Source organism: Paenibacillus sp. PL91 (assembly GCF_012935325.2).
Taxonomy (GTDB): domain Bacteria; phylum Bacillota; class Bacilli; order Paenibacillales; family Paenibacillaceae; genus Pristimantibacillus.
In genome coordinates this window covers 1-57,671 of record NZ_JABBYG020000014.1, presented here as the reverse complement: position 1 = coordinate 57,671, position 57,671 = coordinate 1, and the positions used below count along the sequence as shown (strand labels likewise).

Below are 57,671 nucleotides of genomic sequence, written 5' to 3'. Positions count from 1 at the left end.
TAATTTGTCGAGCTGGCCAGCGAGATCCTCGCTTGACCAGAGCTCGCCTTCCAGCGCGAGCGCGACAACATGCGCTTCAGGCTTCAGCTGCGCCAGAAGCCTCTCGCCCTCTCGCTCGCGCACAATCGCTTCCTCCGCCGGACTCATCGTCTCCGGCGCCTTCTCATCGGGCACTTCCGTGAGCGTAAGCTTCACGTAAGGCCCTAACCGCTTGGCATATTCCGCTATGCCAAGCACCAAATATTTTTCCTTCAGCTTGCCTACGGCTGCTATCTGTATATGCATCTTTTAAACCACCAAAAAAGTAGCCGGCTCATCACAGAAATCGCATTTGCGCGGAGGATCCCAATCGGCAAACTGCGTCTCCTTCAAATCCACTACATCCGGTGCATCCTCATACTCATCTACAAATCGGTCTAATGCCGTCTCCATATGCTCTTTACACACACAATACATATCTGCACGCTTCCTATCCTAGTTGATTGAATTCCCGATCGTCTTTCCTGCTTCTTCTCTTAACAGTCTGTCCAAAATATCTATACACAGCATAACAGAAAACGCCTTTCCATGTGAAGACGACAAATTCTGCACAGCCAGCACTTTGCTCTTCGCACTACCTTCACTGTACTAATCCCTACGCACTAATCCCTACATACTGTTCCTTCTTCTCCCCAAATTCCAACAAAAAAACCGCAACACCAAAATGGTTCCCCATTTCGACATCGCGGTTTCTACTTCGCTTTTCTCTTACTCTTTACTCTTCGCTCTTACTTACTACTCAAAACGCCTTACACCCTACTCCTCGTCTTCCTTTTCACCCAGCTTAAAATGAGTCTGCTTTAGTTCCCCGTCCCGGTAGTAACTAATCTCAATCTCATCGCCAATTTTCTTCTGGCTGTACAAATATTTACGCAGTTCCATCGTGCTGCCGATCGATTGGCGATCCAGCTTAACGATGACATCATTGAACAGCAGGCCCGCATCCTTAGCGGGACCAACCGCTTCAAGCACGATCACGCCGTCATAGACCTCATCCGGCAGCTTCAGAGGCGCTCCGCCGCCCTCTAGCACGTCTTCATCGCCAGTGGCTCCATCTCCAGAGCCGTCCGCCTCAGGCAGGACGCCTTCCTTATCGGCATGGTCTTGCGAATCCTGAAAGCTCTGCTGCTCCCAATACTGCTCCAAGTCCATCGTATAGACGCCAAGATAAGGACGAGGCACATGTCCAAGCTTAATCAAGCTCTCCACGATGGGCATAGCCAGATTAATCGGAATCGCAAATCCGATGCCTTCAACGCCGAGATCCGCAATTTTCATGCTGTTGATCCCAACTACGCGCCCGTTCAAATCAATCAACGGCCCGCCGCTGTTGCCCTGGTTAATCGAAGCATCGATTTGAATAACCTCTTGCTCCCAGTCATACACGCCGTCCTGATTAAGCGATACCGGCACGATTTGTTTCGTTTTGCTCACGCTGCCCGTCGTAACGGACTCCCCTAGCCCTAGCGGATTGCCGATCGCAATAATATATTCAGCAGGCCGAAGCGCCGATGAATCGCCGATTTCCGCGACAACATCGATTCCCTTTGCATCGATCTCAAGCACGGCAAGGTCCGTAATTTGATCCTTGCCGACAATGCGAGCATCGCGGGCCTCGCCGCTCATCAGTACAACCTTCACCTCTTGCGCTTGATCGATTACATGATAATTCGTAATGATGATTGCTTTGCCATCATTCTTGCTTATAATGACGCCAGAGCCAACACCCGCTTCACGCAGCGTACCTTTATCCTTCGAATCCTCCGGCAGCGCTTCACCGTTGCCCATGCCGAGTGAAAATTTCTGCAAATTAATGATGCTTACGACGGCTGGCCTTACCTTCGCAGATGCCTGTATCGGACGCTCCAGCGGGTCAACTGCCTGAACACCGTCTGCAGTCGCGATAGATGCTCCTCCCCCGCCAATACCGCCGCCACCGCCAAAAACAACACCAAACAACAGCGTTGCGGCAATCGCGCTCGTTATGGAGGATACGAAGGCGATACGGACATTGGACCATTTGCGCCCGCCGCTTCTATATGGAAAAGCAAAGCTTTCTTTCTTACTCTCCCGAGCAGCGCGTTTGGAAACTTTGGTTGAATAAAAATCGTCGTCGAATAAGCTCATTACGGTCGCTCCTCTCGATGTCTCTCGGACATCAAGACTATTTTTTTTCAATATAGGAATGTTTTCGAAAGAAATGACTAAAATAATAATAGATTCGGACGACGCGTACACGATATCTTAAAAACATTTTGTAGAACCGTCCCGCCAAAGGAGAGTTGCTCATATGAAAACGAAAACCCCCGCAGCTTGGGAACATGTACAGCTTGCTGCAAAGCTGGCAGATTTGAAGGATGACCACTACCGTACCGTTCTTACCTTAAGCGCAATGCTAGAGATATTCATAGAGAAGGGCATTATTACGAGAGAAGAGCTCAGCTCTAAAGCCGATGCGCTTGATGCGCAGCTGGAATCGCTTATTTCCTCTTCACTTCATCCCATGGCGTAGGCCTGTCATGGTACGTTGCACGCAGCGGATGCTCTTCCTTCTTATAAAATATTCCATTATCCTCCAATATAGAATTCACGGTCAGCATCGCTAAATCCATTAAGTTATGATCAAGGCTCAAGTGAGCCAAATAGACACGTTTCGTTCGGTCCGTCATGAGCTCAAGCAAGGCTTCGCCTGCCGCCGCATTCGATAAGTGACCTACATCGCTTAAAATACGACGCTTCGTATTCCATGGGTAACGCCCCATCCGAAGCATCTCGGTATCGTGGTTCGCTTCCAGCACGAGTACATCCGAATCGATGATCTGACGCTTGACCTTTTCGCTTACATACCCAAGATCGGTTGCAAGGCTAAGCTTCTCGCCATCCTCTACGAAGCTGTAGCCTACCGGCTCCGCCGCATCATGCGAGATCGGATAGGATTGCACCATCATCGACCCGCAGGCGATCTCTTCGCATGTCTCCATTATGACACGATTCTCTGCGGCAATGGTACCGACATGTCTTTCCATTGCGGCCCATGTTGCCTCATTCGCATAAATGGGCAAGCTATACTTCCTTGCGAAAGCGCCCAAGCCTTTTATATGATCAGAATGCTCATGCGTAACAAACAACGCGTCCAATTGATGTCCCGATATTCCTCGCTCACGCATTAGCTCATCCAGCTTCTTCGCGCTCATTCCCGCATCGACAATGACCGTCTTCTCGTTCCCCTGTACAATTGTCGCATTGCCGGTCGAGCCGCTTCCTAGTACTGTAAATCGAAGTCCCATAATCGCTCTTTCCTGTCCCTTCTCCCGCTCCCGTTAACGTAAACCGTTCGCTGCAGCTTCCCCTTGCTCTTCATCCGTTGCAACCTCGCCGCTTATCGCGTGCACATAAAGCAAATGACCATTTTCAAGCATGACCCGCCAAGACGGCACCGATACTTGCTTCTCCGAATCGAAGATTTGGCCTTTGTAGCCAAGCTGAATATCAGAGATGACTGCCCCATCCGGCAAATAGGTTTCAATTAAGCTCGCCATTACCTTCGCAGCTGGCAGCACCTGCTTTGCTTCGCCCGTTCCGAGCAGCTCCACTCGGTCCTGCAAAAAGGAGGTTATTTTTTGATTGCTAATATACAGCGTAAGCTTCACGTCGAACATAGGACGGCCTTCGACTACCCGATATAAGACGAATTTGTCCACGCTGCTGTTCAGCAGATCGAATGCATATTGATCAAGCTCGGGAATTTTGCTCCCTAGTGTCTTTACTAACTGTGTCTTCGAATAAATAATCGTACTATCAACAGGCTTGTCTAGTATAACAGGCTCCGCATTTTTGCGGCTGTCGGAGTGAAGCAAGTACGTTAAGTCCCCTAGCTCCGGCGTTTCCAGCGGCAGATTGGCTTCTAGCGAAATTCGCTTCTGCTGCATAAGCAGCACCTTATCCTGCGGCAGCTCTGCCGAATTTACGTTAATGTTCAGCTGCTCCCGGATATCCAGCCACAGCTGGTACCCTAACAAAATATTGAGCAGTAAAAACGAAATAATAAGCACATTTTTCGCCCGACCCCAATCCACTCGCCTTCACCCCCTGCCGTCTTATCCTATCGCATATCGCCAGCATGACCAGTGAGCATCTGAATCGCTCCTCCAGCAGCCCAGCTGGCAGCACCCGCGCCGCCTGCTGCTGTTGCATCCGAATCCGCCTTCGTGCTGCCATCCGCTCCTTGCTCTGTCGCATCGACCTGCTTAGAAGGCTCATATCCGACCGGATATGCCTCTACCAGTACTTCTTCCGTGTCATCGTTGAGACGAACAGCCCACACCGGTATAAACCGCAGCCGTTTATCATCCACAGGCGCTGCTTGCAGCGCTGGGAATAAAGCAATTACGTCGCCACGTTTTCTGTAATTTTCGAGACTGCTTTGCAGCTCCTCGCCGCCAGGCAGCCACCGAACACTACGTGATTCCGATTGCAGGCCTAGCGTAATAAGCGATCTTGCATATTCCGTTACGACGCCTTGCTGGAGCGTCAGCTTCATATATCCATAGCGGAACGGCGGCGTCTCAATGACTGGATACTGCTCCACGTACTGTTTAAATCGGATATACTTGCCTTCCTCTCCCGGCATCGCATTCACGAACCGATGAACACCGTCCCAGCCGCCATGCTGGTTCACAAAATCAACCGAAGCATACACGTTGTCGCTGAGCAGATTCTCCGTAATTTGCGGCGCGCTCGGATCGGTATAGCTGATCCACTTGCCGTTTTGCTCCACCTGCAAGCCCCGTTTGCCATCGGTGTAGATTTGCGAGCCGCTTCGATCCTCGATTGCCCTTGTCGTGCTTGGATCGAACAAGCTTCTCTGCATCAAATCAGGCGAATAAGTCTCGTACGGAAATACCATTTCCTTAGATTGAATCGGTGCAGCCGGAAGGTAGAGACCGTCTGCCGTCATCGTATACTTAGGCTGGAACTGTCCGAAGCCTACGTAATCCTGCACGTCGCGTACCGTCAGATCCGCGCGAACCGACTCATAGACCATTTGACCGCCTGCACTGAAGAAGAAGGTCCGAACCTCCTCTGAGCCTGTCGTCTTAAAAATCCAAATCCGATCAATCGTCTCATTCAAGAACAGCAGGTCTCCCTCAAGCTTTAGCAGCTTTTGCAGCAGCTCGACCGGAATGCCGTTATCGAACCGAAGCTCGATCCCGATATCATTCTTCCGGATCTCCTCCCAGTTCAGCACATTTAACGGACTCCGCTGGAAGCCCTTAAATTCTCTACCCTGAATGCGCTGATTAAGAATCATGTCATAGAACTGTGTACCCGGATAAATCACGGTGTGCTTGTTGCCGCCCAGATGAATGACGAGCTCCTCTGGAAAAATAACGCTCTCCACGCTCGTCTGCGGTCCCATCGGCTCTGCATTGACATAATCCTGGTCGCTTCTTACCGTAGCGCCAAGGCCTGGCATGCTGTAGGCAAGCAGATAGCTTTGCAGAAGGCTAAGCGCCACTAGCACGATCAGCGTCGTCGTTTTTATTTTTTCCTTCATCAAAGCTCACCCCCTTCCTGCAGCAGCGGGAGGGTGAATGTAACCGCAGTTCCTTCATTGAGCTCGGAAGAGAGGGAAATCGTACCGCCATGCGCCTTCACAATTTCCCGGGCAATCGAAAGTCCGAGCCCCGTACCGCCCATATTGCGCGAGCGAGCCTTGTCCACCCGATAGAAGCGGTCAAAAATACGAGTAAGATCCTTTTTCGGAATACCGATCCCGGTATCCTTCACGCTGATCGCCAGCAGTGCCGAATCGGTCGGCCTTTTCGCCGTTAACTCAATCGTTCCACCGTCCAGCGTATATTTGATTGCGTTGGAAAATAAATTATCAAGCACCTGATCGATTTGGTCACGGTCAAGCCATGCGGACTCCAGTCCTTGGTCAACCCGAACCTCCGCTTTAATCGACTTCTGTCGAAGCTGGAAGGAAAATCGGTCAGCCACCTCGTCAAGCATATCGTGCACGTTCGTCTGCCGGCGCCGAAGCGGCGCTTGGTTGGAATCGAGACGAGACAAATGCAGCAAATCGGTTACGAGCCTAATCATCCGCTCGGTCTCATTGCGGATAACCCCAACGAAGCGCTCCGACAGCTCACGCTCTTCAAGCGCTCCATCGTTAAGCGCCTCTGCATAGCTCTTGATCGTCGTAAGCGGTGTCCGCAGCTCATGCGAGACGTTCGCCACGAACTGGCGGCGCGATTGCTCCAGCTTCTCCTGCTCCGTTACATCCTGCAGTACCGCAATCGTACCCGTTGTTCCTTTGTCACGGCGATGAATCGGCGTAAAGGTTGCACGCAGCAGCCCTTCGTTGCCCTCGCCAAGCTCCTGCTCATCGAAATCGCGCTCAATCAGCATCGTTTGGCCGCGCCCTTGCTGCAGCTCGGACAATCTCTCCTCAGACAAATCAAATAGCTCGGACAATGCACAGCCCTCGCAGGTGCGAACGTCCAGCAGCTCAAGCGCCCGCCGGTTCCATACGATCACCTTGCCGTTCTCATCCGCTGCAACCACGCCATCGCTCATGTTGGAGAGGATCGAAGCAAGCTTCTCATTCTCCTCCTCATTTACCGATAACGCTTCCTTGAGCCGAATCGTCATGTCGTTGAACGCTTTGCTCAAGCTGCCAATCTCATCATCGCCAAGAACAGGCACCTGAAGATCAAACTTCCCTTGTGCGACCGCCTCAGCTTGCTTTGTCAGTCCTTGAATCGGGCTTGTGATGGTGTGGGCAAGCAATACGCCAAGCACCCCAGTAAGGCCAAGCGCAATTAACGTCCCCGAGAAAAAGATTTGGTTGACCCGGTTCACCGTCTTGTAAAGCTCATTCATGGATGCTACGACATACACCACGCCGACGACCTTGTTGTCGTTTATCGTTACCGGCTGCGCAATCATCTTCATTCGCGTATTATCTTCATCTATAATTTCTTGCTCATTATCGGTAATATTCTGAAGCGCCCGGCTTACGGCAAGCGATTTGTTCTTCTTCCCGATATACGACTGATTGCCTTGTACGGAAGTCGCTACCACCTTGGCGTTCGAATCCAGCACCTGCACCTCGGCACCGCTAATACTGAACAGGTTTTGAACGACAAGGCTGAGGTCCTCCGTCGTGCTCTCCGCAGAATCGCCTTCGGTATCAGGCTTTGCCGCTAAGCTGGGAGCCGCAAATTTGGACAAAATATCAGCCTGTTCCTTCAAATTGCCGGTGAAGCTATCAATTAACGAATTTTTGACGGTGCTTATAAAATATACGCCGATTAGCTGCATCGCCACCAGGATGAGCAGCAAATAAATAATGACCAGCTTAACCTGAATCGTACGGAAGAAGCTCTTTCCCTTCATCCTTAACCGAGGCCTCCAGACTTGGAGTTGCGCATCATGTAGCCTAGACCCCGCCGGGTCATAATGTACTCGGGACGACTCGGGTCATCCTCGATTTTCTCGCGCAGCCTGCGAATCGTCACGTCGACTGTTCGCACGTCCCCGAAATACTCGAACCCCCATACAGCCTGCAGCAAATGCTCGCGCGTCATCACCTTGCCGCTATTGCGTGCCATATAGTAAACGAGCTCATATTCGCGATGAGTCAGATCAAGCGGCTCTCCATCCTTATAAACCACATACATATCCGTATCAATAAATAAGTTAAACAGCTTAAAGCCCTGCTGTTCTTGCTCGGCTGGCGCTTCGGCTGCGCCGGCATTGCCTTCGCCGGAGCCTGCCGGCTTCTGCTGCCTGCGCAAATGAGCCTTCACCCGTGCCAGCAGCTCCCTTGTGCTAAACGGCTTTGTCACATAATCATCCGCGCCTAGCTCTAGCCCTAGCACCTTATCAATTTCCGTATCTTTGGCCGTGAGCATAATGATCGGCATCTGCAGCTTGGTTCGCACCTCGCGGCATACATCCATGCCATCCTTCACAGGCAGCATCAAATCTAGCAAAATCAGATCCGGCAGCTCCTCGAATGCAAGCCTCACCGCTTCTCCGCCATCAAAGGCGCAGATCACCTGATGCCCTTCCTTTTCCAAGTTAAACTTTATAATATCTGCTATCGGCTGTTCGTCATCGACCACTAATATTTTTCCGTGCATCGCTACACCCGCCCGTCGCTTGTCCTTTTTTGATTACCTTCTATTTTAGCACACGTTATCCATTAGTTCACAATGAAACTTCCTTCATGTTAGCAAGGATTTTCCTTTATCGCTTTGAGCCGCCGCAATAAAAAAAGAGAATCGCTTCGCAGTACGCGGAAGTGATTCTCTTTGGTTGAAATGGGGTATAAAATTATAAGTACTTTAACGGATTTTGCAATACGCCGTCCTTATGCACTTCAAAATGCAAATGAACGCCAGTCGAGTTGCCCGTGCTGCCCATAATGCCGATTGTATCGCCTTTTTCGACTATGTCGCCTACGCTCGTTTTGTAAGAGCTTAAGTGACCATAAACGGTGGTATAGCCGTTCTTATGGTCCACGATAATCGTTTTGCCAAGACCCGGCTTCGTGCCGACGAACTCAACTACGCCTGTGTCAGATGCATGAATGTTCTTGTTTCCTGTGAGATCGATGCCGTTATGCATGCGTCCCCAGCGCTGTCCGAACTTACTGGTTAATCGTGAGCCCGAAACCGGCATCGCGAAGTTTCCTGATCCTTCGCCCAAAATAACCTTAGTGCCTCGCTCAACGATTTTTGGCTTAGCTGCCTTAATGACTTCCTTCGTAAGCAGCTCTTCGGAAACGACGTAACCGTTTTGCTTCACGATGCGATAAGTCATGCGCTTAGAGCCTGCTGATCCTAGTGAGAGTGTCTTCGACTCGCCAACGCGCATACTCGCATTTTTCTTCACTTCCACTGGCGGCTCGATCGTTTCGACCTCAACTAAATTTTCAACCGTCTTGACCGTTAGCTCCGGCTGGAGCACCGTCAAATCGAGAACATCTCCGATTGTAATTTTGTCGTCCTTAATCCAAGCATTGTTCTTATAAATAACCTCAGGCGAAATATCGAACTTCTGCGCGATACAGCCTACGCAGTCGCCTTCTTGCACCGTATATTTCGTTGGCTGAATGCTGCCCTGAACGAGCATCTTGTAAATCGCTTCCGCTTCCATGATCTGCTGTGGATCGGTATCGATCGACTCCGTCATGACGGCCTCGATAAACTCGACCTCCGTCACCTCGCGGCCAGGCACCTTGGATGCCGTTTTTGTTTCTTTCTCCGGTACAGCCGCTTCGCTTGCATCGAAGGAGAGCGACCTAACTTCCTTTGAATCCTTCTTAGCAGCGGCCAGCTTAGGCGCAAACTTGCTTTGTACACGAAGCAGCACCGCATCTGCCGTTTGCTGGTCTTTCACGATACCGATTACTTTACCGTCAACCTTCACCTCAACGCCAACTGCGTGAGCAGTGAACATTCCTTTAAGCTTGTCCAACGTAACATCCGTTTCAGGCGTTCCTTTGAATGCGCTCTCGGCCTCATATGTAATCGTACCCGTATCAAGTACCATATTAATACCAGGATTAGCTTGCTGAACTTCCTCTGTCTTTAACAAAACTAGCTGCTCTACTTTATCAGGATCACTCACGGTCCCAACAGCTGTTCCATTCATATATACGTTATAAAAATCGACTGTGTTTGCTTGTACATATTGGATTCCACTAAATCCGGCTACAGTGAGGAGTACGAGCACCCCGCCCGCTAGCTGTACCGGCTTCTTGCGCCAAAATGACGTGTTTGCCTTGCCGCTTGCGGATTGTTGCTGAGTCTTGCCATTCAAGTGTTGCGATCGGTCATGCCGAAAGTACTGTATCGCTTGATTCCATACCTTCTGAATCCGACCTTGGTCCTTAAAAACGGTCATGATTGTCTCCTTTTCGCGCTAATGCAACTTTTATTCCGGTTTCCGACATCAAAAAATACAAAAAAAGACGAATTATCCTGTCGGATCACTCGCCTAATACTTTAACATATGCCCAACAATTGGAGCAACCTTTACCCTATCTTTAAAAATTAATATTTTTTCAGAATGTCCATCATTTGCCCGTATTCGGTCTTGTCGAGATGCTGTGCCATAATTTGTTGAATCGCCGTCAACTCTTGCTCCGTCAGCCCATTTTCAACATATTGAGAGATGGTTTGCCATGAATCTTGAGGCAGCTTGGTCATCAATAGGCCGAACAGCTCCTCTTTGTCCTCATCGCTCATTTGTTCCTTTACCTCGGTTAAATCATCTGTCGTCATCGCCGTTTCAGTGTCATCCGTGCCTGCCGTTCCCTCCTGCACCTCTCCGCCATCTACCGGAGCGCCTCCACCTGCCTGTGTACCGCCCCCGATACCAATATCCGTTAGCGGTGGCTCGGTCACCTCGCCGAACGCATCTACCGATGCCGGAGGATCGCCCTGCTCATTCGTACCCGCTTGAGAGTCCGGCGTTTCCTCTTTGGGGTCTGTTTTATCCTCAATAATGGGCGGAGTCTCTTCTTTGCCAGCGATATCCGTCGTTACGAGCGGATCTGCGCCCCAGAGCTTCCCCCAAACGCCTGTCATCGCCATTGGCGGCACCTCAAGCGGCAAATTAAACTGTTTTAGCAGCGTCTCTACATAACTTGTAACAATATAGCCCGTCGTCCATATCGACAAAAAGCTTAAAATAAGCCCCGCCGCAACTAGCTTTCCGAGCCATCCGATTCTCTTTAACACGCTCGCACCAATCCTCTCGATCAGCAGCCGAAGGTTACCTTTTCTATCAGCTGCTATTTCCCATAATCTGTTACATACTATTATGGTCAAGTTTAGAGAGAGACATTCCCCCTTGGCATGCTATATTCCAAAGACAAACAAAAAAAGGATGACCCCAGGGGCCATCCTTCATCAAGCTCATATTCTATTCGTAGATCGGACGAACAGGGTTCGTCTGCTCGCGATTGCGGCCTACCGAGAAGATCGCGATCGGAATGCCTGTAAGCTCGGATACGCGGTTCAAGTAGTTACGCGTATTTACCGGAAGATCCTCGAGCGTTTTTGCGCCGGAGATATCCTCAGACCAGCCTGGGTGCTCCTCATAGATCGCTTCGCACTCGGATACCATTTTCAGGCTTGCTGGATAAGTTTCGATAACCTCACCGCGCAATTTGTAGCCTGTGCAAATCTTAACCGTTTCAAGACCTGTCAAAACGTCAAGCGAGTTCAGGGACAGACCCGTAATACCGCTAACGCGGCGCGCATGGCGAACTACAACCGTATCGAACCAGCCAACGCGGCGAGGACGGCCTGTTACCGTACCGTATTCATGGCCTTTATCACGAATCAATTGACCGATCTCGTTATCCTGCTCCGTCGGGAACGGGCCATCGCCTACGCGAGTCGTATACGCTTTGGCAACGCCGATAACTTGCTGGATCTTGGACGGACCAACGCCTGAACCGATACAAACGCCGCCTGCCGATGGGTTGGAGGATGTTACGTACGGATAAGTTCCTTGGTCGATATCAAGCATAACGCCTTGTGCGCCTTCGAATAGTACCTTTTGGCCAGCATCGATTGCATCGTTCAGAACAACCGAAGTGTCTGTTACATATGGACGCAGTACTTCTGCATAGCCGAGATAGTCACGTACGATGGAGTCAGCATCAAGCGGCTCTCCGCCGTATACTTGCTCGATCAGTTGGTTTTTCTCAACGATAATGCTGCGAACTCTTGCTTCGAATTCCTCTGCATCCATCAAATCAGCGATACGGATACCGTTGCGTGCCGCTTTGTCCATGTAGCAAGGGCCGATTCCTTTGCGTGTCGTACCGATTTTGTTATCGCCTTTGCGGTCTTCCTCAAGGCCGTCAAGCACAAGGTGGTAAGGCATGATCACATGCGCGCGATCGCTAATTTTCAAATTGTCGGTTGAGAATCCATTATCATGGATATAGTTTATTTCGTCGATAAGCGCTTCTGGGTTAATAACCATTCCGTTGCCGATGACGCAAGTTTTATTATGATTGAAAATGCCCGATGGAATCATCGTCAATTTATATTTTTTGTTATCAATAAGGATCGTGTGTCCGGCATTGTTTCCTCCTTGGTAACGAGCGACGACGTCGGCTCCCTCTGCCAAGTAATCAGTGATTTTGCCTTTACCTTCGTCTCCCCACTGTGTACCAACAACAACAACCGTAGACATAATTATACCCCCGTCCGGTGTTTATAAACACCGAAAATTACCGTCAAAATGCTGTAGCACGAAATTCCCTTCTTATTGAAGGCTTCGTGTTATCAGGCAAAAGACAGCATTAATAGTGTAGCAGTCCATCATCGAGAAGTCAAACTAAAAACGAACAATTGCATAGCTACCCCTGCAATTGTTCGGATATTCATGATGCTTGCATCGGATCCTGATGCGCGCGATCAATACTTACGAATTTATTGTATTTTTTCAGAAAGACCAGCTCTACCGTGCCTACCGGCCCATTCCGCTGCTTGGCGATAATAATTTCGATAATATCTTTTTTCTCGGATTCCTTATCGTAGTAATCATCCCGGTACAGGAATGATACGATATCGGCATCTTGCTCGATCGATCCTGACTCCCGGAGGTCAGACATCATCGGACGCTTGTCCTGCCGCTGCTCAACGCCCCGGCTGAGCTGCGAGAGCGCGATAACCGGTACTTCAAGCTCACGCGCTATTTGCTTCAACGTACGCGATATTTCAGATACCTCTTGCTGCCTATTCTCGCCCGCTTTGCCGCGGCCGGAAATAAGCTGCAAGTAGTCAATAAGGATCATGCCAAGCCCTTTTTCCTTCTTCAAACGGCGGCATTTGGCGCGAATCTCGGCGACTGTAATCCCCGGCGTATCATCAATAAAGATTTGCGCCTCGGATAGCGAGCCTATCGCCATCGTCAGCTTCTCCCAGTCGTCACCCTCAAGATGGCCTGTCCGCATGCGCTGCGCATCCACATTCGCTTCCGCGCAAATCATACGCTGAACCAGCTGTGCCGCTGACATCTCGAGACTGAAGATCGCGACCGTCTCGCGAGCGCGGACGCCTACGTTTTGGGCGATGTTAAGCGCAAATGCCGTTTTACCTACCGATGGACGCGCAGCAACGATAATAAGGTCACTCCGCTGGAAGCCCGCTGTCATACGGTCTAGATCCGTGAAGCCTGACGGTATGCCCGTCGTGCCTCCTTTATCGGCGTACAACTGCTCGACCTTCTCGAATACTTCCATCAGCACATCGCGGATGGAAATAAATCCGCTGCCTGAGCGGCGATTCGAGATTTCGAGAATCTTCTTCTCCGCATCGCCGAGCAGTACGCCAACATCCTCCGAATTTGCATAGCCATCGGATACGATGTTGGTCGCTGTGCGGATAAGCCGCCGCAGCATCGATTTCTCTTCAACGATTTGTGCGTAATAGTCAACATTTGCCGCTGTCGGCACCGAATTGGCCAGCTTCGCCAAATAGCTGACGCCGCCTATTTCTTCAAGCAAATGCTGATCCTGCAAATGCGCGGTCAAGGTTACGAGGTCAACCGGCTGGTTGTTCTCGGCAATCTCGACCATCGCCTCATAAATTTGTCTGTGAGGACCGCTATAGAAGTCTTCGCTGCGCACCCGCTCCATCGCTGTAATAAGCGCTTCCGCTTGCAGCAATATCGCTCCGATGACAGCCTGTTCAGCTTCTAAGTTTTGCGGTGGAACACGGTCAAACATCAGCTCTGTACTCATGGGTCCCTCCTTAAAGGTTTGCGAAGCAAACCTACTTCGTAAGCATAAGCTAAGGTTTGCGAAGCAAATCTACTTCGTAAGCATAAGAGAAGGTTTGCGAAGCAAACCTTCTCTATGCCTTCTATTCCTCAGAAACCTGAACGCTTACCTTAGCTTTTACTTCAGGGTGAAGCTTAACCACAACCTGAGTAACGCCTAGCGTGCGAATCGGATCTTCCAGCTCGATTTTACGTTTATCGATTTTGATGCCTTGCGCTGCGAGCGCTTCGCCGATTTGCTTGCTTGTGATGGCGCCGAACAATCTTCCGCCCTCGCCAGCTTTCGTCTTAATGACAACCGTCATCTCTTCCATCTTCTTGCCAAGCGCCTCGGCATCTTCCTTTTCCTTCTCCTTGCGCTTTTGCTCAGAAGCATGCTGTACCTCAAGCGTCTTCAGATTGCCGTCCGAAGCCAGCTTCGCCAGTCCTTGCGGCAATAGAAAATTGCGCACATACCCTTCGGATAGATCCTTTACTTCCCCTTTTTTCCCTTGTCCCTTAACATCCTTCAAAAAGATCACTTTCATTCAAATAACCCCTCTTCCGTTTCAATTTCGTCCAAAACCCGTTTCAGACGCTCGGCTACTTCAGCCACTGATCCTTCAAGCTGAGCGGCAGCATTCGTTAAATGCCCGCCTCCGCCCATTCTCTCCATAACAACCTGCACATTCATATGGCCCAGCGATCGCGCGCTAATACCGATAAGACCGTCAGGCCGCTCCCCGATAACGAAGGAAGCAAGTATATCCGTCATATTCAGCAGCGTATCCGCCGATTGCGCGATAAGCAGCTGCGAATATTTACGACCGCTTTCCGTTACTGCAATAGCCACATGCTCGTAGAGCACCTCGGCATGCTTAATAATTTCCGCCTTGCGCACATACTCTTCAAGGTCTTCCTTCAACATTCGCTGAATCATCATCGAATCCGCCCCGTTGCGGCGGAGGAAGGAAGCGGCCTCGAACGTCCGAGCTCCCGTACGAAGCGAGAAGCTCTTCGTATCTACCGTAATACCGGCAAGCAGCGCCGTTGATTCCCTTACATCCAGCACAACGCGGTCATGAATGTATTGCAGCAGCTCGGTTACGAGCTCGCACGTCGACGAAGCGTAAGGCTCCATATACACGAGTATCGCATTCGCGATGAACTCCTCGCTGCGGCGATGATGATCCACTACTACGATGCGCTCCGTTTGCGTGAGCAGCTTCGGCTCCTTCACCATCGATACCTTATGCGTATCGACGACCACCGCAAGCGATTGCGGCGTAATAAGCGCGGAAGCTTGCTCTGGCGATACAAACCGCTTCGACAGCTTCTCGTCTTCCTTGATAAGCTCCATCATTTTCTGAATCGCCGGATTGACGCCTTCAAGCACGATATAAGCTTCTTTGCCGAACAGCTGCGCCGCCTTCATGACGCCGATCGCTGCACCGATAGCGTCCATATCGGGCATTTTATGGCCCATGATAACAACGTTATGGCTTTCTTTTATGAGATCGCGCAGCGCATGAGCGACAACCCGCGCGCGTACGCGCGTACGCTTCTCTACCGCATTGGATTTGCCGCCGTAGAAGGACTGTCGGCTTCCCACTTTAACGGCCGCTTGATCGCCGCCTCTTCCGAGCGCAATATCAAGGCTCATATGCGCCCATTGGCCAAGCTCAATGATGTGCTCGGCGCCTGCTGCGAAGCCAATGCTGAGCGTAACCGGGATTTTATGATCGCCGGTAATCTCCCTCACTTCATCCAAAATAATGAATCTGGATTGCTCCAGCTGCTTTAGCGTCTTCTGGTCAGTTACAAGCAGAAAACGGTCGGACGTTAGTCTTTTCAAATAAACATGAAACTTTTGCGCCCATTCCGTAATCTCTGTCGTGACCTTTGAGAGCATTGAGCTGCGCTGATGATCGTCGAGGCCTTGCGTCACTTCCTCAAGGTTATCGATCATGACGACCCCTAGAACAAGCTTCTCATCATCGTATTTACGCCCAAGCTGCCAGCGCTCCGTAATATTTTGGACGTACAAAATCCGTTCCTTAGGCTTAAAGATGAGCTGATACACCGAAGAACCAATCGTCGCTTCGATGGTGCCCTCCCGCTCCTTCACCTGCTGCAAAGTCGGAAAAAGCTCCGCAAGCGGCACGCCGATTACGTTTTCCCGCTCCGCGATTCCTGCAATATAAGGATTATGCCATTCTACAATTCGATCTTCGTTATATAAAATAATGCCGAAAGGAAGCTCGCTCACGACATCGTTGCCCGCCTTCTTCACGCGATAGGACAACGTGCCTAAATACGACTTGAGATCTTTGCGGAACGCCCGCTCCGCCATCACGGTATAAAACAATACTCCGCCAGTCAGCAGCAGCCCGAGCAGTCCTAGCAGCCACTCGAACCAGGCAAGCGCGACCGACATGAGCACCATTAAGACGAAAGCCCATATCTGATGCATTCCGTGCCAACGTGTTACCAAAAACTTAGGCATTTCCAATCCGCTCCTGTGCTATGGTTTCGTAAACGACTTGCGGATTGGGAAAGCGGTATCCAGGACGCCAATTAAGCTTAGCGGCGGGATTAAAAGCACCGGAATCGCAATAAGGATCGGCACCGCTTTATTCCATCCTCGCTGGTTTGCAAGGAAAAAGAAAAATCCGACAGCCTGAAACGCAAAAACAAAACTAAGCAGAGGAACCAAATTCATTAAAGCCACTGCAAAAAAAGAATCGCTCGTCCTTGATGCAAACAATTCCATCACATAAGTCAGCAGGTACAATACAACGAGCAAGCGAGGCAGACGCCAATCCTTGGCACGCGTAAACCGTGGCACCTCTGGTCCACCGCTCCACTTGACGGCTCTGCGAGAGACGAACTGCGAAATAACGGTAAGCCCGAATGCGATCATAATAAAGGTAACCGGAATCGAATTGATCATCGTGTGAATCACGATATCCGTCAGCCCTGAATCCCATTCCGTAGGCAGATAGCGCTGCGCCATTAGCTCCTCTACCGTTGACCGAATAAATGTGCTTAATTCTTTAAGGAGTGAAATATCGAGGAACACCTCAAATATAAGCAGCTCCAGCATCAATTGAGCGAGAATCACGACGCCGACCGTCCGAACAACTCTTGAGGCAGGCGCTTGCTTCATGAACAAGTGGCCCATCACAATAGACGGTATGAGAAAGAACAAACCGATAATAAGTGTAGCCGGTCCACCGATGAAGAACGCCAGCACCCATACGGGAACCAGATGCAACGCAAACGACTTTGGCGACAAGGTCGTGTACAGCACGACATACGGCACCATAAGCAGCAGCATAGTAATGACGTTAAAGAGCGGTACGAGAAGAGACAACAATAATAAGAGTGCCGCACAGCTCCACAGCACTGGTTTCAAGCCGGTTTTCAAACCGTTCACCTCTTGCTTATATAATCTGGTTTCTTACGAAACTTTTACAACTCATTATAGCATAAAAGCTCAACATATCACGTACAATCCCACTTACTCGCTCTTAGGATAAACACCCGCTTCGCCGCTCATACAAAAACAAAAAGACGGAACAGCAATCCCATTCCGCCTTGACTTCTTCCTATAATGCCCCATGCGCTTAGAAAATAGTACCTGATAACGAGCCTTCTTCGCTACCGGTTAGTTGTTATCCTGCAGCACTTTATGCTGCTCCATAATAATTTTTTGGCAATAATCGATAATTTCACTTCTGCGGACAATTCCAATAAAGCGATTCATGTCGTCGACAACCGGCACAAAATTTTGCAGCTTGGCCAGCGAGATCAGATCATCCATATTAGCATCGATTCGCACCGTCTTATTATTCATTCGAAGCGGCACATCCATAAGCCGCACTTTATTGGTCTGCTCAAGCGTCAGGTCTGCATGGTCCTTAATGTACCATAGCAAGTCGCCCTCCGTAACCGTGCCTGCATATCCGCCATCATCATTAATAATAGGTACCGCCGTATAACGGTGATATTCCATTCGCTCAAGCGTTTGCCTTAATGTTGTATCCTGCGTTAAGCATACAACATCCTGCTTCGGCAATAAAAAAAACGCAATATTCATTCCCCAACCACTCCGTTCCGTTTGCTCAATCCCATACTTTTTTTTGCCATAGGCAGCAGACGGACCGGAGCAAGCAGCTTTACGGCTGCTTTGTCGTCGTCTCGCTGCTCGATAGCGTTCCTACCTCTTTCGGCTTGTTCACTGTATACTTATCCGGCAAAATAAGGCTGGACGCAGGCGTATCTGCGTTTAACCAGCTCTTGATCATCGCCTGTACCTTCGCCAAATCCTCATCATCGGCAAAATAATACCATGCTCCGCCGCTTCTCAAGCGATGGCCGCTGCCAAGCAGCGAGTGGCTGTAGATATTCCGCTCCTTCGCCTGCAGCATGCTTTGACTAAAGTCGACAAGCTGCTGCGGACGCATATCCGTGCTAAAGTTGTCGCCCATAATATCCATAAGCTGCGGAACTTTAGACCATTGATTCAATTGCTTCGCTTTATCCATTAGAAGACTTAAAAAAATCTGATGCCGCTCCGTACGGTTCATATCGCCGCCGGCATCCTCCCGGTAACGGACATAATTAAGCGTATCCTTGCCATTATAGCTTTCCTGACCTGCTTTAATGACAAATTTCTCGTGATCCGGATCGTCATTGACCATATCCTCTTCAATGGGAAGCGCGATACCGCCAAGCGTATCGATTACTTGCCGAAAGCCTTCAAAATTAATAGAAGCATAATAATTAATAGGCGCATCTAAGAAGTTCTCTACTGTATCCATAGCCATTCCCGCTCCGCCGAAAGCGTAAGCGTGCGTAATTTTATCCTTCTTGTCCTTCCCGATGATATCAACATACATATCCCGCGGTATCGAGACCATGAGCAGATCACCGTCATTCGGACGAACAATCGTATAGATCATCGTATCCGAACGTCCAATCTCTTTGCCGCGCTGGTCAACGCCGAGCAGCAATACAGAGAACGGGTCCTGCTTCTTATCTATTGTACTAACCGGAACGGGTTCCCGTCCATCGATCGGTTTATAAGTTTGTTCTAATTGTTTTTCTACTTGCCCTTGCAACAACCAATCAAATCCGAATGCTGCCAAAGTCCCTCTGTTAAAAAAGACGGCAACAAGAAGAATAACGACTGCGGCAGACGCCGTGTATAACCATTTTCGTTTATTCATAAATGATAACTTCTCCTATCTATACTATTCTTTTATAAATGCCTTTCTCAGTTTAGACGATAAAATGTCGAAACAGGTTACAAAACTTTTACAACGGATTAATGCCATATTTGGATATTATTTTATAAAACAAAAAGGTCTATTGACTTTCAATGACGAATACAATCATGACAAGTACAAGTATATGTGAATAGAAAGGGTGACAATCGTGAACTTACCTCCATCCATTCAACCGGACAAATCATCAACTGGTCTTGACCCTAAAGTAGTAGGCTTGCTTTGTTATTTGGGGGGCTTTATTACCGGTATTATATTTCTTATCCTCGAGAAGCAAAGCCGCTTTGTCAGGCTGCACGCCGTTCAATCCATCGTCGTTTCCGTTTCCCTTGTCGTTCTAAACATTTTGCTTGGATTTATTCCAATCCTCGGCGCAATTGTGGGCTTTCTGCTGACGATTGTTGGCTTCGTCCTGTGGATCGCACTTATGCTGCTTACCCTACAAGGCAGACTGGGCAAGCTTCCCGTTATTGGCGAATGGTCGGAGCAGCAAGCCAACAAATTTTAACCTTTTTTTTCGTTCAAAAATGGGACGGCCTGCTGCCGTTCTTTTTTTGTTTTACCTAAAAGTTCATATGAACCACTCATTAAACCGTATATGTGATCTCGCAAAAACGAGCGATTGGCTAATATTGATCTATTGCTGCCTTAAAATCGGTTTTATTGGCCCATTGAAGCCTTTTATCCGTTATTCAGCGGTTTGATGAATTGGCTGAAAGTTCGTACTATTAAATGACTACTAAAAAATTTGAATAAAAAAGGATTGTGAACATTTATTATGGGTATAGGACTTAATCTAAGTTTGGTTGCTTTACTAGTTGTGTTAACCGCTTTTTTCGTAGCTACAGAATTTGCTATCATTAGACTACGTTCCAGCCGCGTTGACCAATTGGTCGTTGAAGGAAAGAAGAACGCACTTGCCGTTCAACGAGTAATAAATAACTTGGATGGTTACTTGTCCGCCTGTCAACTCGGTATTACCATTACAGCACTCGGTCTTGGTTGGCTAGGTGAGCCTACAGTAGAGAAGATATTATTTCCTCTATTTAGTCAATGGCAAATAAACAATGAGCTAAGTCATATTTTATCGTTTCTAATCGCATTCGTCGTTGTTACCTTTATCCATGTGGTCATTGGCGAGCTCGCTCCTAAGAGCCTAGCGATTCAAAAAGCGGAGCTTGTTAGCTTTGCGGTCGTTAAACCCATCATCTTCTTCTACAAAGTCATGTACCCTTTTATCTGGGTTTTGAATGGCTCTGCCAATGCGCTCGTACGTTTGTTTGGCCTAAAGCCTGCAACGGAGCATGAAGAAGCACACTCCGAGGAAGAAATTCAAATCATTTTAAGCGATAGTCTAGAAAGCGGTAAAATTAACAATACGGAATATGGCTACGTCAACCGGATCTTTGCTTTTGATGAAATTTTAGCCAAAGAAATTATGGTTCCGCGTACGGACATGTCCGTTTTATACAAGAACAACACGCTCCAAGAAAATATGGCAATTATCCGCAAGGAACAATATACGCGTTTCCCAGTTGCCGGTGACAGCAAAGACAATATTATCGGGATGATCAACACGAAGCAGCTGTTTCTACAGTATCAAGTAAACAAAGAAATTGATTTTCAAACGCTTATCCAGCCTGTTATGTCTGTCTCCGAAGCACTGCCGGTGAAGACGCTTCTAACCAGAATGCAGCAAGAGCGCGTCCACTTTGCAATCGTCGTTGATGAATATGGCGGTACATCAGGTCTCGTAACGATTGAGGATATATTAGAAGAAATCGTCGGTGACATTCGGGACGAATTTGATGCGGATGAACGCAAGGACATTGAGGTGCTCTCGGATACGTCCTACCTACTGGATGGAAAGGTATCTCTCACTGAGCTAGGCGGTTTAATTGGCACTGAGCTTGAGCATGAGAAGGTCGATACGGTTGGCGGCTGGCTGTACAGTGAGATGGAGGATGCCAAGCCCGGCAAGCAATTCAGCTTCCTTAACTTAACCTTCACGGTACGCGAGGTTAGCAAGCATCGCATCAATAAGGTGGAACTTACGATCGCTCCGCATGACAAGTTGCTTAAAACGGAGGTTGTATAACGAGAACAAAGACGGTGTCTAATGACACCGTCTTTGTTTTATTTAGGAAAGGCGTATGCTGAAAACGGTTAAGGGAACTCTAATAAAAAATTTAGAGGAGAGGAATTTCTGATGCAAGTTTATGAGATGCTGGTTAATATCATTTTCGGATTCATTATTCCTTGGCTCGCAGCTATATACCTCGTTCGAAAAAGTCCAAAAATACTGCTGCTGATCTTCCCCGTTGGCGCTCTAGTATCGATGATTATCAATTCGCTCGGCTTTCAAATGAAGTTTTGGGACTTCACCCCCCTCATACCGGACGATCAATCTGTATCTGCGATGCCGCTCGATCTTGGCCTATACCCATTATTGGCATGCTTCATGATACGGATCATCTTCTTGCATCGAAAAAAAACAGTGCTCGTTTTGTTATTATTCGTGCTGTTTACGACGCTGCTTGAGTATATGGGACTGCTGATTGGCAAAGTATCGTACGGGAATGGCTGGAATATAGGTTATACCATTCTGTCCTATTTACTTGCCTTTAGCTGCGCATACCTATACTTTAGGCTCCTTGAGAAATTCCGTGTATTATAACGTTTTCTCGACGCTCTCCTCCTCCTGATAGAGCGATGAGCGGTTCTTGAACCATGCGAACAAATGGAGAACGACAACCTTTAATACCGCATATCCCGGCACAGCCAGCACGATTCCAGCAAGTCCAAACAAATTGCCTGCCGTCAAAATGACAAATATAATGGTGATCGGATGGATTTGCAAGCTTTTGCCCATAATTTGCGGCGAGATAAATTTGCCCTCAATAAGCTGAACAATCGTCCATATGACGATCATCTTCAGCAGCATGACGGGAGAAGTAACGAGCGCGACAACCAAGGCTGGCGTAATTGCGATTGCCGGGCCTAAATAAGGAATGACGCTGGTACAAGCTGCGACCAAGGCAAGCACAAGCGAGTATTCAAGACCAATGACCAAATAACCCACGTACAATAACAGCCCTATACAGAAGCTGACAATAATTTGCCCCCTAATGTAGCTGCTGATTTGATCGTTCATCTCCGCCATAATGCGTTTCGTCTGCGGCTGCAGCTTGTTAGGCAGGAATCCAACGATCGTTTGCGGCAGCTGCTTTCCGTCCTTTAATAAATAAAATAAAATAAACGGCAGCGTCACAATCGCAAGAATGACCTCCTTCAGTGCCCCCACAATAGAGCCTAGGCTCGAAAAAGTTCGATTTAGCAGCGATGAAGCTTGCTCCGTAATATTCCCTGTCAGCTTTGACGGATTTAAATTGAACCATTCCTGTATTTGAATAAAGCTGGTGCTGGCCATAAATTGTTCGAAATTTAGCCGCAGCTGATCCCCATATTTAGGAAAGTTATGTACGAAGCTTACGGCTTGTTCATTTAGGATCGGAATAACAATAACCAATAGTATCGTAATCAGCCCTGCACCAAGCAAAAAGAGAGCAATAATGGAAAATACCCGCTTGATCCCCTTTCGCTCCAAATAATCGACAGCCGGATTTAACAAATAGTAAGCAATTCCCGCCAATATGACTGGCAGCAGCAACGTTTTGAGGAGAACGGTAAATGGTGTGAAAATGTAGGAAATCTTCGTAAAAACCATAATATTGAGCCCTACGAGCAGCAATACAAGCAGAAACAATACGAACTTATTGTTTAAAATAAACTTTTTGAACCGCTCGGTGCCTGTTCTGGCATTTTCCATAAGTTGTACCCTCTTTCTTCATATGCAGGTGTTTATTTTCATTAATTGTAGCATTACGGTAAATATAAATGCGAATGGCGTCATTTCCGCAATTTGCTTGCAACTATTTCCATCCACTTCGCGTATCATTACTTATGTGTACTACAATCCTAGGAGGGATTTCATTGTCTATATTTAAAAGATTGCGTGACCTTACTTTATCAAATGTTTACTCACTTATTGAGAAAGCAGAGGATCCGATTAAGCTCACTGACCAATATATCCGCGATATGCAAGAGGATCTATCCGATGCAGAGAAAGCCGTAGCTGCACAAATTGCGATCGAGAAGAAATTTAAGCAGCTATACGAAGAGCAAGCACAGCTTGTGGAGAAGCGCGGCGAGCAAGCGCATCTTGCCGCACAATCCCAAAACATTGATCTTGCAAGGCGCGCCCTGGAAGAGAAGAAGTCAGCCGAGCAGAAGGCTTCTGAATACAAGGCGAATTTTGACCAGAATAAGCTGCTCGCTGATAATCTTCGGGGCAAGCTTGATGAGATGCGCAAGCAGCTTACGGAGCTTAAGAACAAGCGTGAAACGCTCGTGGCTCGTTATAACGCAGCCAAAGCTCAGACTGAAATCAATAAAGCGATGTCGGGCTTCGGAACCGATTCAGCCGCTGCTGGCATGAAGCGCATGGAAGAGAAAATGCTGCAAATGGAAGCGCAGGCCGAGGCGAGCAACGAGATCAACAGCAAGGGCAAGTCGCTTGATGATGAATTTGAGAAGCTAGGCAAAGACAAAGCGGTTGAAGATGAGCTGGCCGCTCTTATGAAGCAGTACGAGAAACAATAGTTCTTCCATTTATCTAACAAATAATGTATAGTATGACCGCTAGTGTTATAAATCGGACTACCGGTTTTAACGAAAGGCGGTCATTTTTTCTAAACTTGAAACTTTGGAGGAACTAACGATGTCTTGGATTGATCTTATTCGAATTCCGGTTTGGACAGGTGCAGGAGCTATTTTATTAGTTATTATTATGTTTTTGGATTCGCGCTTCACGAAGTACAACGATTTGCAGGAAATTAAAAACGGAAATACCGCTGTGACTACACGCTTCGTGATGAAGCTATTTGCGCAAGCATATATCTTGTCGCAGTCGATTAGCAAATCAAGCGAAATGTGGGAGGCACTCGTCATCTCGCTCGTCTCTTTTGTCCTCTTGCTCGTGCTGGAGTGGATTGTCGAGAAAGTCGTCATTGCCATCAGCGGCATGAAGCTGGAGCAAGGCATTCATGAAGGCAAGGTCGGATACGCTTTGTTCGCAGGCTCACTCCATATAGCTGGTGCTTTGATCATCGGATCTATTTAACTTTTTAGAAGGAGCATATAAGATGAGCTTGTTCAAAAGAATCAAAAATCTACTTACTCCAGTGGAGCCTCCAATCGCAGAGAAAAGCATCATGACGCTATCGCCTGGCGATGCTTGCGAGGTCTCCTTAGTTACCTATAACATAACGGGCAGAACGCATAACCGTGCCCGCAATGCCATTGTTCTCACGCTTCAAGATGGCATATCCATTCGGTATTTGACGATAGAGGAACGGGAAAGAACTGTATACGCACTGTACGACTCGATTGATGGACGGCTTGATTCCATTGACGAGGTGCCTACCATTTTGGAGCTTGATGACCGCACTTATCATATGGAGGAGCAATTCTCCGGATTCATAATAGCAAGCGGCAAGACGCCTTACATGCAGGGAGGCGAACAGCACGTCTGGCAATATCAATCTGACGATATGAAGCTTCTTCGTATTGAATGGCAAAACGGACGCTTCATGCTTTATGAAGGAGAAAGCGTTCTGCCTGCCGATGTACGCGTGCTGCGCGGCGGATAGGAGGAAAACGATGAACAAATGGTGGCATCAATCGATTAAGTATCTGCTTCTCCTGAGCTTTATCGTCCCTCTTCTCACGGCATGCACCGTATCGGATACGGTTAAAGAGCAATATCCGTTAGAATCGGTCAATGGCTCAGGCAATCAAACCTCTTATGTGTATCGTGCCGAGAATCGTTCCGTTCCTGATGTCGCTGCTGATTTTGTCGATCAGCGCACGCCAGAGCAGCAGAGCGAAGTAAGCACGGAGCGGATGTTTCTCGTCTATTCCAATGAAATCATCCATTTGCAGCAAGCTCCAGACGTGCCGGAAGATACGCTTATCGAAATCGACTCAACCGAATATGTACGTCAAAATTATAGCTCGGGCTTTCTCCAAGGCTACTTAATCGCTAGCGTGCTCGACGATATATTCGATAAGGGCAAGTACGGCAAAGGAAATTACCGCGGTTACTCCCAAAAGGATAAATACAAGCCTAAAACGACGTACAGAACGCCGACAGCTGAGGAAAAGAAGATTGCTCCTCCTGCAACAGTCAATCGTACTGGATCGGTGTTCAAACGCTCGAAGGATGCCAATGCATCGACTTCATCAACGGCGCCAACGACGAATAATGGTTCACAAACGAGTACCACTGATAATAAGAAGAAAAGCACGATCACGAGTAAGACCCCTTCCAAAGGAAAAATCGTGAAAGACACCAAACAAAAAAGCAGCTCAAGCAAAGTATTTACGAAGCCGCGAACCTCAAAGCCTTCGGTGAAGGCTGGCAAAAGCCGAATAACCCGGCGTCGCTAAGCCATATAACAAGAGCAGTATCCTAATGAGAGGATACTGCTCTTTTCTTTATATTTGCCGGAGAGGCTAGGCTATCCAGAACGTTTTTCAAGTAAACGTTTAATTTTTTTCAGGTCCTTATTGTTGTCTCTCTTCATCATCAACGACATTAAGGGAGAAAATAACATCGAGAACCCGGTCGGATTCCCTTTATTTCGCAAAGTCATTCGGGTTGATTGTTCGCCCTCAGATTCCCAGGTATATGTCGTTTCCATGGGAAAGGGACCGTCGGCCGTTCTCATTACTAGCTTTTTTCCCGGGATATATTCGGCAATTAGATACACATAGGAGAGCTCTTTTCCGAGGAAAGCCGCTTTAAACGCAACTTTAGAACCAACCTCGAGCGGCTTTGGCGTTTGCCATTCTGCCGAATGAATATTGACATACCATTCAGGCGCATTATCGGGGTTAGCCGCATATTCCGAAACGGTATCACGAGGACATTTGATTTTGATTTCGGTAAACACATCTACCATTTCTGTCTGGCACCTCCTCAGAAAAATGAAAAGCGCGCATAAGCTTCGCGCGCCTTTCATCTAAATTAAGCTAACTGCTTCGCTATAGGCTCCCAATAATTGGTGTGCCATCCGGATCCCAAATGCTCGCCTTGTCCTTCCGGGAAACCGGAATGGTCAAATACTAGCACTGTTCCGCTGCCTTGCTTCTTGAGCTCGAATTTGGCCACGGAGTAAACGCCTTCCTTCCAATTAGCAACACGCCCGACAGTTGCATGATAATGTATTCATTGATGGATAGACTCCTTTAAATACGTTTATTATTAATGATTTTTGCATTAATGCATGGCCTGCTCAGACCATGGATCGACGCCTGGGTCTTTGCCTTGTGCTATCGATTGCAGACGAGGCATGTAATGCATCCAGCCTTGTTCATGTGAGGCAACTTCTGTTGCCGGCAGATCGTAGTGTGTCAAGACTAAGAGCGTGCCATTATCTTTGGGGATTAGTTTGAACTCAACCGTGCTGGAACCAGGAGGCACCGCCTTGGATTTTTCCCAGCCCCATGTCATGACGATTTTCTCGTTCGGAATCATTTCCTTATATTCACCCATTGCAATGTCGCTTCCGTTAACGTCAATGCGGTATTTGCCGCCGATACTTGGGTCGAGTAATACGTGACGCCCCATCCAACGTACTAATTTCTTAGGGTCGGTAAAAAATGTGAACAGCGTCTCCGGGCGGCATTCGATAAATATCTCTTTCTTGATCGTGTTATTGCTGCTGATTGATGTCATGTTTTCTCCTTTCCTCCTCTTCCGCCGCTGCTTTGAGCAGCATCAAGCTGTCATCCCAGAAGCTCTCGATATAGTGCATCAATTCGGCGAACCCTTCCCTCCTAATGCTATAAAATCGTTTGGTGCCTGCTCGCCTCACGATGACGAGTCCGGCTTCTTCTAAAACTTTAAGATGCTGCGATATAGCTGGTGCTGAAATGTCAAAATGAGACGCAATAGCGCTGGAGGTCAGTTCCTCATCACGGACGAGATGTAAAATATCTCTGCGCCTAGGTTCCGTTATGGCTTGGATGGCTTTATCGATCATGCTATTAATTTAGCATACACTTAATTAAGTGTCAACTTAATAAATGCTTCGCAATAACTGGCGGAAGTGGAACACAACCCAAGGAACAATCGTATGAGGGCACTATAGCGCAGATATCATTAAATCAACAAAGAACAATGGCGATACAGGAATCCCTGCATCGCCATTTCTGTTTAGAGTGAGCTGTTTCTCCATCAAGCTGACTTGCTATTTTAGAGAAAGCCCCTTTCTTTGTGCATTGCTGCAAAAGGGCTTTCCGTCTAATTCGCAACTTCCTTTTCGCTTTGAACCTGCTGCTTTTGTGGAAAAACGAGCTTTAGCATAGGCGGAGTAACAAGCGTCGTCACGATAACGACCATAACGACCGACGTAAAATATTGTGGCAGCAGCAGCCCTGACTCCAGGCCAGTCGCTGCGATAATGAGCGCCACCTCTCCCCTGGAAATCATACCTGCACCTATCGCAAGTGATGAATGATTGTTGAATCCAGTCATCCTGGCGCCTAATCCTCCGCCGAGCAGCTTCGTAACGATAGCAACGAGCGATAAAAGAATAATAAAGACGATCTGGCTGCCTACGCCGTCGAAGGTAATGTTTAGACCGATGCTGACGAAAAAGACCGGAACAAATAACGTATAGGCTATCGGCTCCACTTTCGATTCCACATCATGCTTGAACGAAGTCTGCGAGATCGCGATACCTGCTGCAAAAGCTCCAATAATGCCGGCAACGCCCATTTTTTCGGCAAAATAAGAAAAGGCAAAGCAGGTGATTAACGCGGCGCTCATCGCTGCTTCCGTTATTTTAAAGCGAGCGAACAGCTTCATAAAGTGTGGAATAACCCAAATGCTAGCCGCGATTATTATAATAAAGAACAGTACCTTTTTTCCAATCAGTAACGGAATGGACACATGATCCGTAGTTCCAAGCAAGCTCATCATAACGGCCAGCAGCACGACGACGACAACATCATCCACAACTGCGGCACCAAGTATCGTTGTGCCTTCTTTAGAATTAAGCTGATTCATCTCCTTCAGCGTTTGAACCGAAATGCTGACCGAAGTCGCACACAGCAATAAACCTAGGAATAGCGCCTCAGAGTTCGATAGACCGAGTACCGCAGCTATGGAATAGCCTCCGATAAATGGCAAAACGATGCCGCCTAGCGCTACAGCAAAGGAAGCTTTCCAATTTTGTCGGAGCTGCTCCAAGTCCGTTTCCAATCCTGCAATAAACATAAGCAAAAGCACGCCGATCTCTGCAAAATGGCCGATGAAATCATCAGGCTGAACCCACCCTAGCAGCGCAGGCCCGATGATGATTCCCGCAAGCAGCTTGCCGAGTACTGCCGGCTGTCCTAACCGTACTGACAAATGTCCGGCGACCTTTGTGGATATGATAATGAGTGCTAAATAAAATACGAACTGCATTCGCACACACTCCTTTCTTCCCCATTGAATTAGCATGCAACAAAAAAGAGCCCGTATGCATACGGGCTCCAGCAAACAAAACAAAAGGAGCCCTTGGTGACAGGCTCCTCCGCTTTCGTACATATTCACTTATCGACCTATTCAGTCGTGTAAGGAAGCAATGCGATTTGACGTGAACGTTTAACTGCGATTGTAAGCAAGCGTTGGTATTTCGCGCTTGTTCCAGTCACACGACGTGGCAAGATTTTGCCGCGCTCGCTGATAAACTTTTTCAGCAAATCAACATCTTTATAGTCAATTTTAGAAATTTTGTTTACAGTGAAGAAACACACTTTACGGCGTTTGTTGCGTCCGCCTTTACGTCCGCTGAACTTACGTTCTGGACGCTCGTCGCCACCGTTATCTCTTTGCTTGAAAGCCATGATGGATATCCTCCTTATCGTTGAAAATTTTACAATTACACAACAGCTTTATCTCGCAATAAAGGCTGTGCAACCGTTCCATTGATACACGAAGTAGAAACTACTCCGATATCAAAATGGCAAATCATCCTCTGATATATCAATCGGGCGTCCGTCATCCTGAAACGGATCACGGCTGTCGTTACGTGAGTTATTACCAGATGGACGGTTACCACCGCTTTGGGAAGCGTTGTTGCCGCCGCCGAAAGATCCGCCGCCGCTGCTTGCACCGCCGCTGTAGCTGCTTCCGCCTTCTTCTCGCGAGCCTCCTCCGCCTTCTCGATTGGATTCCAAGAACCGAACGTTATCAGCGATAACTTCCGTCACGTAGACGCGTTTGCCTTCGTTGTTCTCATAATTCCGCACTTGAATGCGACCTTCAACCGCTGTTAAGCGGCCTTTGCGCAAGTAGTTGGCGCAGGTCTCGGCCAGTTGACGCCACGTTACAACCGGAATAAAATCCGCTTCACGCTCACTTTGACCGCCGCTCGTAAACGGACGATCTACCGCTAGCGTAAATTGTGTAACGGCAACGCCTGCAGGCGTATATCGAAGCTCTGGGTCTCTCGTCAATCTACCAATTAAAATAACACGGTTCAACATCGTTTCTGACCTCCCAATCGAACAATCCAGCGTGGATTAAGCGACGTCTCTGACGATCAACGAACGGATAACTTCATCCGTAATCTTCATGATGCGGTCAAGTTCATTCACAACTTCAGTCGTTGCGTTGAAATGTACCAGTACAAAGTAACCATCACGAAGCTTATTGATCTCATACGCAAGACGACGTTTTCCGCTCACATCTTGCTTTGTGACCTCTCCGCCGTTGGAGATAATGCCATGGAATTTGTCAACGATCGCTTGCAAGGCTTCTTGCTCAACGTCTGGACGAACGATGTACATTACTTCATATTTGCGCATATTGTTTCACCTCCTCTTGGACTAACGGCCCCATAAATGGAGCAAGGAACGAGCTTCTGCTCGCATCTCTATACTATATCAAATCTAATCGCCTATGACAAGCGCAAATAACAGAAGCATATATTTATGCATAGATATGCAAATTGAAATTGAACTTACAGCCGTAATCTTCTACTTATGCAAATCAGCATCGCGGCAAATACTACGGCAGCGGACTGTTGCTAAGCTTCCGCTCTAACTATACGCTGGAGGGTGAGTATAATGGGTGAAGGTACAATGTTTACGCCAGGGGATAAAGCTCCAAATGACGGCACGTATATAGAAGACGGAGTGAATTCGTTTCATATGGGCATTCAAAATCCAAAAAAGGTACGTCTCAACAAAGGGGACCGGTTTCCACAAACAACGAATCATGAACGAATATGGAGACGGATGGATCATTAAGGTCAATTGCTTCACGAATATTAGTGCAAAGCTTGGGACATTCTAATTAGCGACGGTGTAAGAGAGGTGTGGTTCCGTTGAACCATTTTGGCAAGCGTAAACGACTGTACCCGTCTTCAGACGGATCAGCTTTCGTTGCGCATTGAATATAAGCAGCGGATTAGGGTAAAACCTAAACGTTCTTATATTGAGATAAGCCTTAAGAGGATTTCGTCCACTCAAGGTAGAAGCGGAGGGTTGTGCCAAAGACACTTGTCTGTAACACACGCGCATTCGAGCATCGATACGCTAAACCGTTCAAGCGGATAACGTATGATTGTGCTCAAAAGGATTTAATGAAGCTACTGCTGACTTTCTCCGATTGACGAATGAAGGCTCCAAGGTTTCAAATGCTTGCAGTGAGAATTGATCGACTCAACCATCAACCACCGTCAAGAGGAGGGCTCGTGAGAGCCCTCCTCTTTAAGTTTTTTATTTGATGCCATCTAATGGAGCTTACATAATCACTGATTTCTATTGGTGCTTACTCTTGGTGCCAAGGCACGCTTGGCCGATCAGCGGGATAACCATACTGTTTTCTGTATGCTTTCCTATCCGCCGTAAAATCCCACCACTGCTTATCGCTTCCTGGATCGTTCGCATGATGTACCGCAAGCCGCATCACATCTTCGACGCATGGGTCCATCCAAACGCCGTGCAGCCTCTCCAGACGCTCAACAAGCTGCGCTCCGCTTTCTCCACCGCTTTTAATTTGCTCCAGGGAATAAAAGCCTAGCTCCACTAGATTATTAGCGAGGCTCGGGCCAATAGAAGGCACCGCCTGGAACTTAGCAAGCGCAAGCAAATGATTCGCCCTGTCTTTAGGCACGTTTAAAGTTGCACTAAGTTCATCTGTCGTGAAACCTGTCACATCTATAAGCTTAATTTTTGCTTGTCGTAACCGTTTGCGTTCATCATCCGTTAATGGCAGCTTTGGCGTACTCAATGAGTAACCCTCCCTTTTTAAGATGAATATAAAAAAAACGATTCGTCGATCGAATCGTTTGTCAGTTGTTATATAATGGCGGAGAAGGTGGGATTCGAACCCACGCACGGTTTGACCCGCCTAGCTGATTTCGAGTCAGCCCCCTTGGGCCTCTTGGGTACCTCTCCGCATGTAAAAATTATTGTATCATACGGTATGTCCTTGCGCAAGTACTTGTCCAAAATAATTCATGCATTCGGTTCAAGCTCGGTTATGAACCGGTTATGCCTTCATCCGACCCTTTTGAACGGAGCACCTTCTTCATGTTCTTCTCAAACTTAGCTCTTGGTATAAGGACACTATGCTTGCAGCCTACGCACTTAATGCGGATGTCCATCCCCATTCGAATGATCTCCATTTCATTAGAGCCGCATGGATGCTGTTTTTTCATTTGAACGACATCGCCAAGCTCAAACTGTTTTCGCTCCATCTTTTACGCCTCCCTTTTCATTGCGATGATACGTTACCATTCGAGGATATGGAATTTCAATTCCGCTGGCGTCCAGCGCCTTCTTAATTTCCATATTCAGCTTTCGAGCTACGATTGGATGCGTATTCGGTCGGCATTCCGCAATTACGCGCAAGGTTACGCCTGTAGGAGCAATCGCTTGTATGCCCAGCACCTCGGGCGCATTGATCAGATTATCATCCATCATCGTAATCATCGTATAGCGAATAACTTCAAGTGCCCGATCAACCTCTTCTTCATACGCAACCGAGATATCTACGACTGCAATGGAATTATTAATCGAGAAATTCGTAACCTCATTAATCATGCCATTGGGAACAATATGAACCTCACCTGTCCAGCTCTGAATTCGCGTCGTTCGAAGCCCGATTACCTCTACCGTTCCTTTAAATTGCCCCGTTTGGATCACATCTCCAACAGCGAATTGATCCTCCAGCACAATGAAAAAACCTGTTATAATATCCTTCACCAAACTTTGGGCGCCAAAACCGATGGCAAGCCCCAGTACGCCTGCACCCGCAAGCAGAGGTCCCAAATTGATACCGAACTCAGACAAGATTAGCATGACCGTAATGAAATATACAACATAAGAAACTACATTTTTCATGAGCTTGCCTACTGTTGTCATACGCCTTGTATGGTTCGGAGGGCGCTTGCTTTCACGTTCAAGCACTACCCGATTAATGGTTTTATGTATGATCCATACAGCAAAACGTCCCACGATTAAAAATAGTGCTACGCGCAGCGCTGAGCTTCCGAAAGCCTGCCACACATCATTGTCTGTCAACCAATTTACTGTTTTGTCGTATCGTTCTGTGATTGACATCATCATTCCTCCTCATCCGCACTTTGCGCGCCTAAAGCTCTAGTTGCTCATAACCGGATTGCAATGGCTTGAATATGCCTCTAATTTCTACATTTTCCTGCTCAATAACTTCCTTCACCATTGATAAATCCTCTTCTGGAAAATGTATCGACAACGCGCAGCCTGCCGTTATTTCCTTCGGTGTGGGACAAATATCGATTTCTATTTCAGCGTACTCGAGCAGCATCTCTGCCCGCAATGCCTGCTGAGTGGAATCAAATGCAATTAACACGAGCAAGACCCCCATTGCGTTTGCATCGGCAAACGTCCTTCATCGGCTTAACCTTAAATATCAAAACTATCTGACGTATAAAATGGTTGTCCCATCCATATACTAGTAACATATCGGTATTATCGGAGGGATTCTATGAAGCTTCCATTTATTAAAGAGACGCCATTAAAGGTACCTTACACGACCCCTAACGTCATTGGCATTCTGGTCAATCGCCTTACCACCTTGCTTGATGAGATGGCGGAAAGCCGCCCTATTGTTGTCGTATGTGTTGGAACGGATCGCTCCACCGGCGACTCCTTAGGACCTTTAATCGGAACGTCCCTAGCTAAGTACCGCAGCCCGCATTTTTCATTATTCGGCACCTTAGAGAATCCCGTCCATGCCATGAATCTGGATGATACTCTTATAGAAATCAATCGCCGTTTCCATAAGCCGTTCGTTATCGGAATCGATGCTTGCCTTGGGCAAGTATCCAGTGTAGGCAGCATTCAACTTGGCATCGGGCCTGTGCGCCCTGGTGCGGGCGTCAATAAGGATCTCCCTCCGGTCGGCGACATTCATCTTACTGGCATTGTAAATGTAGGCGGTTTTATGGAGTATTTCGTCCTGCAGAACACTCGCCTTCATCTCGTTATGAAGATGTCCGAAATTATTGCACTCAGCTTATTTACAGCTATTGCAAACCATGCCCATCTCTCCACCAGCGTTCTTGAACAAACGGCCGCGGCAGATAACCTTTAACTATGGCCTTTTTACTATTTATTTTGCTTCCAAAATAGCTTTACGCTCTTCTGGCGTAAGCGGATATGCGGATTCTCCTTTTTCAATCGGCTTCGCATACACATACGTATTATCCCGGCTGTGGATTCCTGTAAAAACAGCACCATCCTTCTCTTCATTAACGATAGCGATGGAGAAGCTAAGATCGCTACCCTGCTCGGAAAAAGCATTATAACGAATGACGCCCACTTTGCCTTTCTGATTGGGGAGAGACGTTTGTACAACTGCTAGCTGTTCCTTCAATTGTTGGTTCGCTTGCTTCTGCTCGGCCAGCCCTTCCTTCAACTCAACGATGACATCTTCCATATTCGTTAAACCTGTATTCCCCATGACCGCTGTATATTGCTTTCTAAGCTTTTTCAGCCGCCCGCCAACAATCGCTATCCAAATAAATAAAATGATGACTAATAAAGCTAATACTACCGTTACAGCATTCATCGGATTTGATGTCCAGTCTTCCATCGTTGTTGTTCCGCCCCCAATTCATTGCTTAAACCCCATACTGTTGTGCTATTTCCTTAATAGCATCCGTTAAAGCGTCAATCTCCATATCCGTTGTAAAAACACCCACACTTGCGCGTATCGCACCAGTTGCTGTTGTTCCTGCGCTAGCATGTGCGAGCGGCGTACAATGAAAGCCTGCTCGCACGGCAATTTGGTAATGCTGATCCAATATAAACGACAGCTCCGAGGGGTCGACGTTTTGCAAATTAAAAGCTACAATCCCTGTTCGGTTCTCGCCTAATTCCGGCCCAAGCAGCTTGACGCCCTTCACCGGCATCAAACCATGAATAAGCCTTTGCGTCAGAGCCCATTCCTTAGTATGGATGTGCTGAACAGTCTCATTCAGCACATACTGGACACCCGCTTTAAGCCCTGCCAACCCGGGCGTGTTTTGCGTACCCGCCTCGTACCTGTCCGGCCTGACCTGAGGCTGCTCAAGCGCCTCTGATTGGCTTCCTGTCCCTCCATGCAGCAATGGAACCAATTCCAGCTCCGGATCGATGTACAGCCCTCCTGTGCCCTGTGGGCCAAGCAGCCCTTTATGCCCAGGGAACGCTAACATATGAATGCCCATCGCCTTCACATCAACCGGTATTATTCCTGCGCTTTGGGCCGCATCTACAAGCAGCTTAATGCCATGTTTTCTTGTGAGCTCCGCAATATCAGCTACCGGCATAATCGTTCCCAACAAGTTTGAACTATGATTTACGACAACCAGCGTGGTATGGGGACGTATCGCTTGGGCAACGTCATCTATATTTAGGTTTCCACGTTCATCGGATTCTACATAGGTTACTTCAATGCCAATTGTTTGCTCCAAATAATATAACGGCCTTCTGACCGAATTATGTTCAACTGAAGTGGCAATGACGTGATCACCTGGTTTAAGCCAGCCTTTAATCGCCATATTGAGCGCCATCGTCGTATTGGATGCAAATGCAATATCATTTGGATTTTTTATATTAAACAGCTTAGCTAGCTGCTTGCGCGTTTCAAACAATACACGGCTTGCTCGCACAGCCATAGCATGGCTGCCTCTCCCAGGGTTAGCAGCGTCGTTCAGCATTGCATTTACGACTGCTTCCGTTACAGCAGGCGGTTTTGGCCAAGAGGTTGCAGCATGATCCAAATAAATAACCGTTTGTTCATTATTAATCACGATATTCACGCCTTTCCAAGCTAACTAGTCACAACAATGGCATACCTTAGTTTAATCTTTCAAAAGCAAGATTACAACTTAGGTATGCCATTGTTTGGTATAGCTTATGCCATATACTGAAGCAGCTCTAGCAATCTTTCTAGATCCTGTTTGCTATAATATTGAAGCTCTATTTTACCTTTATCTTTTTGCTGTTTGATCTTCACCGTCGTCTTGAATCGCTCCCGCAGCGACTCCTCTAAATGGTCGATGTAAGGATCGCGTTTTTTCTGATTCGGCTTTGTTTTATCCTCAGGCTGCTTCGTATCCAGCTTCTGAATCGCCTCTTCCAGCTCGCGCACGCTCCACTCTAAGGAAACGGTAAGATCAGCTAATTCCTTCTGAACCTTATCATCCTTAATGCCAACCAAGGCTCGTGCATGACCCATGGAAATTGTTCCACGTGAAACATTATCCTTGATCTCTGATGGCAATGAAAGCAAGCGAACAAAATTTGCGATGTGAGAGCGGGATTTTCCAACCTTCATGGACAATTCCTCTTGTGTAAGCTTGAACTTGTCAATGAGTGCTTGATAAGCAATTGCAACCTCAATCGCGTTCAAATCCTCACGCTGAAGGTTTTCGATTAAGGCAATCTCCATTACCTGTTGATCGGTAAAAGATCTTACAACAGCAGGAATCGTTGCATTACCGCAAAATTGAGAAGCCCGGAAACGTCTCTCCCCTGCAATTATCTCGTAACCCTTCAATACGGTACGCACAATAATAGGTTGAATAATGCCATGCTGCTTAATGGATTCCGCTAACTCCTTAATGGAATCCTCGTCGAAGGTTTTTCTTGGCTGATACGGATTGGGTCTTAATTGAGATAATGAAATTTCAATCACTTTGTCATCGTCATTCACAGAAAGCGATGGGATAAGCGCATCCAGCCCTCTACCTAGCCGCTTGCTCATACATAATCACTTCCTTTGCGAGTTCAAGATAAACTTCCGCACCTTTAGATCGTGGATCATATGTGATAATAGCTTGACCATGAGATGGCGCCTCACTTAAACGGACATTGCGCGGGATAATCGTTTGATAAACCTTCTGTTGAAAATACTTTTTAACCTCTTCGATAACTTGAATACCAAGATTCGTTCTAGCATCCAGCATCGTGAGAAGAACGCCTTCGATTTGAAGGGATGTATTCAAATGCTTTTGAACGAGTCTCACTGTATTTAATAGCTGACTCAATCCTTCAAGCGCATAATATTCACATTGAATAGGAATAAGTACCGAATCCGCTGCGGTCAATGAGTTTATCGTCAATATACCGAGTGAGGGAGGGCAATCGATAAGAACATAATCGAAATCATCTTTAACCAAATGCAACGATTTTTTTAGACGCAGCTCTCGAGATATCGTCGGGACTAGCTCGATCTCCGCTCCGGCCAATTGAATTGTAGCAGGTATGATTTTCAAGCCTGGAACTCTAGTTTCGAACATCGCATCCTTTGGATGGACATCATTAATAAGTACATCATAAATACAATTCGTTACATCGCCCTTGTTGATACCTAATCCACTCGTTGTATTCCCTTGTGGATCAATATCAACTAGCAGCACTTTTTTACCAAGCGATGCTAAACAAGCAGCTAAATTGACAGACGTTGTCGTTTTTCCGACACCGCCCTTCTGATTGGCTATAGCAATAATTTTCGACAAAACCGGCTCACCTCTATGTGTACAACTTTTATGTGCTGTTTTCTTGCTGACTGAAAGAAAATGAAACTTTAGCTAGAAATGGCATCGCCGCCCTCAGTGAGGACGGCACAAAATAAGTATATTATTATTGCTATTATAGCATTCTATGACTATCGTTTAGGGATCTGAATGACAATTTCATAATGGTCATCATGATCCTTTTCATTTGTCTTTATTTGCAATCCGGATCCTGAAACCATTTCAATGGATTGTCTAATGGTATTAAGAGCCAACCGTACATCCTTCGTAAAGGATATGCGTTTCGCTTTTTTCAGTTTCGTCGATTCCTTTAAGAAAGCAATTCTGACTTCCGTTTGCTTCACGTTTAGATCTTTTGCAATAATCTCTTCTAATACCTTAAGCTGTAACTCCTCGGTATCCAACGACAATAACGCTCTTGCATGACGCTCGGTAATTTTGCGCTCCATTAACGCCATCTTAATCGTATCATTTAGCATTAACAATCGCAATTTGTTCGCAATAGTAGATTGACTCTTGCCGAGGCGTTGAGCCAAGCTCTCTTGCGTTAACTGATGAAGCTCGATCAGCTTCTGATACGCGATCGCTTCTTCAATTGCCGACAGGTTTTCACGTTGAAGGTTTTCTATTAATGCAATAGATGCCGTCTGTGAATCGTTGAATTCACGAACAATGCCGGGAATCGTATCATACCCAAGCTTAGTAACGGCACGCCAACGACGCTCTCCCGCAATAATCTCATATCTTCCGTTACGCATACGTACAACGATAGGCTGAATAACGCCATGCGTTTTAATCGTCTGGCATAACTCTTCAATTCGGTCGTCATCAAAAATCGTACGCGGTTGAAAAGGACTCGCATCAATTTCCTGAATCGGTATTTGCCGAACTTCTTCTTGCGGTGTGCGCTGCTCGGACAGGCCGAACAATCGAGAAAATTGTTCTTTCATATCGATAATTACCACCCGATCATGAGATAAACCTTGTTTTTAATCACTTCAAATGAAACCATTTTTTCCAATTTGCTCGGAAACGATGAGTTTCATATAAAATATCAGTATATTCAATTCCATGTCCAGAACATACTATTATTCTATTAAAAAGCAATTACAAGGTTTTTGCAATAAATACGCTTCAGCAGTAAGATTGGTTCATTGCCAATTGGATTATTATCGGTTGCTAGAACCTCTCTCAGGTAATAATCGTCAACTGCACGGCGAACATCCATAACAATATTCATTCGGTAATGATAGGAGAGGCATCATTTTAAATATAATCAGGTATAGCGTTAAACCCTAATACGATGCTTATATTCACCCGCATTACGAAGTAAGAGCTGCCTTATGGCAACCGTAATCATACTCGTTACTAACGGATCGTCCTGTCTCTTCATCTACTTAATAATTCGACTACAGCTGGACGATCTCCTGCTTGACACTTCTTATGAACAAATAAATGTTGTATAAATATGGCGACAAATATACTGTAAATTGTTTTCTTCTAAAATGTTTCACGTGGAACATATCTACGCTACTAAATTAACGGCTGCTTAAGTGGTGTCCCTGCTTTTCTAGGGTATTTACGCGGAGTGCCTTCCAGCTTCTCGATTAATATAATATGACGCTCGGACTGTTCGTTTGGAAGAGAAAGCTGATGTTGTGATTTAATTTTGGCTTTTAGCTCTCTCAAGCTAAAGGACGCTTCTCTTACCTCTTCATCAGACTGAGAACCCTTCATTGCGGCGAACAAGCCACCCTTCCTCACGAAAGGCAAGCAAAATTCATTCAGCACATTCAACCGTGCAACTGCTCTTGCAGTTACAACGTCATAACTATCGCGATGCTCTGGCAGTTGTGCAATATCTTCAGCTCGACCATGTAAGCATAGTACTTGATCCAAGCCAAGCTGATCCTTTAGATGCGTTAAAAACTGAATTCTTTTGTTTAATGAGTCAACAATCATCACCTGCAGGTGAGGGAAGCATATCTTTAAAGGGATACTCGGAAAACCGGCTCCTGACCCTATATCAGCAAGCTTACGCACACTGCTCATATTTGTATAGAAGGAAAGCGAGACGGAATCATAAAAATGCTTCTCGTAAACGGCATCTCTTTCCGTTATCCCCGTCAAATTCATCTTTTCGTTCCAATCGACAAGCAGCCGATAATAAAGCTCGAACTGATCAAGCTGAACGGGAGAAAGCGGAATCCCGCTCTCCTCCATTCTTTTTGTAAACCATTGCAATGTTTCATCCATATTATGAACCTCTCGCTGCCGTTACACGGTTATAATGCTCCAAGTAAACGAGGAGAATGGAAATGTCCGCTGGGGTTACGCCGGCAATGCGGGACGCTTGCCCAATCGAAAGCGGGCGAATAAGGCTAAGCTTCTGCTTCGCTTCCGAAGCCAGACTGCGAACATCAGCATAATCGATATCATCCGGTATCCGCTTTTTCTCCATTTTGTTGAGTCGCGCAACCTGCACGAGCTGCTTCTCAATATAACCAGCATACTTAATTTGAATTTCGACTTGTTCTTTCATTTCCTCCGACATTTCCGGAACGGAAGGAACAACCGTCTCAAGCATCGCATAGGTAACCTCAGGACGGCGAAGCAGCGATAAGGCATCCGTTCCATGCTCCATCGGTGCAGTACCCGCAGCTGTCAGCATATCATTAACTTGGTCCGGCTTTACCTTTGTTCCGCGCAAACGTTCAATGTCGATTTCCACCAATTCTTTTTTGCGCAAAAATTTATTATAACGCTCTTCGGAAATAAGACCGATCTCATAGCCAGTTGGCGTCAAACGCAAATCCGCATTGTCATGACGAAGCAGCAAACGATATTCCGCTCTTGAAGTAAGCAAACGGTATGGATCATTTGTACCTTTCGTAACGAGATCGTCGATCATGACCCCAATATACCCTTCAGAACGGCCAATGATAATTGGATCTTTTCCTTGCACTTTGCGTGCAGCATTAATGCCTGCCATTACCCCTTGCCCTGCTGCTTCTTCATAGCCAGATGTTCCGTTAATTTGTCCAGCTGTGAATAAGCTATCGATTACCTTTGTCTCCAAAGACGGCCATAGCTGCGTAGGCACAACTGCATCGTATTCAATCGCATAGCCGTTACGCATCATCTCAACTTTTTCCAAACCTGGTATTGATCGTAAAATACCGAGCTGTACGTCCTCAGGCATACTTGTAGATAGGCCCTGCACATAGTACTCTGATGTATTTTTACCTTCAGGCTCCAGGAAGATTTGATGTTTAGGCTTATCTGCGAAACGGACAATTTTATCCTCAATTGATGGGCAGTAACGTGGACCTGTTCCTTCAATTGCGCCTGAGAACATCGGAGCGCGATGCAAGTTGTCATTAATTATTTTGTGCGTCGCCTCTGATGTATACGTCAGCCAGCAAGGAAGCTGTTCATTCGTTGATGACTCTGTTTCATGGGAGAAAAACTTAGGATTATCATCCCCTGGCTGAATTTCGGTTTTGGAGAAATCAATCGTATCCTTATGCACGCGCGGAGGCGTACCCGTCTTGAAGCGTACGAGCTCCAAACCATTTTCTTTCAAGCTTGCGGATAGTCGGACTGATGGCTGTTGATTGTTCGGACCGCTCTCATACATCAGCTCGCCCATAATAATTTTGCCGCGCAAATACGTACCTGTTGTAACAACCGTTGTACGCGCGCGATATTCCGCACCTGTTTTGGTTACGATTCCTAAGCATTTCCCGTCTTCAACAATAAGCTCCTCCGCCATCCCTTGGCGAAGCGTCAAATGCGGCGTTTCTTCAATCGTTTTTTTCATGACATGCTGATAATCAAATTTGTCGGCTTGCGCACGAAGTGCATGAACCGCCGGCCCTTTACCTGTATTGAGCATTCTCATTTGGATAAAGGTTTTATCAATATTGCGTCCCATCTCACCGCCCAGCGCATCAATTTCACGCACAACATGCCCTTTTGCAGGACCGCCGATTGATGGATTACATGGCATAAAAGCAACCATGTCTAGATTTATCGTAAGCAGAAGCGTCTCGCAGCCCATTCGCGCCGCAGCAAGCGCAGCCTCGCAGCCCGCATGCCCCGCTCCAATGACGATTACGTCATATTCACCAGCTAAATATCGCATTTTTTTACCCTCCTAAAGGCTTTCGTATGAAAACCTACTTCATAAGCATTATCCTAGGTTTCGAAGAAATCCTACTTCGTAAGCATCATCTTAGGTTTTCGTAGAAAATCTACTTCCTAAGCCTATAACAACAACCTTGATATTTGAAAGAAAACCTACACAATTCACAAGCTAAGCTTCCTCTGCGATTAAATATTACAACACTGTTAACGCATCAAACGTCTAACCTTATACTATAAGCATAATTCAGTTTTGCCGAAATAGCCTACTTCCATCTATTTCCCTAAGCAAAACTGCGAGAAAATTTGGTCAATCAATGAGTCGCCGGCTTCATCACCGAGTATTTCGCCAAGCGATTCCCATGCTGAACGTGCATCGATCTGAATAAGGTCAATGGGGATACCGGCATCCGACGCTTCTATTGCATCGACCAACGATTGTTTTGCCCGCTTCAATAAAGCAATATGTCGAACGTTGCTGACATATGTCAGATCGCCAGACTCAAGCTGACCTTCAAAAAACATCTCGCTTATCGTCTTCTCTAACCGATCGAGCCCATCTTCCTCAAGAACCGACATTCTTACGATGGAATCAGCAGAAATCGACTCCTCCACCACCTCAATTTCTAATTGACGCGGCAAGTCAGTCTTATTAATGATCGCAATGACGGGACGATCCTTCATTTGACGCAAAAGCTCGATATCCTCTAATTGCAGCGGCTCATTATAATTAAGCACGAACAAGATGAGATCCGCTTCTTCCAGCGCATTGCGCGAACGCTCTACTCCTATTCGCTCGACCACATCGGTCGTTTCACGAATGCCCGCAGTATCCAGCAGCCTAAGCGGAATGCCATTCAATGCTACAAACTGTTCGATGACATCGCGAGTCGTTCCAGGGATATCAGTAACGATCGCCTTATTCTCCTGGGTCAGCACATTCATAAGCGAGGACTTGCCGACATTTGGCCGTCCTACGATAGCCGTCACAATGCCTTCTCTTAATATTTTGCCTTCATTCGCCGTTTTTAACAGACGATCTATTTCATCAATAGCAGAATCGCATTGGTCACGAATGAACGAGCTCGTCATTTCCTCTACGTCATGCTCAGGATAATCAATGTTCACTTCGATATGGGCAAGCAGCTCAATAACCGTCTGCCTTAAAGCTTTGATCCTTTTGGATAGAACACCTTCAGCCTGCTTCCTTGCAACCGAAAAAGCTCGATCCGATTTGGATCGAATCAAATCGATTACAGCCTCTGCCTGCATCAGGTCGATTCGACCATTCAGGAAAGCGCGCTTCGTAAACTCACCAGGCTCCGCTGTACGGTACCCCTCCAGCTGTAATACAACATCAAGCACCTTCTTAACGGCAATGACGCCGCCATGTGCATTAATCTCAACGACATCCTCCGCAGTAAAGGAACGCGGCCCCCGCATGAGCGTAACCAGCACCTCTTCTACCTCTTCGCCTGTCGCGGGGTCAACAATATGACCATAGTGCAGCGTATGCGATTGTGCATCCTTCAAGCTTATTTTCGAACGAAATACGGTCGCGATCCCGGCAATTGCCTCTGGTCCGCTTACTCTAATAATGGCGATGCCACCTTCTCCGACTGCTGTCGAAATGGCTGCTATCGTATCGTGTACCATTGCTGTCAGCACCTCTCAAATGGAAAAACAGCAATGACCATTATGAGCCATTGCTGTGGATAGCGTATAGTTTCTTATACAATTGTTTGAATGATTACTGCCTGAGTGCTATGACAACTCGCCGATTCGGCTCGTCGCCTTTACTAAACGTCTTCACCTTAGGGTGATTCTGCAGCTGCGAATGAATAACTTTGCGCTCATGCGGCGACATTGGCTCCAGGACAACTTCCTTCCTCGTGCGAATGACTCGTCCCGCCAAACGATCGGATAAATCCGCTAACGTCTTGCGGCGGCGCTCCCGAAAATCCTCTGCATCAAGCACGATACGCAAATGACTGTCTGAGTAACGATTAGCCACAATATTAACCAAGTACTGTAATGCATCCAACGTTTGTCCGCGACGTCCAATCAGCATACCAAGGTCTCCGCTGCCCGATACGGCAAAGTGGGTACCTTCTCTTGTTTGCTTTCGATCGATGTTTACTTGCAGCCCCATCGTACCTGCTACTTCACGGAGAAATTGCTCCGCTTCCAGCATAGGATCGGGAATTAGCTCAAGCTCAACTTTCGCTTCCTTTGCGCCGAACAGTCCAAAAAAACCTTTAGTGGGCTGCTCAAGCACAACCTGTTTAACGCGGTCTTCAGTTACTTGCAATTGTGACAAACCGTTACGTACAGCATCTTCTACCGTTTTTCCTGATGCAACGATTTTCTTCATTTCGCAGGGGCCTCCTTACCCTTGTCAGATGAACGAACGTACAGGAAGTAGTTCTGAACAATGGTGTAAATGTTGCTGTAAACCCAATAAAGAGGAAGAGCTGCTGGGAATGAAAGTGCCATTACAAAAATAAGCACAGGGAAAATCGCCAGCATCATGCCCATACCCGGCATCGTTTGTGTTTGTTGCTTCTGCATCATCTTCGACTGAATGAAAGTCGTTGCTGCTGCAAGTATCGGAAGAATGTAATAAGGATCCTTCTCCCCGAGCTCAAGCCATAAGAAGGTATGCTCGCGAATATCCGGATTTTTGTAGATGGAATTGTACAACGCGATAAAAATCGGCATTTGAACAATCAGCGGCAAGCAGCCCGCCATCGGATTAACCTTATGCGTCTGGAACAGCTTCATTGTCTCTTCTTGCTGCTTCTGCGGGTTATCCTTGTACTTCTTCTTGATTTCAGCCATTTGAGGCTGCAAAGCCTGCATCGCTTTCGAGCTGCGGTACTGTTTCAGCGTTAAAGGTAAAATCAACGTTCTTACAATAATCGTCAGGAGCAATATAGCAAGTCCGTAGGATTCGCCAAACCAGCCTGCGAACGTATCAAGCGTCAAGGCAAAATAGTAGACGACATTTTTCTCCCAGAAGTTCCCCTTCAATAAATCAGCGGTTTCCGTCGTCTGGTTTGTTGGAGCGCCGCATCCCGCCAGCACACCCATTAGCAGAACAAGGCCAAGCACTAAAATCCATTTTTTGTTTTTAGTCCAAAACAACAACATTAAAACTCCTCTCTGAGAGCCATTACATCAAGCGATAACGGCTATGGCCGTACCCTTGCGGCAAAGCATTTGTTCATGACGAAATATAGGCAATGTACAACTAGTACAAGCGTATATTTTCATTCTAGACTATACCATAATTTATGGGACAAAGAAACAACGAGACTACACATGCATCCGCTTTCTTCAATCGTGGCGAATAGCGTATTTTCGGTACGCAAAGCAAGCCTGCAGAATAACGCTAATCTGCCTGCTTAGCCTTCGTATGGTTTGTGCTCTTAAGCAACCCGGCCTTCTTCAATACATGAAGCACGCTCTTCTCCATTTCCTTCATCTTCATCATCGTAGCTGGCTTTCTTACTATTAGTATGAAGTCGGTTTTGGGGACGATCCGATTTGCTTGATGACGCACGATTTCCTTGATCATTCGGCGCATGCGATTGCGCACAACCGCATTGCCAATCTTTTTGCTGGCAGACACACCTAAGCGAAAAGGCTCCGCCGATGGCTGCTTTGACCAATAGACGACAAACTGCCCATTCGCAAACGATTTGCCGCCTCGATAAATTCGGCTAAAGTCTTCACGATTGCGAAGACGCAATTTTCTATGCACGACTGATGGCCACCGTTCTCTCGTTGATCTTCTAAGTATCGCCAGTAAGTGAGCAGGCTAAGCAGCCTGCTACCCACTCCTCATCCTCACAAGCAAAAAAAAAAGACCACCGGACGTGGTCTTCTGCTTATGCGCTCAGTACTTTTCTTCCTCTTTGACGACGCGCTGCCAAAACTTTACGTCCGTTCTTCGTGCTCATCCGTTTGCGGAATCCATGCACTTTCGCGCGTTTGCTTACATTAGGTCTAAATGTAGGTCTCATCGTTCTGCACCTCCTATACTGCGTGTTTCCAATCAAGCGTAACGGCTCTCGCCGTCTAATTTGACGGAGCAGCATCGTTTCGCGGTGAAATATAAGCAGCTTCATAAGTATACGACTTACAAGGCCTTATATTTAAAAAAACGCTTTTTTTATTAAACCACGTTGGCAGTCAAAAGTCAATGACCCGCTCGATCTCCTTCCTGTTGATAAAAAATTCAGGATTACGGTCTGTGGATAAACGCATGAAATGCCTCCATTTATCAAAAACTAATAACATGTGCACAATCCACAGGCGCCCGAAACGAACTTTGTCGAAATCTTAACAAGATATAAACAATATGTAGTGGTGTAGATAACTTTTATGCACAAGCAGTTGAGAATGTGGATAAAATATGCGAATTCGTTGAAATATAAGGCATCTTTTGCTATGATAATTATGTTTTCACTGTGGATTAGATCAATATTGCCTCAGTTTTATCAACAGCCTGTGGATAACATTGTGAACAAACTCATCCCCTATTTATAACTCATTCGCAATTTCTTCTGTATAATGTGGATGCTTTCGTTATAATACCCTGATTTTCGACATTTTTTCTTGTAACTGCGCCATTCGTGGCGATTGGATAAGGAGTGACAGTCTGTGGACAGCCATACCTATGATTTATGGCAGCAAGTGTTGTCGATCATCCAGACTAAATTAAGCAAGCCGAGCTTTGACACCTGGTTCAAAGCGACGAAGGCTTCTTTTGTCGATGATTCCATGCTTGAAGTAACAGCGCCGACAACATTTGCGGCCGAATGGCTGGAGGGCCGTTATACGAAGTTAATTCGAACGACACTGTTCGAGTTTTTGGGCAGACAGGTAGATGTTCGCTTCTCTATAGAAGAACCGAAGGGTGCGGAGCCGGCTTATATGTTTCCGCCGAGGACGGTGCATTCCCCTGTCATGAACGAAGAAGCAACGCCTACTCATATGCTTAACCCGAAATATACGTTTGATACATTCGTAATCGGAGCGAACAACCGTTTTGCGCATGCTGCATCGCTTGCTGTTGCCGAAGCGCCGGCCAAAGCTTACAATCCATTATTTTTGTATGGCGGCGTTGGTCTGGGAAAAACCCACTTGATGCACGCAATCGGCCACTACATCATGGATCACAACCCGAATACCAAGGTTCTATATATTTCGTCCGAGAAATTTACGAACGAATTCATCAACGCCATCCGTGACAATCGCGGTGAGAGCTTCCGTACGAAATATCGCAATATCGACGTTCTGCTTATTGACGATATTCAATTTCTAGCCGGAAAAGAGCAGACGCAGGAGGAGTTTTTCCACACCTTTAATGCACTGCACGAGGAACGAAAGCAAATCGTCATCTCAAGTGACCGCCCGCCTAAGGAAATTCCGACGCTGGAAGAGAGGCTTCGTTCCCGCTTTGAGTGGGGACTTATTACCGACATTCAGCCGCCGGATCTGGAGACGCGGATCGCCATTTTGCGCAAGAAAGCACGGGCCGAAAATTTAGATATTCCGAACGAAGCGATGATCTATATCGCCAATCAAATCGATACGAACATTCGTGAATTGGAAGGCGCCCTGATTAGGGTTGTCGCCTATTCCTCCTTAATAAACGCTGACATTACGTCGCATTTGGCGGCCGAAGCGCTCAAGGATATAATTCCTTCCAGCCGGCCTAGAATGATAACGATGCATGATATTCAGACAAAAGTCGGAGAGTTCTACGGACTGCGGCTTGAGGAGTTCAAAGCGCGGAAACGGACTAAGGCCGTGGCCTACCCGAGACAAATCGCGATGTATTTATCCCGGGAGCTGACAGACTTCTCGCTGCCTAAGATCGGTGAGGCATTCGGAGGGCGTGACCACACGACCGTCATCCATGCCCATGAGAAAATTACGCAGCAGCTCAAGATCGATCAGGACCTGTACAAAATCATTCAAAACCTGACCGAAAAAATCAAAAATCATATGTGAACAACTAAGCAAGCCTATGCACACGCTATGCACATGTGGATAGGCTTGCTTTATCGGTCTTCCACGGGGTTATCCACATATTCAGTGCCCCTACTACTACGACTACTAAAAATCTTTAAAAAAACATCATCAAAAAAGCGTAAACGGCTGTCGCCTTTTCTGAAAGGCAAAAGCGCGTTTCACGCAGAAATATAAATTGGTTCGTGCGAACTCATAATTAGATGAATTTATAAGAACGCTAGGAGTGAAACCATGAAATTAACAATCTCAAAAAATGAATTAAACGACGCGATTCAGCAAGTTGCGAAGGCTGCATCCTCTCGCCCTGCTATACCGATTCTCGGAGGTATCAAAATCGAAGTCACTCACCTTGGGGTAACACTTACCGCAAGCGATACCGATATTTCGATTCAAAGCTTTATCCCTGTGGAGAGAGATCAATTCGTTATTGCACATGTGGATAAACCCGGAAGCGTCGTTTTACCGGCTAAATTTTTTGTCGAAATCGTAAAAAAGCTTCCTTCCGAGCAAGTCGTAATCGAAGTGAGCAATACGTATCAGACGATCATTCGCTCCGGTTCAACGGAGATCCAAATGGTCGGACTCGATCCGGAGGAATTCCCAGTGCTTCCGTCTATTGAACAAAATGAAGTGCTTCAAATGCCTGGCGATTTATTAAAAGCGATGATTCGTCAGACCGTTCTTGCAGCTTCGGCTAGCGAACAAACACCTATTTTGACGGGCGTATTATGGAACTTGCTTGAAGGCGAGCTGAAATTTGTCGCAACCGACCGCCATCGTTTGGCAAGCCGCACCGCACAAGTCGACACGGAGTCGCAATTCAAATTCAGCAATGTCGTTATTTCGGCAAAAACGCTTATCGAGCTGTCAAAGCTAGTTCCTGAGCAAAATGCGCTTGTCGATATCGTTGTAGCAGACAATCAAGTTCTATTTAAGCTTGGAAACGTGTTGTTCTATACGCGTATTCTTGACGGAACCTATCCCGATACTTCTAAGATTATTCCGCAAACGTTCAAAACAGAACTTGTTCTTGATACAAAAAATGTAATGGATGCGATAGACCGCGCTTACCTGATGTCTCGTGAGGAAAAAACGAATATCGTTCGCCTTATGACGCTTGAAGACGGGTCCATTGAAATATCATCCAGCTCGACCGAGCTTGGCCGCGTAACCGAGCAGCTCGAAGCAAAGGAATTTAACGGAGAACCGCTAAGAATCGCGTTTAACTCCAAATATATGCTCGATGTGCTCAAGGTTATTGATAGCGAGCAGCTGTTCATTGGCTTTACGGGCGCAATGAGCCCGATTATCATTCGACCAATGGATCACGCGTACAGCATGTATGTCATCTTGCCTTACAGAACTACGGGCTAACCAAGCGCTTATGCGAAGAAAGGAATGACCCATTTCGATGAAGGAAATCGGCATTAAGACGGAATATATAACGCTCGGCCAGTTTTTGAAGCTATCGGATTGCATATCGACCGGCGGTCATGCGAAATTTTTCCTTCAGGAGAATACCGTCATGATTAACGGGGAAGCAGATAACCGCCGAGGCAGAAAATTGTATGCTGGGGATAAAGTTGAGGTTGAAGGCTGCGGCGTCTTTACGGTAGGTAAAGCGTAACGCACCAACGGACCGGGAGGTCAAAAACATTGTTTTTAACGAGCATACAGCTGCAAAATTATCGGAACTATAGCGAGCTCGACCTGCAAACGCCTAATAAGGTGAATGTGTTTCTTGGTCCAAATGCCCAGGGAAAAACAAATCTGCTCGAAGCGATATTCGTGCTTGCGCTAACCAAGTCGCATCGCACGTCGAAGGACAAGGAGCTTATTGGCTGGCAGGCCGATTCCGCTCGCATATCAGGCGAGGTAGATAAGAAATACGGATCGATGAAGCTTGATCTGCTATTTTCCGCACAGGGAAAGAAAGCGAAAATAAACGGACTTGAGCAGCGTAAGCTCAGCGACTTCATCGGTTCAGTCAATGTCGTCATGTTCGCCCCAGAGGATCTGGAAATTGTAAAAGGCACGCCGGGTATACGAAGACGGTTTCTTGATATGGAAATCGGACAAGTGCAGCCCGGCTATTTGTATACGCTGCAGCAGTATGGAAAAGTGCTTCAGCAGCGCAACAATTTCTTGAAAGCTGCCTATCCTGGCGGGGCGAATCAGACGATGCTGGATGTATGGAATATGCAGCTAGCAGAGCATGGTGTTAAAATCATGAAAAAAAGGAAACACTTTATACATAAATTACAAACGTTTGCAGAACAAATTCATTCGGGCATAACGAACGGTGCTGAGCAGCTCACTATTGAGTACCGTCCTTCATTTGACGCGGATGCCCAGCAAGATGAAACTGTTTTATTTGATCAATTTATGATAAAGTTAACACAGGTGAGAGATCAGGAGATTCGCAGAGGGGTTACGCTTGTGGGTCCGCATCGCGATGACTTGGCGTTTTTTATTAACGGCAAAGAAGCGCAAATATTCGGCTCCCAAGGGCAACAGCGAACGACGGCCCTATCTTTAAAATTAGCAGAAATAGAGCTCATTAACGAGGAAATCGGTGAATACCCGATTTTGCTGCTTGACGATGTGCTGTCGGAGCTTGATCAGAATCGTCAGACGCAGCTTATTGAGACATTTCAAAGCAAAGTGCAAACCTTTATTACAACGACCGGCCTTGAAAGCGTGAATGTGAGCAGGCTTCAAGATGCCGGCATCTACCATGTGCATGACGGCCGAGTGACACGTTAAATTGCGAATAGGAGAGGTGTGAAAGAGGGCATGTATATCCATTTGGGCGGCGAGAAAATTATTCGGGCTGCAGAGCTGGTGGCCATTTTTGATATTTCTATCGAGCAGTCCTCTAAACTATCCAAGCAATTCGTTGCGGGAGCACGCAAGCGCAAGGACGTTGAGACGATAGGCGAGGAAGAGCCGAAATCGATCGTTGTAACGAAGCAGAAAATATATTATTCGCCGATATCATCCTCTACGCTGAAGAAGCGAGCCCATCATTTTGCGGCAAACGGCTAGAGCGAAGGCGATCAGGAAGAGCAGTTGAGAGGAGCAGTGAAGTTGCATGTCTTTGGAGCAGCATACGTATGACGAGAGTCAGATACAGGTCCTGGAAGGATTAGAGGCAGTACGCAAACGTCCGGGGATGTATATTGGCTCCACTAGTGGAAAAGGTCTTCACCATCTCGTATGGGAGGTTGTCGATAACAGTATTGACGAGGCTTTGGCCGGTTATTGCTCGAGAATCGAAGTTATCGTGCATGAAAATAACAGCGTGACCGTTATTGATAATGGACGCGGTATTCCCGTAGGCGAGAATGCAAAACTGAAAAAATCGACGCTAGAAGTCGTTATGACTGTTTTGCATGCGGGTGGTAAGTTCGGCGGAGAAGGCTATAAAGTTTCCGGCGGCTTGCACGGGGTCGGCGTATCGGTCGTAAACGCATTGTCCGAGCTCGTCATTGTTCAAGTAAAACGCGATGGCAACATCTATCAGCAAGAGTACCGTAAGGGTGCTCCGCAATATGATATCAAAATCATTGGCGAAACGACGGAGACGGGCACACAGGTCACGTTTACGCCGGATAACGAAATTTTTACGGAGACTACCGTATTCGACTATGAGACGCTGCAATCGCGTATTCGCGAGCTGGCGTTTTTGAATAAAGGGATTGAGATTGTGCTTTCCGATGAGCGTACAGGCGTATCGAATACGTTTATGTACGAGGGCGGCATTATCGAGTTCGTTAAATACTTGAACCGTACTCGCGAGCCGCTTCATGAGCTGCCGATCTATGTTGAAGGATCGAAGGACCATATTCATGTCGAGGTCGCTTTGCAATATAACGACAGCTATACCGAGAACATTTATTCGTTTGCGAATAATATCAATACCCATGAGGGCGGAACGCATGAGTCCGGATTTAAGAGCGCACTGACGCGGATCATTAACGACTATGCCCGCAAATCAAACTTGATCAGAGACAATGATTCCAACTTCTCTGGTGACGATGTGCGTGAAGGGCTAACGGCGATTATATCCGTTAAAATTCCTGAGCCGCAATTCGAGGGACAAACGAAGACGAAGCTTGGTAACAGTGAAGTCCGCGGGATCGTAGAATCCTTTTTTGCCGAGAAGCTGCAGGAGTTCCTTGAGGAAAACCCATCGGTATCGCGCAAAATCGTGGAAAAAGGCTTGCAGGCTGCACGTGCCCGCGAAGCAGCGCGCAAAGCGCGTGAGCTTACTCGTCGCAAAAGCGCGCTTGAAGTCGGCTCTCTGCCAGGTAAGCTTGCCGATTGCTCCTCCAAGGACGCATCGATCAGTGAGCTCTACATCGTAGAAGGTGACTCCGCCGGCGGTTCCGCCAAGCAAGGTCGCGATCGTCATTTCCAAGCGATTTTGCCGCTTCGAGGTAAAATTTTGAACGTAGAGAAAGCGCGTCTCGATCGGATTCTTGGCAATGCGGAGATTCGGGCTATTATTACGGCGCTCGGCACAGGCATTAGCGATGATTTTGACCTATCTAAAGCGCGTTACCACAAAATTATAATTATGACCGATGCGGACGTCGACGGTGCACATATTCGCACGCTTATGCTGACGTTCTTCTATCGCTACATGCGCCAAATTATAGATGCAGGCTATATTTATATCGCACAGCCGCCGCTTTTCAAAATTGAGCGCAATAAAGTGATCCGTTATGCGCAGACCGAGAAGGAACGCGATAGAATCATTGCGGAGTTCGGCGAAGGCGTTAAAGTAAACGTTCAGCGCTATAAAGGACTTGGCGAGATGAACGCTACTCAGCTATGGGAAACAACGATGGATCCGGAAAGCCGTACGATGCTGCAGGTAACGATCGAGGATGCGATCGAAGCCGATGTCGTATTCGATACGCTCATGGGAGATAACGTTGAGCCTCGTCGTGATTTCATTCAAAAATACGCTAGATATGTAACAAATCTAGACTTTTAATGACATGAACTGCAAGAAGCAGCCGCCCGTTACGGACGTCTGCTTCTTTTTTTTAGGCGGCCGTATGCTGCGGCGTAGCGGTATACTTTTTGAAATACACTTTGATCGGGCAGCTTCCGAAAGATATAGAGGTCAGGACGCGTATTCACTTCCAAAATCCAAGGATGCAGCTTCGTATCGATTGCGATATCGACGCCCAGCTCTTTCAGTTTCGGATAGGCTACTTGGAGATTATTCGCAATTGTGATGCTCAGCTTTCTTAGCCGGTTGTTAAATGCTTCAAGCTCAGTATGCGTTGCATGATCCACCATAAGTCGATCAAGACCCATTGGCGTACCGCCGCTGTGGTAATTCGTCACGATTTTTGCTGGATGGGCCAGTCGGCCGATAATTCCGGTCACTTCCCATTCATGGCGCAAGTTTTTTTGAACCATGACGCGAATATCGAAGCGGCGCTTCTGATGTTTGAGCAGATGGATCCCTTTTTGAACAAGGTATTTCCGTTTTTTCTTTTTCTTAACAAGCCTCTGATAAAGATGCTCGAAGCTGGGGGAGAACATGGCCTTTGTATCTAGCTGGTAGCGATAGCCAAGAGCAGGAGTATTCGTTCGTTCAACACGAATGACACCATTGCCAGCTGTACCATTAATCGGCTTAACGTAGACCATGCCATATTCACTTAGCATCGAATGAAGGCTGCCGCGGCTGAATAGCTTCGTTGGAGGCATATATTGGCGTAAATAATCCGATTTGAGCATGATATTTGCTTTAGCCCACTTGCTCGTAACGCGTTGAATGCTCAACGATTTTTCTCCTCTCGTAATGCTTCTTTACTTGTAATGGATTTCAAATGATGCAGGAGACAGACGTAGAATTGAGTGGTATAATGAAAGTTGGGTCTGTTTATTTTATGGCGGTTTTACGTGTATGGAGAGCGGCAATACACCTATTTTTAACGACAAATGAAACTAGTTTTGCGGGAATTCCAAAAGCTTGAGCAAAAAAGGTTTATATGCTCGCTTTTTGAGAAAGTAATATAAGGTTATGTTGATTTAAGAGTAGCTATAGATAGATAGCGTCAGGGAGGTAAATCATGGCGGAAGAACAACGTATATCTATAAGAGATCGGGATATTGGTACGGAAATGCGTGATTCCTTTATGGATTACGCAATGAGTATCATTGTTAGCCGTGCTCTTCCCGATGTTAGGGATGGTCTAAAGCCTGTGCATCGACGCATTTTGTTTGCGATGTCTGAACTAGGCATGTCACCGGACAAGCCGCATAAGAAGTCCGCGAGAATCGTGGGAGAAGTAATCGGTAAGTACCATCCGCATGGTGATTCGGCAGTATATGAATCGATGGTACGGATGGCACAGGATTTCTCCATGCGTTATATGCTCGTTGATGGACATGGAAACTTTGGTTCAATCGATGGTGACTTTGCAGCAGCCATGCGTTATACGGAAGCCCGGCTTTCGAAGATCGCGATGGAACTGCTTCGTGATATCAACAAGGACACGATTGATTTCGCGCCCAACTATGACGGAGAAGAGTCAGAGCCAGTTGTATTGCCAGCTAGATATCCTAACCTGCTCGTAAACGGGGTTACGGGGATTGCCGTTGGTATGGCCACGAATATTCCTCCTCATAACTTGAACGAGGTTATTGACGGGGTGCAGGCTTTAATTGTCAACCCTGATATTACGCCAGTCGAGCTAATGGATTATATTAAAGGTCCCGATTTCCCGACAGCCGGTTTTGTAATGGGCCGCCAGGGAATTCGCCAAGCCTATTTGACAGGCCGCGGGTCGGTAACGATGCGGGCAAGGGCGACTATTGAGGAGAACAACGGCAAAGCGCGCATTATCGTGCATGAATTGCCTTATCAAGTCATTAAAGCCCGTTTAGTTGAAAAAATAGCTGAGCTTGTTCGCGAGAAAAAAATCGAAGGCATCACCGATTTGCGAGATGAATCAGACCGCAATGGTATGCGTGTTGTCATAGAGCTTCGCCGTGATGTGAATCCAAGCATCGTGCTGAATAATTTATACAAGCATACACAGCTGCAGTCTAACTTCGGTATCAATATGCTTGCGCTCGTAAATGGTGAACCTAAGACGCTTAACATTCGTGATATGCTCTATCATTATTTGCAGCATCAAATCGAGGTAATTCGTCGCCGTACTGAGTTTGAGCTGAAGAAGGCTGAAGCTCGCGCGCATATTCTCGAAGGCTTGCGAATTGCGCTTGACCATTTGGATGAGGTCATCGCCTTAATTCGCGGCTCCCAAACGGCTGATCAAGCACGTGAAGGGTTGATTACAAGATTCTCGCTCAGCCATGAGCAAGCGCAAGCGATTTTGGATATGCGTTTGCAGCGTTTGACTGGTCTGGAAAGAGACAAAATCGAAGCGGAATACGCAGAGCTTATGCGTAAAATTGCTGAATATAAGGCGATTCTTGCCGATGAGCAGCTTGTGCTTGATATTATCAGCACGGAGCTTAATGAATTGAAAGAGCGTTTTGGCGATGAGCGTCGTACTGAGCTAATGGCAAGCGATGAAGAAATTCTCGATGAGGATCTTATTCCTCGGGAGGATGTTATCATCTCCATTACGCATACGGGCTACATCAAGCGTTTGCCGGTCGGTACTTATCGCAGCCAGAAGCGCGGCGGTAAAGGCGTAGTCGGCATGGGCACAAAGGATGATGACTTTGTCGAGCATCTATTTGTATCCAATACGCACCACTACTTATTGTTCTTCACGAACAAAGGTAAGGTGTACAAGCTCAAAGCCTACGAGATTCCTGATCTTAACCGGACTGCTCGCGGAACGCCGATCATCAACTTGATTCAAATTGAACAAGGCGAGACGATCAATGCGGTAATCCCGGTTCAAGAGTTTGATTCGGAGCACTTCTTGTTCTTTGCTACAAGGCAAGGGGTTGTGAAGAAGACTCCTCTTGATGACTACGTCAACATCCGTAAAGTTGGATTAATCGCGATCTCGCTTCGTGAGGACGATGATTTAATCGGCGTGAAGCTGACTGACGGCAACCAGGAGATCATCATGGGAACAGCGCAAGGGATGTCCATCCGTTACTCGGAGCAGGATGTTCGTTCGATGGGACGTTCCGCTACCGGGGTAAAAGGAATCGCGCTTGATGATGACGATACCGTAATTGATATGGACGTCATCGTACCGGATAAGGATATTCTTATCGTTACCTCCAAAGGTTACGGCAAACGGACACCAGTGGCTGATTACCGTATTCAGAACCGTGGCGGTAAAGGGATCAAGACGCTTAACGTAACGGATAAAAACGGACCAATCGTATCTCTTAAGGTCGTTGAGAACGATGAGGACCTTATGATTATGACGGCATCCGGAACGATGATCCGCACCAGCATGGAAGGCATATCGACGATGGGCCGGAATACGCAAGGTGTAAAACTCATTAATACGCGTGAGGATGATACGGTAGCGACTGTTACCCGTGTTGCCCGCAGCGAAGAAAATGAAGTGCCTGATGAGAACGAAGAGATAGAGGGCGGCGAAGAGCCGATCGAATAATGAGGTTGAAGGCAGCTGAGGCCGTTGCATTGCGGCTCAGCTTGCTTTTCACTTTTTAATAAAAGGTACAGCCATACTATTCAAGCAAAGAGGGAGAGGACTCTCGTGGCAGCGGTAACGTTATCACATCTTAAGCTAGGCGACAAAATCATTGAAGATGTCCTCACCCCGCTTGGCGGTACTCTATTTCATAAGGGAAAGATCGTTACGGCCAAAGAAATAGAAATACTGCAAGCTTTCCTTATCATGAGTGTTGAAATCGAATCAAACCAAGCAGCAAGCAAAACACGTGAAGATGATGAGGATACATATCAGGAGCCAACGCCGATATTCGTCGGAACTCTTCTTCATGAAGAGTATGACAAATTGCTCAATGTGCTGCGCCAAGTATATAACTCTTTTATAGCGGGTCAAGTCTTGCCTGTTATGGATATCAGAAAGCAGCTTGAAAAGCTGCTGGAGAATATCAAGAGCTATAACTTGCTGACGTTTACTCCGCGTCACTTTATGGAGAAAGATTATTTGCTTCATAACAGCATTACTTCTGCACTGACTTCCTATCTGATTGCACAATGGACGGGCTTTCCTCAAAAGGATTGGATGCAAATTGCATTCGCAGGTTTATTCCATGATATCGGAAACGTCAAAATCGACAGATCGATTCTGACTAAGCCAAATCCGTTATCGCCAGAAGAAAAAGAAGAAATGATGCGTCATACGGTTCTTGGCTATCAATTACTTAAAAATGTTCCTGCTCTTAATGAAGGCGTGAAAATGGCTGCGCTGCAGCATCATGAGAAGGTAGATGGAACGGGTTATCCGCTTGGCATCGATGCGACAAAAATCCATCCTTACGCCAAAATTGTAGCAATTGCTGATATATTTCATGCAATGACTTTAAACAAGGCATATAGGAAGGCGGCATCACCTTATCTTGTTTTGGAACAAATTCAAAGCGATGCATTCGGCAAGCTGGACCCGGCTTATGTTCGAACCTTTGTAGAGAAGGCCACTCAGTTCCATAATGGCACAATCGTAAGGCTTAGCGATGAGCGGATTGGTGAAATTGTATTTTCGGATCGCAATTACCCAACCAGGCCGTGGGTATCATTGGACGGCATGATTGTAAATCTTATCGTTGAACGACATCTACATATAAAAGAAGTGCTCAGATAAGATCGCTTCTTGTGAAATGGACAGCAAGTACGGAATCACTGCACAGAGGCAGGTTTAATCTCTAGCAGTGTGCACGTACTTGCTGTTTTTTTATTGAAGGTGATTCCTCTTAGTTTTGGAAAAGCTGATCTGATGCTTCAATAACTGAATCGTAATATCTGAAATTGAAGGTAAATATAGTCGCAGTTTAGCTAAAATAATAAAACAAAAAACTTTTCTGTTAAAATTGAAAATAACACTTGCATTGGTATAGGCGCTTATGATATATTATCTAAGTCGCCAACGAGACACACGGTCGACACGAAAGAAAAAATTGCTCTTTGAAAACTGAACAACGAGTAATAACTGCCCTTACGATTCTAACGAATCGTGAGAAAAAGCGATAAAAAGTAATGAGCATTTCAAACACCAATTTGGAGAGTTTGATCCTGGCTCAGGACGAACGCTGGCGGCGTGCCTAA

Annotated in this window: 61 protein-coding genes and 1 tRNA gene (1 of these 62 running past the window's edge); 18 read left to right on the top strand and 44 right to left on the bottom strand. The window is 46.8% G+C overall.

The features are described from left to right. The 3 genes from rlmH to HI950_RS25655 form a co-directional block, all read right to left on the bottom strand. Nucleotides 1–285 carry the 5' portion of a 23S rRNA (pseudouridine(1915)-N(3))-methyltransferase RlmH gene (gene rlmH, locus HI950_RS25665; RefSeq protein ID WP_053373454.1) on the bottom strand. It extends 195 nt beyond the left edge of the window, so 285 of the gene's 480 nt are visible here — the first part of the coding sequence; the start codon lies at nt 283–285; its stop codon lies beyond the left edge, outside the window. 3 nt (nt 286–288) lie between these two features. Next, nucleotides 289–456 carry a CxxH/CxxC protein gene (locus tag HI950_RS25660; protein WP_063845975.1) on the bottom strand — a complete coding sequence of 56 codons (168 nt, stop codon included), beginning with the start codon at nt 454–456 and terminating at the stop codon, nt 289–291. 339 nt (nt 457–795) lie between these two features. Then, entirely contained in the window at nt 796–2,166 is a 1,371-nt protein-coding gene (locus tag HI950_RS25655) for a S1C family serine protease (RefSeq protein ID WP_169084089.1), read from the bottom strand. A gap of 163 nt (nt 2,167–2,329) precedes the next feature. On the opposite strand from HI950_RS25655, the gene HI950_RS25650 reads away from it, so the two are divergent. Beyond that, nucleotides 2,330–2,551, top strand: a complete 222-nt coding sequence (locus HI950_RS25650; protein WP_169084088.1) for a hypothetical protein — start codon at nt 2,330–2,332, stop codon at nt 2,549–2,551. On the opposite strand, the gene HI950_RS25645 is transcribed toward HI950_RS25650, so the two are convergent. The 14 genes from HI950_RS25645 to HI950_RS25580 all read right to left on the bottom strand — a co-directional run bounded on the left by HI950_RS25645 (nt 2,520) and on the right by HI950_RS25580 (nt 19,073). After that, entirely contained in the window at nt 2,520–3,326 is an 807-nt protein-coding gene (locus HI950_RS25645; RefSeq protein ID WP_169084087.1) for an MBL fold metallo-hydrolase, read from the bottom strand. The two genes, HI950_RS25650 and HI950_RS25645, sit on opposite strands and share 32 nt — an antisense overlap. A gap of 33 nt (nt 3,327–3,359) precedes the next feature. Next, nucleotides 3,360–4,115, bottom strand: coding sequence for a two-component system regulatory protein YycI (gene yycI / locus HI950_RS25640; protein WP_169084086.1), 756 nt, complete (start codon nt 4,113–4,115; stop codon nt 3,360–3,362). 26 nt (nt 4,116–4,141) lie between these two features. Then, nucleotides 4,142–5,596, bottom strand: coding sequence for a YycH family regulatory protein (locus HI950_RS25635; protein WP_169084085.1), 1,455 nt, complete (start codon nt 5,594–5,596; stop codon nt 4,142–4,144). Next, nucleotides 5,596–7,443 (bottom strand): cell wall metabolism sensor histidine kinase WalK, encoded by a 1,848-nt coding sequence (gene walK, locus HI950_RS25630; RefSeq protein WP_169084084.1) that lies wholly within the window; start codon nt 7,441–7,443, stop codon nt 5,596–5,598. The genes HI950_RS25635 and walK overlap by 1 nt, the downstream gene beginning before the upstream one ends. A 2-nt stretch (nt 7,444–7,445) precedes the next feature. Beyond that, entirely contained in the window at nt 7,446–8,192 is a 747-nt protein-coding gene (gene yycF / locus HI950_RS25625) for a response regulator YycF (RefSeq protein WP_169084083.1), read from the bottom strand. Between the two features lie 193 nt (nt 8,193–8,385). Continuing rightward, nucleotides 8,386–9,960: a M23 family metallopeptidase gene (locus HI950_RS25620; protein WP_169084082.1), complete on the bottom strand. Its 1,575-nt coding sequence runs from the start codon at nt 9,958–9,960 to the stop codon at nt 8,386–8,388. A gap of 149 nt (nt 9,961–10,109) precedes the next feature. Continuing rightward, nucleotides 10,110–10,799: a hypothetical protein gene (locus HI950_RS25615; RefSeq protein WP_169084081.1), complete on the bottom strand. Its 690-nt coding sequence runs from the start codon at nt 10,797–10,799 to the stop codon at nt 10,110–10,112. Between the two features lie 184 nt (nt 10,800–10,983). After that, nucleotides 10,984–12,270, bottom strand: coding sequence for an adenylosuccinate synthase (locus HI950_RS25610; RefSeq protein ID WP_169084080.1), 1,287 nt, complete (start codon nt 12,268–12,270; stop codon nt 10,984–10,986). Nucleotides 12,271–12,460: 190 nt separating this feature from the next. After that, the gene (gene dnaB / locus HI950_RS25605) at nt 12,461–13,822 is read right to left on the bottom strand and encodes a replicative DNA helicase (RefSeq protein ID WP_053373443.1); all 1,362 of its coding nucleotides are present in this window, start codon (nt 13,820–13,822) and stop codon (nt 12,461–12,463) included. A gap of 121 nt (nt 13,823–13,943) precedes the next feature. Beyond that, a complete protein-coding gene (gene rplI, locus HI950_RS25600; protein ID WP_169084079.1) occupies nt 13,944–14,387 on the bottom strand; it encodes a 50S ribosomal protein L9 in 444 nt (147 codons plus the stop codon). Beyond that, nucleotides 14,384–16,345, bottom strand: coding sequence for a DHH family phosphoesterase (locus HI950_RS25595; RefSeq protein ID WP_169084078.1), 1,962 nt, complete (start codon nt 16,343–16,345; stop codon nt 14,384–14,386). Before HI950_RS25595 ends, rplI begins: the two co-directional genes overlap by 4 nt. Nucleotides 16,346–16,363: 18 nt before the next feature. Next, nucleotides 16,364–17,269 (bottom strand): DUF2232 domain-containing protein, encoded by a 906-nt coding sequence (locus HI950_RS25590; RefSeq protein WP_191297055.1) that lies wholly within the window; start codon nt 17,267–17,269, stop codon nt 16,364–16,366. Nucleotides 17,270–17,509: 240 nt separating this feature from the next. After that, entirely contained in the window at nt 17,510–17,941 is a 432-nt protein-coding gene (locus HI950_RS25585) for a CBS domain-containing protein (protein ID WP_169084076.1), read from the bottom strand. 79 nt (nt 17,942–18,020) lie between these two features. Then, complete coding sequence (locus tag HI950_RS25580; protein WP_169084075.1) at nt 18,021–19,073, bottom strand: LCP family protein; 1,053 nt, start codon at nt 19,071–19,073, stop codon at nt 18,021–18,023. Nucleotides 19,074–19,281: 208 nt separating this feature from the next. On the opposite strand from HI950_RS25580, the gene HI950_RS25575 reads away from it, so the two are divergent. From HI950_RS25575 to HI950_RS25565, 3 genes are all read left to right on the top strand, one after another. Beyond that, complete coding sequence (locus HI950_RS25575; protein WP_317618444.1) at nt 19,282–19,638, top strand: DUF4870 domain-containing protein; 357 nt, start codon at nt 19,282–19,284, stop codon at nt 19,636–19,638. A 270-nt stretch (nt 19,639–19,908) separates the two neighbouring features. Continuing rightward, complete coding sequence (locus HI950_RS25570) at nt 19,909–21,228, top strand: hemolysin family protein (protein ID WP_169084074.1); 1,320 nt, start codon at nt 19,909–19,911, stop codon at nt 21,226–21,228. A gap of 111 nt (nt 21,229–21,339) precedes the next feature. Then, entirely contained in the window at nt 21,340–21,807 is a 468-nt protein-coding gene (locus tag HI950_RS25565) for a CBO0543 family protein (RefSeq protein WP_169084073.1), read from the top strand. Here the strand turns inward: HI950_RS25565 and HI950_RS25560 are convergent. Continuing rightward, on the bottom strand, nt 21,802–22,959 hold the full coding sequence (locus tag HI950_RS25560) for an AI-2E family transporter (protein WP_169084072.1): 1,158 nt from the start codon (nt 22,957–22,959) through the stop codon (nt 21,802–21,804). The two genes, HI950_RS25565 and HI950_RS25560, sit on opposite strands and share 6 nt — an antisense overlap. A gap of 164 nt (nt 22,960–23,123) precedes the next feature. Between HI950_RS25560 and HI950_RS25555 the strand changes: the two genes are divergently transcribed. From HI950_RS25555 to HI950_RS25540, 4 genes are all read left to right on the top strand, one after another. Beyond that, the gene (locus HI950_RS25555; protein ID WP_169084071.1) at nt 23,124–23,792 is read left to right on the top strand and encodes a PspA/IM30 family protein; all 669 of its coding nucleotides are present in this window, start codon (nt 23,124–23,126) and stop codon (nt 23,790–23,792) included. Nucleotides 23,793–23,910: 118 nt separating this feature from the next. Further along, nucleotides 23,911–24,312 carry a DUF350 domain-containing protein gene (locus HI950_RS25550; protein WP_169084070.1) on the top strand — a complete coding sequence of 134 codons (402 nt, stop codon included), beginning with the start codon at nt 23,911–23,913 and terminating at the stop codon, nt 24,310–24,312. A gap of 22 nt (nt 24,313–24,334) precedes the next feature. Further along, nucleotides 24,335–24,841: a DUF4178 domain-containing protein gene (locus tag HI950_RS25545; protein ID WP_169084069.1), complete on the top strand. Its 507-nt coding sequence runs from the start codon at nt 24,335–24,337 to the stop codon at nt 24,839–24,841. Nucleotides 24,842–24,851: 10 nt separating this feature from the next. Then, the gene (locus HI950_RS25540) at nt 24,852–25,640 is read left to right on the top strand and encodes a DUF4247 domain-containing protein (protein WP_169084068.1); all 789 of its coding nucleotides are present in this window, start codon (nt 24,852–24,854) and stop codon (nt 25,638–25,640) included. Nucleotides 25,641–25,711: 71 nt separating this feature from the next. On the opposite strand, the gene HI950_RS25535 is transcribed toward HI950_RS25540, so the two are convergent. The 8 genes from HI950_RS25535 to rpsF form a co-directional block, all read right to left on the bottom strand. Continuing rightward, on the bottom strand, nt 25,712–26,155 hold the full coding sequence (locus tag HI950_RS25535; RefSeq protein ID WP_169084067.1) for an SRPBCC family protein: 444 nt from the start codon (nt 26,153–26,155) through the stop codon (nt 25,712–25,714). Nucleotides 26,156–26,220: 65 nt separating this feature from the next. Beyond that, nucleotides 26,221–26,421, bottom strand: coding sequence for an SRPBCC domain-containing protein (locus HI950_RS25530; RefSeq protein WP_169084696.1), 201 nt, complete (start codon nt 26,419–26,421; stop codon nt 26,221–26,223). A 51-nt stretch (nt 26,422–26,472) separates the two neighbouring features. Then, nucleotides 26,473–26,931 (bottom strand): SRPBCC family protein, encoded by a 459-nt coding sequence (locus HI950_RS25525; RefSeq protein ID WP_169084066.1) that lies wholly within the window; start codon nt 26,929–26,931, stop codon nt 26,473–26,475. Further along, nucleotides 26,909–27,238: an ArsR/SmtB family transcription factor gene (locus HI950_RS25520; protein WP_169084065.1), complete on the bottom strand. Its 330-nt coding sequence runs from the start codon at nt 27,236–27,238 to the stop codon at nt 26,909–26,911. The genes HI950_RS25525 and HI950_RS25520 overlap by 23 nt, the downstream gene beginning before the upstream one ends. Nucleotides 27,239–27,498: 260 nt before the next feature. After that, nucleotides 27,499–28,668 (bottom strand): cation:proton antiporter, encoded by a 1,170-nt coding sequence (locus tag HI950_RS25515; protein WP_169084064.1) that lies wholly within the window; start codon nt 28,666–28,668, stop codon nt 27,499–27,501. Nucleotides 28,669–28,805: 137 nt separating this feature from the next. Next, nucleotides 28,806–29,090, bottom strand: a complete 285-nt coding sequence (gene rpsR, locus HI950_RS25510; RefSeq protein WP_056637907.1) for a 30S ribosomal protein S18 — start codon at nt 29,088–29,090, stop codon at nt 28,806–28,808. A gap of 111 nt (nt 29,091–29,201) precedes the next feature. Further along, nucleotides 29,202–29,732 carry a single-stranded DNA-binding protein gene (gene ssb, locus HI950_RS25505; RefSeq protein WP_169084063.1) on the bottom strand — a complete coding sequence of 177 codons (531 nt, stop codon included), beginning with the start codon at nt 29,730–29,732 and terminating at the stop codon, nt 29,202–29,204. Nucleotides 29,733–29,768: 36 nt separating this feature from the next. Further along, entirely contained in the window at nt 29,769–30,053 is a 285-nt protein-coding gene (rpsF, locus tag HI950_RS25500; RefSeq protein ID WP_053373427.1) for a 30S ribosomal protein S6, read from the bottom strand. A 261-nt stretch (nt 30,054–30,314) separates the two neighbouring features. Between rpsF and HI950_RS25495 the strand changes: the two genes are divergently transcribed. Then, nucleotides 30,315–30,497: a YjzC family protein gene (locus HI950_RS25495; protein WP_169084062.1), complete on the top strand. Its 183-nt coding sequence runs from the start codon at nt 30,315–30,317 to the stop codon at nt 30,495–30,497. Nucleotides 30,498–31,020: 523 nt separating this feature from the next. On the opposite strand, the gene HI950_RS25490 is transcribed toward HI950_RS25495, so the two are convergent. The 5 genes from HI950_RS25490 to HI950_RS25470 form a co-directional block, all read right to left on the bottom strand. Then, nucleotides 31,021–31,482: a helix-hairpin-helix domain-containing protein gene (locus HI950_RS25490; RefSeq protein ID WP_169084061.1), complete on the bottom strand. Its 462-nt coding sequence runs from the start codon at nt 31,480–31,482 to the stop codon at nt 31,021–31,023. Nucleotides 31,483–31,558: 76 nt separating this feature from the next. Then, nucleotides 31,559–31,649, bottom strand: a tRNA-Ser gene (locus HI950_RS25485). Between the two features lie 83 nt (nt 31,650–31,732). Further along, complete coding sequence (locus HI950_RS25480; RefSeq protein ID WP_169084060.1) at nt 31,733–31,951, bottom strand: DUF951 domain-containing protein; 219 nt, start codon at nt 31,949–31,951, stop codon at nt 31,733–31,735. Beyond that, on the bottom strand, nt 31,932–32,816 hold the full coding sequence (locus HI950_RS25475) for a mechanosensitive ion channel family protein (RefSeq protein WP_169084059.1): 885 nt from the start codon (nt 32,814–32,816) through the stop codon (nt 31,932–31,934). Before HI950_RS25475 ends, HI950_RS25480 begins: the two co-directional genes overlap by 20 nt. Before the next feature lie 31 nt (nt 32,817–32,847). Then, nucleotides 32,848–33,102, bottom strand: coding sequence for a putative Se/S carrier protein (locus tag HI950_RS25470; protein ID WP_169084058.1), 255 nt, complete (start codon nt 33,100–33,102; stop codon nt 32,848–32,850). Nucleotides 33,103–33,222: 120 nt separating this feature from the next. On the opposite strand from HI950_RS25470, the gene yyaC reads away from it, so the two are divergent. Next, nucleotides 33,223–33,831, top strand: a complete 609-nt coding sequence (gene yyaC / locus HI950_RS25465) for a spore protease YyaC (RefSeq protein WP_169084057.1) — start codon at nt 33,223–33,225, stop codon at nt 33,829–33,831. Nucleotides 33,832–33,849: 18 nt separating this feature from the next. On the opposite strand, the gene HI950_RS25460 is transcribed toward yyaC, so the two are convergent. From HI950_RS25460 to rpmH, 12 genes are all read right to left on the bottom strand, one after another. Next, complete coding sequence (locus HI950_RS25460) at nt 33,850–34,332, bottom strand: DUF4446 family protein (protein WP_169084056.1); 483 nt, start codon at nt 34,330–34,332, stop codon at nt 33,850–33,852. 28 nt (nt 34,333–34,360) lie between these two features. Continuing rightward, nucleotides 34,361–35,530, bottom strand: a complete 1,170-nt coding sequence (locus HI950_RS25455; protein WP_169084694.1) for an aminotransferase class V-fold PLP-dependent enzyme — start codon at nt 35,528–35,530, stop codon at nt 34,361–34,363. Nucleotides 35,531–35,637: 107 nt separating this feature from the next. Then, the gene (locus HI950_RS25450; RefSeq protein WP_169084055.1) at nt 35,638–36,489 is read right to left on the bottom strand and encodes a ParB/RepB/Spo0J family partition protein; all 852 of its coding nucleotides are present in this window, start codon (nt 36,487–36,489) and stop codon (nt 35,638–35,640) included. After that, complete coding sequence (locus HI950_RS25445; RefSeq protein ID WP_053373419.1) at nt 36,470–37,243, bottom strand: ParA family protein; 774 nt, start codon at nt 37,241–37,243, stop codon at nt 36,470–36,472. Before HI950_RS25445 ends, HI950_RS25450 begins: the two co-directional genes overlap by 20 nt. Before the next feature lie 149 nt (nt 37,244–37,392). Then, nucleotides 37,393–38,211, bottom strand: coding sequence for a nucleoid occlusion protein (gene noc / locus HI950_RS25440; protein ID WP_169084054.1), 819 nt, complete (start codon nt 38,209–38,211; stop codon nt 37,393–37,395). Between the two features lie 583 nt (nt 38,212–38,794). Next, entirely contained in the window at nt 38,795–39,517 is a 723-nt protein-coding gene (rsmG, locus tag HI950_RS25435) for a 16S rRNA (guanine(527)-N(7))-methyltransferase RsmG (RefSeq protein WP_169084053.1), read from the bottom strand. Between the two features lies 1 nt (nt 39,518). After that, nucleotides 39,519–41,408: a tRNA uridine-5-carboxymethylaminomethyl(34) synthesis enzyme MnmG gene (gene mnmG, locus HI950_RS25430; RefSeq protein ID WP_169084052.1), complete on the bottom strand. Its 1,890-nt coding sequence runs from the start codon at nt 41,406–41,408 to the stop codon at nt 39,519–39,521. A 275-nt stretch (nt 41,409–41,683) separates the two neighbouring features. Further along, nucleotides 41,684–43,063 carry a tRNA uridine-5-carboxymethylaminomethyl(34) synthesis GTPase MnmE gene (gene mnmE / locus HI950_RS25425; RefSeq protein ID WP_169084051.1) on the bottom strand — a complete coding sequence of 460 codons (1,380 nt, stop codon included), beginning with the start codon at nt 43,061–43,063 and terminating at the stop codon, nt 41,684–41,686. 94 nt (nt 43,064–43,157) lie between these two features. Then, the gene (jag, locus tag HI950_RS25420; RefSeq protein WP_169084050.1) at nt 43,158–43,781 is read right to left on the bottom strand and encodes an RNA-binding cell elongation regulator Jag/EloR; all 624 of its coding nucleotides are present in this window, start codon (nt 43,779–43,781) and stop codon (nt 43,158–43,160) included. Further along, the gene (locus HI950_RS25415) at nt 43,778–44,560 is read right to left on the bottom strand and encodes a YidC/Oxa1 family membrane protein insertase (RefSeq protein ID WP_169084049.1); all 783 of its coding nucleotides are present in this window, start codon (nt 44,558–44,560) and stop codon (nt 43,778–43,780) included. The genes jag and HI950_RS25415 overlap by 4 nt, the downstream gene beginning before the upstream one ends. A 241-nt stretch (nt 44,561–44,801) precedes the next feature. Continuing rightward, the gene (gene rnpA, locus HI950_RS25410; RefSeq protein WP_169084048.1) at nt 44,802–45,173 is read right to left on the bottom strand and encodes a ribonuclease P protein component; all 372 of its coding nucleotides are present in this window, start codon (nt 45,171–45,173) and stop codon (nt 44,802–44,804) included. Between the two features lie 127 nt (nt 45,174–45,300). Next, a complete protein-coding gene (rpmH, locus tag HI950_RS25405) occupies nt 45,301–45,435 on the bottom strand; it encodes a 50S ribosomal protein L34 (protein WP_054025773.1) in 135 nt (44 codons plus the stop codon). 640 nt (nt 45,436–46,075) lie between these two features. On the opposite strand from rpmH, the gene dnaA reads away from it, so the two are divergent. The 6 genes from dnaA to gyrB all read left to right on the top strand — a co-directional run bounded on the left by dnaA (nt 46,076) and on the right by gyrB (nt 52,457). After that, a complete protein-coding gene (gene dnaA / locus HI950_RS25400; RefSeq protein WP_169084047.1) occupies nt 46,076–47,431 on the top strand; it encodes a chromosomal replication initiator protein DnaA in 1,356 nt (451 codons plus the stop codon). Nucleotides 47,432–47,683: 252 nt separating this feature from the next. Continuing rightward, nucleotides 47,684–48,826 carry a DNA polymerase III subunit beta gene (gene dnaN, locus HI950_RS25395; RefSeq protein WP_169084046.1) on the top strand — a complete coding sequence of 381 codons (1,143 nt, stop codon included), beginning with the start codon at nt 47,684–47,686 and terminating at the stop codon, nt 48,824–48,826. Between the two features lie 37 nt (nt 48,827–48,863). Next, a complete protein-coding gene (gene yaaA / locus HI950_RS25390) occupies nt 48,864–49,079 on the top strand; it encodes a S4 domain-containing protein YaaA (protein ID WP_169084045.1) in 216 nt (71 codons plus the stop codon). Between the two features lie 29 nt (nt 49,080–49,108). Next, nucleotides 49,109–50,218, top strand: coding sequence for a DNA replication/repair protein RecF (gene recF, locus HI950_RS25385; protein ID WP_169084044.1), 1,110 nt, complete (start codon nt 49,109–49,111; stop codon nt 50,216–50,218). 30 nt (nt 50,219–50,248) lie between these two features. Then, complete coding sequence (remB, locus tag HI950_RS25380; RefSeq protein WP_012772007.1) at nt 50,249–50,500, top strand: extracellular matrix regulator RemB; 252 nt, start codon at nt 50,249–50,251, stop codon at nt 50,498–50,500. A gap of 46 nt (nt 50,501–50,546) precedes the next feature. After that, nucleotides 50,547–52,457 (top strand): DNA topoisomerase (ATP-hydrolyzing) subunit B, encoded by a 1,911-nt coding sequence (gene gyrB / locus HI950_RS25375; RefSeq protein ID WP_169084043.1) that lies wholly within the window; start codon nt 50,547–50,549, stop codon nt 52,455–52,457. A 29-nt stretch (nt 52,458–52,486) separates the two neighbouring features. On the opposite strand, the gene HI950_RS25370 is transcribed toward gyrB, so the two are convergent. After that, entirely contained in the window at nt 52,487–53,260 is a 774-nt protein-coding gene (locus HI950_RS25370) for a YheC/YheD family protein (RefSeq protein WP_169084042.1), read from the bottom strand. Between the two features lie 290 nt (nt 53,261–53,550). Between HI950_RS25370 and gyrA the strand changes: the two genes are divergently transcribed. After that, nucleotides 53,551–56,034 (top strand): DNA gyrase subunit A, encoded by a 2,484-nt coding sequence (gene gyrA, locus HI950_RS25365; RefSeq protein WP_169084041.1) that lies wholly within the window; start codon nt 53,551–53,553, stop codon nt 56,032–56,034. Nucleotides 56,035–56,139: 105 nt separating this feature from the next. Continuing rightward, nucleotides 56,140–57,210, top strand: coding sequence for an HD-GYP domain-containing protein (locus tag HI950_RS25360; protein WP_169084040.1), 1,071 nt, complete (start codon nt 56,140–56,142; stop codon nt 57,208–57,210). The last annotated feature ends 461 nt before the right edge of the window (nt 57,211–57,671 follow it).

What these genes read in the sequence shown, in the direction of transcription:
- HI950_RS25660 (WP_063845975.1), bottom strand. Translation starts at nt 456, where the DNA reads ATGTATTGTGTGTGTAAAGAGCATATGGAGACGGCATTAGACCGATTT.
- HI950_RS25655 (WP_169084089.1), bottom strand. Translation starts at nt 2,166, where the DNA reads ATGAGCTTATTCGACGACGATTTTTATTCAACCAAAGTTTCCAAACGC.
- HI950_RS25650 (WP_169084088.1), top strand. Translation starts at nt 2,330, where the DNA reads ATGAAAACGAAAACCCCCGCAGCTTGGGAACATGTACAGCTTGCTGCA.
- HI950_RS25645 (WP_169084087.1), bottom strand. Translation starts at nt 3,326, where the DNA reads ATGGGACTTCGATTTACAGTACTAGGAAGCGGCTCGACCGGCAATGCG.
- HI950_RS25635 (WP_169084085.1), bottom strand. Translation starts at nt 5,596, where the DNA reads ATGAAGGAAAAAATAAAAACGACGACGCTGATCGTGCTAGTGGCGCTT.
- walK (WP_169084084.1), bottom strand. Translation starts at nt 7,443, where the DNA reads ATGAAGGGAAAGAGCTTCTTCCGTACGATTCAGGTTAAGCTGGTCATT.
- yycF (WP_169084083.1), bottom strand. Translation starts at nt 8,192, where the DNA reads ATGCACGGAAAAATATTAGTGGTCGATGACGAACAGCCGATAGCAGAT.
- HI950_RS25620 (WP_169084082.1), bottom strand. Translation starts at nt 9,960, where the DNA reads ATGACCGTTTTTAAGGACCAAGGTCGGATTCAGAAGGTATGGAATCAA.
- HI950_RS25610 (WP_169084080.1), bottom strand. Translation starts at nt 12,270, where the DNA reads ATGTCTACGGTTGTTGTTGTTGGTACACAGTGGGGAGACGAAGGTAAA.
- dnaB (WP_053373443.1), bottom strand. Translation starts at nt 13,822, where the DNA reads ATGAGTACAGAGCTGATGTTTGACCGTGTTCCACCGCAAAACTTAGAA.
- rplI (WP_169084079.1), bottom strand. Translation starts at nt 14,387, where the DNA reads ATGAAAGTGATCTTTTTGAAGGATGTTAAGGGACAAGGGAAAAAAGGG.
- HI950_RS25595 (WP_169084078.1), bottom strand. Translation starts at nt 16,345, where the DNA reads ATGCCTAAGTTTTTGGTAACACGTTGGCACGGAATGCATCAGATATGG.
- HI950_RS25585 (WP_169084076.1), bottom strand. Translation starts at nt 17,941, where the DNA reads ATGAATATTGCGTTTTTTTTATTGCCGAAGCAGGATGTTGTATGCTTA.
- HI950_RS25580 (WP_169084075.1), bottom strand. Translation starts at nt 19,073, where the DNA reads ATGAATAAACGAAAATGGTTATACACGGCGTCTGCCGCAGTCGTTATT.
- HI950_RS25570 (WP_169084074.1), top strand. Translation starts at nt 19,909, where the DNA reads ATGGGTATAGGACTTAATCTAAGTTTGGTTGCTTTACTAGTTGTGTTA.
- HI950_RS25565 (WP_169084073.1), top strand. Translation starts at nt 21,340, where the DNA reads ATGCAAGTTTATGAGATGCTGGTTAATATCATTTTCGGATTCATTATT.
- HI950_RS25560 (WP_169084072.1), bottom strand. Translation starts at nt 22,959, where the DNA reads ATGGAAAATGCCAGAACAGGCACCGAGCGGTTCAAAAAGTTTATTTTA.
- HI950_RS25550 (WP_169084070.1), top strand. Translation starts at nt 23,911, where the DNA reads ATGTCTTGGATTGATCTTATTCGAATTCCGGTTTGGACAGGTGCAGGA.
- HI950_RS25545 (WP_169084069.1), top strand. Translation starts at nt 24,335, where the DNA reads ATGAGCTTGTTCAAAAGAATCAAAAATCTACTTACTCCAGTGGAGCCT.
- HI950_RS25540 (WP_169084068.1), top strand. Translation starts at nt 24,852, where the DNA reads ATGAACAAATGGTGGCATCAATCGATTAAGTATCTGCTTCTCCTGAGC.
- HI950_RS25535 (WP_169084067.1), bottom strand. Translation starts at nt 26,155, where the DNA reads ATGGTAGATGTGTTTACCGAAATCAAAATCAAATGTCCTCGTGATACC.
- HI950_RS25525 (WP_169084066.1), bottom strand. Translation starts at nt 26,931, where the DNA reads ATGACATCAATCAGCAGCAATAACACGATCAAGAAAGAGATATTTATC.
- HI950_RS25520 (WP_169084065.1), bottom strand. Translation starts at nt 27,238, where the DNA reads ATGATCGATAAAGCCATCCAAGCCATAACGGAACCTAGGCGCAGAGAT.
- HI950_RS25515 (WP_169084064.1), bottom strand. Translation starts at nt 28,668, where the DNA reads ATGCAGTTCGTATTTTATTTAGCACTCATTATCATATCCACAAAGGTC.
- rpsR (WP_056637907.1), bottom strand. Translation starts at nt 29,090, where the DNA reads ATGGCTTTCAAGCAAAGAGATAACGGTGGCGACGAGCGTCCAGAACGT.
- ssb (WP_169084063.1), bottom strand. Translation starts at nt 29,732, where the DNA reads ATGTTGAACCGTGTTATTTTAATTGGTAGATTGACGAGAGACCCAGAG.
- rpsF (WP_053373427.1), bottom strand. Translation starts at nt 30,053, where the DNA reads ATGCGCAAATATGAAGTAATGTACATCGTTCGTCCAGACGTTGAGCAA.
- HI950_RS25495 (WP_169084062.1), top strand. Translation starts at nt 30,315, where the DNA reads ATGGGTGAAGGTACAATGTTTACGCCAGGGGATAAAGCTCCAAATGAC.
- HI950_RS25480 (WP_169084060.1), bottom strand. Translation starts at nt 31,951, where the DNA reads ATGGAGCGAAAACAGTTTGAGCTTGGCGATGTCGTTCAAATGAAAAAA.
- HI950_RS25475 (WP_169084059.1), bottom strand. Translation starts at nt 32,816, where the DNA reads ATGTCAATCACAGAACGATACGACAAAACAGTAAATTGGTTGACAGAC.
- HI950_RS25470 (WP_169084058.1), bottom strand. Translation starts at nt 33,102, where the DNA reads ATGGGGGTCTTGCTCGTGTTAATTGCATTTGATTCCACTCAGCAGGCA.
- yyaC (WP_169084057.1), top strand. Translation starts at nt 33,223, where the DNA reads ATGAAGCTTCCATTTATTAAAGAGACGCCATTAAAGGTACCTTACACG.
- HI950_RS25460 (WP_169084056.1), bottom strand. Translation starts at nt 34,332, where the DNA reads ATGGAAGACTGGACATCAAATCCGATGAATGCTGTAACGGTAGTATTA.
- HI950_RS25450 (WP_169084055.1), bottom strand. Translation starts at nt 36,489, where the DNA reads ATGAGCAAGCGGCTAGGTAGAGGGCTGGATGCGCTTATCCCATCGCTT.
- noc (WP_169084054.1), bottom strand. Translation starts at nt 38,211, where the DNA reads ATGAAAGAACAATTTTCTCGATTGTTCGGCCTGTCCGAGCAGCGCACA.
- rsmG (WP_169084053.1), bottom strand. Translation starts at nt 39,517, where the DNA reads ATGGATGAAACATTGCAATGGTTTACAAAAAGAATGGAGGAGAGCGGG.
- mnmG (WP_169084052.1), bottom strand. Translation starts at nt 41,408, where the DNA reads ATGCGATATTTAGCTGGTGAATATGACGTAATCGTCATTGGAGCGGGG.
- mnmE (WP_169084051.1), bottom strand. Translation starts at nt 43,063, where the DNA reads ATGGTACACGATACGATAGCAGCCATTTCGACAGCAGTCGGAGAAGGT.
- jag (WP_169084050.1), bottom strand. Translation starts at nt 43,781, where the DNA reads ATGAAGAAAATCGTTGCATCAGGAAAAACGGTAGAAGATGCTGTACGT.
- HI950_RS25415 (WP_169084049.1), bottom strand. Translation starts at nt 44,560, where the DNA reads ATGTTGTTGTTTTGGACTAAAAACAAAAAATGGATTTTAGTGCTTGGC.
- rpmH (WP_054025773.1), bottom strand. Translation starts at nt 45,435, where the DNA reads ATGAGACCTACATTTAGACCTAATGTAAGCAAACGCGCGAAAGTGCAT.
- dnaN (WP_169084046.1), top strand. Translation starts at nt 47,684, where the DNA reads ATGAAATTAACAATCTCAAAAAATGAATTAAACGACGCGATTCAGCAA.
- yaaA (WP_169084045.1), top strand. Translation starts at nt 48,864, where the DNA reads ATGAAGGAAATCGGCATTAAGACGGAATATATAACGCTCGGCCAGTTT.
- remB (WP_012772007.1), top strand. Translation starts at nt 50,249, where the DNA reads ATGTATATCCATTTGGGCGGCGAGAAAATTATTCGGGCTGCAGAGCTG.
- gyrB (WP_169084043.1), top strand. Translation starts at nt 50,547, where the DNA reads ATGTCTTTGGAGCAGCATACGTATGACGAGAGTCAGATACAGGTCCTG.
- gyrA (WP_169084041.1), top strand. Translation starts at nt 53,551, where the DNA reads ATGGCGGAAGAACAACGTATATCTATAAGAGATCGGGATATTGGTACG.